The organism is Blautia pseudococcoides, assembly GCF_001689125.2.
Lineage (GTDB): Bacteria > Bacillota > Clostridia > Lachnospirales > Lachnospiraceae > Blautia > Blautia pseudococcoides.
This window is the reverse complement of record NZ_CP015405.2, coordinates 1,368,429-1,425,896: the sequence shown is the minus strand read 5'-3', so window position 1 is coordinate 1,425,896 and position 57,468 is coordinate 1,368,429. Positions and strand designations below refer to the sequence as shown.

General features: G+C 44.2%; 62 protein-coding genes and 3 pseudogenes (2 of these 65 running past the window's edge). 13 read left to right on the top strand and 52 right to left on the bottom strand.

Annotation, left to right across the window (positions count from 1 at the left end):
* On the top strand, positions 1-535 hold the 3' portion of the coding sequence (locus A4V09_RS06685; protein WP_065541660.1) for a phosphotransferase family protein. 446 nt of this gene lie to the left of the window's left edge; only the last 535 of its 981 coding nucleotides appear in the window; its start codon lies off the left edge, out of view; the stop codon is at positions 533-535.
* On the opposite strand, the gene abc-f is transcribed toward A4V09_RS06685, so the two are convergent.
* From abc-f to A4V09_RS06660, 5 genes are all read right to left on the bottom strand, one after another.
* A complete protein-coding gene (gene abc-f, locus A4V09_RS06680) occupies positions 525-2,048 on the bottom strand; it encodes a ribosomal protection-like ABC-F family protein (RefSeq protein WP_065541659.1) in 1,524 nt (507 codons plus the stop codon). The two genes, A4V09_RS06685 and abc-f, sit on opposite strands and share 11 nt — an antisense overlap.
* Positions 2,049-2,391: 343 nt before the next feature.
* On the bottom strand, positions 2,392-3,357 hold the full coding sequence (locus tag A4V09_RS06675) for a D-alanyl-D-alanine carboxypeptidase family protein (protein WP_242963990.1): 966 nt from the start codon (positions 3,355-3,357) through the stop codon (positions 2,392-2,394).
* 130 nt (positions 3,358-3,487) lie between these two features.
* Complete coding sequence (locus tag A4V09_RS06670; protein WP_065541658.1) at positions 3,488-4,642, bottom strand: sensor histidine kinase; 1,155 nt, start codon at positions 4,640-4,642, stop codon at positions 3,488-3,490.
* A complete protein-coding gene (gene vanR, locus A4V09_RS06665; RefSeq protein ID WP_065541657.1) occupies positions 4,620-5,315 on the bottom strand; it encodes a VanR-ABDEGLN family response regulator transcription factor in 696 nt (231 codons plus the stop codon). The genes A4V09_RS06670 and vanR overlap by 23 nt, the downstream gene beginning before the upstream one ends.
* Positions 5,316-5,392: 77 nt before the next feature.
* A complete protein-coding gene (locus tag A4V09_RS06660; protein ID WP_084043457.1) occupies positions 5,393-5,884 on the bottom strand; it encodes a sporulation initiation factor Spo0A C-terminal domain-containing protein in 492 nt (163 codons plus the stop codon).
* 132 nt (positions 5,885-6,016) lie between these two features.
* Here A4V09_RS06660 and A4V09_RS06655 point away from each other — a divergent pair, with 132 nt between their 5' ends.
* Positions 6,017-6,763 carry an XRE family transcriptional regulator gene (locus A4V09_RS06655; protein ID WP_065541656.1) on the top strand — a complete coding sequence of 249 codons (747 nt, stop codon included), beginning with the start codon at positions 6,017-6,019 and terminating at the stop codon, positions 6,761-6,763.
* 24 nt (positions 6,764-6,787) lie between these two features.
* Here the strand turns inward: A4V09_RS06655 and A4V09_RS06650 are convergent, their stop codons facing one another.
* From A4V09_RS06650 to A4V09_RS06600, 11 genes are all read right to left on the bottom strand, one after another.
* Complete coding sequence (locus tag A4V09_RS06650) at positions 6,788-7,408, bottom strand: hypothetical protein (protein ID WP_065544667.1); 621 nt, start codon at positions 7,406-7,408, stop codon at positions 6,788-6,790.
* Complete coding sequence (locus A4V09_RS06645; RefSeq protein ID WP_065541655.1) at positions 7,371-8,624, bottom strand: hypothetical protein; 1,254 nt, start codon at positions 8,622-8,624, stop codon at positions 7,371-7,373. The genes A4V09_RS06650 and A4V09_RS06645 overlap by 38 nt, the downstream gene beginning before the upstream one ends.
* Entirely contained in the window at positions 8,624-9,502 is an 879-nt protein-coding gene (locus tag A4V09_RS06640; RefSeq protein WP_065541654.1) for an ABC transporter ATP-binding protein, read from the bottom strand. Before A4V09_RS06640 ends, A4V09_RS06645 begins: the two co-directional genes overlap by 1 nt.
* A 64-nt stretch (positions 9,503-9,566) precedes the next feature.
* Positions 9,567-10,784: a sensor histidine kinase gene (locus tag A4V09_RS06635; RefSeq protein WP_065541653.1), complete on the bottom strand. Its 1,218-nt coding sequence runs from the start codon at positions 10,782-10,784 to the stop codon at positions 9,567-9,569.
* The gene (locus tag A4V09_RS06630; RefSeq protein WP_065541652.1) at positions 10,772-11,446 is read right to left on the bottom strand and encodes a response regulator transcription factor; all 675 of its coding nucleotides are present in this window, start codon (positions 11,444-11,446) and stop codon (positions 10,772-10,774) included. The genes A4V09_RS06635 and A4V09_RS06630 overlap by 13 nt, the downstream gene beginning before the upstream one ends.
* A gap of 175 nt (positions 11,447-11,621) precedes the next feature.
* Complete coding sequence (locus tag A4V09_RS06625; RefSeq protein ID WP_065541651.1) at positions 11,622-12,515, bottom strand: aldose 1-epimerase family protein; 894 nt, start codon at positions 12,513-12,515, stop codon at positions 11,622-11,624.
* 68 nt (positions 12,516-12,583) lie between these two features.
* Positions 12,584-13,927 (bottom strand): sn-glycerol-1-phosphate dehydrogenase, encoded by a 1,344-nt coding sequence (locus A4V09_RS06620; protein ID WP_065541650.1) that lies wholly within the window; start codon positions 13,925-13,927, stop codon positions 12,584-12,586.
* Between the two features lie 221 nt (positions 13,928-14,148).
* On the bottom strand, positions 14,149-14,874 hold the full coding sequence (locus A4V09_RS06615) for a P-loop nucleotide/nucleoside kinase family protein (RefSeq protein ID WP_065541649.1): 726 nt from the start codon (positions 14,872-14,874) through the stop codon (positions 14,149-14,151).
* A gap of 37 nt (positions 14,875-14,911) precedes the next feature.
* The gene (locus A4V09_RS06610) at positions 14,912-15,685 is read right to left on the bottom strand and encodes a DeoR/GlpR family DNA-binding transcription regulator (protein ID WP_065541648.1); all 774 of its coding nucleotides are present in this window, start codon (positions 15,683-15,685) and stop codon (positions 14,912-14,914) included.
* Positions 15,686-16,351: 666 nt separating this feature from the next.
* Positions 16,352-17,434: a LacI family DNA-binding transcriptional regulator gene (locus A4V09_RS06605; RefSeq protein WP_065541647.1), complete on the bottom strand. Its 1,083-nt coding sequence runs from the start codon at positions 17,432-17,434 to the stop codon at positions 16,352-16,354.
* A gap of 371 nt (positions 17,435-17,805) precedes the next feature.
* On the bottom strand, positions 17,806-18,147 hold the full coding sequence (locus A4V09_RS06600; RefSeq protein WP_065541646.1) for a LysM peptidoglycan-binding domain-containing protein: 342 nt from the start codon (positions 18,145-18,147) through the stop codon (positions 17,806-17,808).
* 232 nt (positions 18,148-18,379) lie between these two features.
* Between A4V09_RS06600 and lexA the strand changes: the two genes are divergently transcribed.
* Positions 18,380-19,006: a transcriptional repressor LexA gene (gene lexA / locus A4V09_RS06595; protein ID WP_065541645.1), complete on the top strand. Its 627-nt coding sequence runs from the start codon at positions 18,380-18,382 to the stop codon at positions 19,004-19,006.
* Positions 19,007-19,147: 141 nt separating this feature from the next.
* On the opposite strand, the gene rsfS is transcribed toward lexA, so the two are convergent.
* The 13 genes from rsfS to A4V09_RS06530 form a co-directional block, all read right to left on the bottom strand.
* Positions 19,148-19,501, bottom strand: a complete 354-nt coding sequence (gene rsfS / locus A4V09_RS06590; protein WP_018598167.1) for a ribosome silencing factor — start codon at positions 19,499-19,501, stop codon at positions 19,148-19,150.
* Positions 19,498-20,100 (bottom strand): bis(5'-nucleosyl)-tetraphosphatase (symmetrical) YqeK, encoded by a 603-nt coding sequence (gene yqeK / locus A4V09_RS06585; protein WP_065541644.1) that lies wholly within the window; start codon positions 20,098-20,100, stop codon positions 19,498-19,500. The genes rsfS and yqeK overlap by 4 nt, the downstream gene beginning before the upstream one ends.
* Positions 20,090-20,728 (bottom strand): nicotinate-nucleotide adenylyltransferase, encoded by a 639-nt coding sequence (gene nadD / locus A4V09_RS06580; RefSeq protein WP_065541643.1) that lies wholly within the window; start codon positions 20,726-20,728, stop codon positions 20,090-20,092. Before nadD ends, yqeK begins: the two co-directional genes overlap by 11 nt.
* 27 nt (positions 20,729-20,755) lie before the next feature.
* Positions 20,756-21,046: a ribosome assembly RNA-binding protein YhbY gene (yhbY, locus tag A4V09_RS06575; protein ID WP_065541642.1), complete on the bottom strand. Its 291-nt coding sequence runs from the start codon at positions 21,044-21,046 to the stop codon at positions 20,756-20,758.
* A gap of 8 nt (positions 21,047-21,054) precedes the next feature.
* Complete coding sequence (gene obgE, locus A4V09_RS06570; protein WP_065541641.1) at positions 21,055-22,347, bottom strand: GTPase ObgE; 1,293 nt, start codon at positions 22,345-22,347, stop codon at positions 21,055-21,057.
* A gap of 128 nt (positions 22,348-22,475) precedes the next feature.
* A complete protein-coding gene (gene rpmA, locus A4V09_RS06565) occupies positions 22,476-22,763 on the bottom strand; it encodes a 50S ribosomal protein L27 (RefSeq protein ID WP_018598162.1) in 288 nt (95 codons plus the stop codon).
* A gap of 4 nt (positions 22,764-22,767) precedes the next feature.
* The gene (locus tag A4V09_RS06560) at positions 22,768-23,100 is read right to left on the bottom strand and encodes a ribosomal-processing cysteine protease Prp (protein ID WP_065541640.1); all 333 of its coding nucleotides are present in this window, start codon (positions 23,098-23,100) and stop codon (positions 22,768-22,770) included.
* Positions 23,101-23,102: 2 nt separating this feature from the next.
* Entirely contained in the window at positions 23,103-23,408 is a 306-nt protein-coding gene (gene rplU, locus A4V09_RS06555) for a 50S ribosomal protein L21 (protein ID WP_033139570.1), read from the bottom strand.
* A gap of 133 nt (positions 23,409-23,541) precedes the next feature.
* Positions 23,542-24,549, bottom strand: coding sequence for a CPBP family intramembrane glutamic endopeptidase (locus A4V09_RS06550; protein ID WP_065541639.1), 1,008 nt, complete (start codon positions 24,547-24,549; stop codon positions 23,542-23,544).
* Entirely contained in the window at positions 24,530-25,021 is a 492-nt protein-coding gene (locus tag A4V09_RS06545; RefSeq protein ID WP_065541638.1) for an NUDIX hydrolase, read from the bottom strand. The genes A4V09_RS06550 and A4V09_RS06545 overlap by 20 nt, the downstream gene beginning before the upstream one ends.
* Before the next feature lie 8 nt (positions 25,022-25,029).
* Positions 25,030-26,247 carry a ribonuclease E/G gene (locus tag A4V09_RS06540; RefSeq protein ID WP_065544666.1) on the bottom strand — a complete coding sequence of 406 codons (1,218 nt, stop codon included), beginning with the start codon at positions 26,245-26,247 and terminating at the stop codon, positions 25,030-25,032.
* Complete coding sequence (locus A4V09_RS06535) at positions 26,231-26,938, bottom strand: TIGR03936 family radical SAM-associated protein (protein WP_065541637.1); 708 nt, start codon at positions 26,936-26,938, stop codon at positions 26,231-26,233. The genes A4V09_RS06540 and A4V09_RS06535 overlap by 17 nt, the downstream gene beginning before the upstream one ends.
* A complete protein-coding gene (locus A4V09_RS06530) occupies positions 26,928-28,787 on the bottom strand; it encodes a TIGR03960 family B12-binding radical SAM protein (RefSeq protein ID WP_065541636.1) in 1,860 nt (619 codons plus the stop codon). Before A4V09_RS06530 ends, A4V09_RS06535 begins: the two co-directional genes overlap by 11 nt.
* Before the next feature lie 648 nt (positions 28,788-29,435).
* Between A4V09_RS06530 and A4V09_RS06525 the strand changes: the two genes are divergently transcribed.
* The 3 genes from A4V09_RS06525 (at position 29,436) to A4V09_RS25215 (ending at position 30,128) form a co-directional block, all read left to right on the top strand.
* Positions 29,436-29,609, top strand: coding sequence for a hypothetical protein (locus tag A4V09_RS06525; protein WP_330396519.1), 174 nt, complete (start codon positions 29,436-29,438; stop codon positions 29,607-29,609).
* Positions 29,610-29,635: 26 nt separating this feature from the next.
* A complete protein-coding gene (locus tag A4V09_RS25220; RefSeq protein WP_242963987.1) occupies positions 29,636-29,878 on the top strand; it encodes a hypothetical protein in 243 nt (80 codons plus the stop codon).
* Positions 29,879-29,954: 76 nt separating this feature from the next.
* The gene (locus A4V09_RS25215) at positions 29,955-30,128 is read left to right on the top strand and encodes a hypothetical protein (RefSeq protein WP_242963985.1); all 174 of its coding nucleotides are present in this window, start codon (positions 29,955-29,957) and stop codon (positions 30,126-30,128) included.
* Positions 30,129-30,205: 77 nt separating this feature from the next.
* Here A4V09_RS25215 and A4V09_RS24240 read toward each other — a convergent pair whose 3' ends face one another.
* The 5 genes from A4V09_RS24240 to A4V09_RS06500 all read right to left on the bottom strand — a co-directional run bounded on the left by A4V09_RS24240 (position 30,206) and on the right by A4V09_RS06500 (position 35,053).
* Complete coding sequence (locus tag A4V09_RS24240; RefSeq protein ID WP_157123464.1) at positions 30,206-30,364, bottom strand: hypothetical protein; 159 nt, start codon at positions 30,362-30,364, stop codon at positions 30,206-30,208.
* A gap of 268 nt (positions 30,365-30,632) precedes the next feature.
* A complete protein-coding gene (locus A4V09_RS06515; protein WP_065541635.1) occupies positions 30,633-31,511 on the bottom strand; it encodes a methylenetetrahydrofolate reductase in 879 nt (292 codons plus the stop codon).
* 62 nt (positions 31,512-31,573) lie between these two features.
* The gene (locus A4V09_RS06510) at positions 31,574-32,212 is read right to left on the bottom strand and encodes a methylenetetrahydrofolate reductase C-terminal domain-containing protein (protein ID WP_065541634.1); all 639 of its coding nucleotides are present in this window, start codon (positions 32,210-32,212) and stop codon (positions 31,574-31,576) included.
* Position 32,213: 1 nt separating this feature from the next.
* On the bottom strand, positions 32,214-34,178 hold the full coding sequence (rsxC, locus tag A4V09_RS06505; protein WP_084043454.1) for an electron transport complex subunit RsxC: 1,965 nt from the start codon (positions 34,176-34,178) through the stop codon (positions 32,214-32,216).
* A gap of 452 nt (positions 34,179-34,630) precedes the next feature.
* Positions 34,631-35,053 (bottom strand): pyridoxamine 5'-phosphate oxidase family protein, encoded by a 423-nt coding sequence (locus tag A4V09_RS06500; RefSeq protein WP_065541633.1) that lies wholly within the window; start codon positions 35,051-35,053, stop codon positions 34,631-34,633.
* A 369-nt stretch (positions 35,054-35,422) separates the two neighbouring features.
* Between A4V09_RS06500 and A4V09_RS06495 the strand changes: the two genes are divergently transcribed.
* On the top strand, positions 35,423-35,779 hold the full coding sequence (locus tag A4V09_RS06495) for a winged helix-turn-helix transcriptional regulator (protein ID WP_065541632.1): 357 nt from the start codon (positions 35,423-35,425) through the stop codon (positions 35,777-35,779).
* A gap of 74 nt (positions 35,780-35,853) precedes the next feature.
* Here the strand turns inward: A4V09_RS06495 and A4V09_RS06490 are convergent, their stop codons facing one another.
* From A4V09_RS06490 to A4V09_RS25200, 12 genes and pseudogenes are all read right to left on the bottom strand, one after another.
* The gene (locus A4V09_RS06490; RefSeq protein WP_065541631.1) at positions 35,854-36,264 is read right to left on the bottom strand and encodes a DUF3788 domain-containing protein; all 411 of its coding nucleotides are present in this window, start codon (positions 36,262-36,264) and stop codon (positions 35,854-35,856) included.
* Positions 36,265-36,266: 2 nt separating this feature from the next.
* Positions 36,267-36,634, bottom strand: a pseudogene (locus A4V09_RS06485) (VOC family protein).
* 96 nt (positions 36,635-36,730) lie between these two features.
* Complete coding sequence (locus A4V09_RS25210; protein WP_162291094.1) at positions 36,731-37,015, bottom strand: helix-turn-helix domain-containing protein; 285 nt, start codon at positions 37,013-37,015, stop codon at positions 36,731-36,733.
* A 177-nt stretch (positions 37,016-37,192) separates the two neighbouring features.
* Positions 37,193-37,492 (bottom strand): annotated as a pseudogene (locus tag A4V09_RS25205) (DUF6597 domain-containing transcriptional factor); the annotation flags it as partial.
* Positions 37,493-37,613: 121 nt separating this feature from the next.
* A complete protein-coding gene (locus A4V09_RS06475) occupies positions 37,614-38,153 on the bottom strand; it encodes a methylated-DNA--[protein]-cysteine S-methyltransferase (protein WP_065541630.1) in 540 nt (179 codons plus the stop codon).
* A gap of 357 nt (positions 38,154-38,510) precedes the next feature.
* Positions 38,511-39,254: an ABC transporter permease gene (locus A4V09_RS06470; protein WP_065541629.1), complete on the bottom strand. Its 744-nt coding sequence runs from the start codon at positions 39,252-39,254 to the stop codon at positions 38,511-38,513.
* On the bottom strand, positions 39,241-39,975 hold the full coding sequence (locus A4V09_RS06465; protein ID WP_065541628.1) for an ABC transporter ATP-binding protein: 735 nt from the start codon (positions 39,973-39,975) through the stop codon (positions 39,241-39,243). The genes A4V09_RS06470 and A4V09_RS06465 overlap by 14 nt, the downstream gene beginning before the upstream one ends.
* A gap of 302 nt (positions 39,976-40,277) precedes the next feature.
* Positions 40,278-41,021: a MerR family transcriptional regulator gene (locus A4V09_RS06460; protein WP_065541627.1), complete on the bottom strand. Its 744-nt coding sequence runs from the start codon at positions 41,019-41,021 to the stop codon at positions 40,278-40,280.
* Between the two features lie 331 nt (positions 41,022-41,352).
* Positions 41,353-41,622, bottom strand: coding sequence for a DUF3781 domain-containing protein (locus A4V09_RS06455; protein WP_162291103.1), 270 nt, complete (start codon positions 41,620-41,622; stop codon positions 41,353-41,355).
* A gap of 10 nt (positions 41,623-41,632) precedes the next feature.
* Positions 41,633-41,803, bottom strand: a complete 171-nt coding sequence (locus tag A4V09_RS24235; protein ID WP_157123463.1) for a hypothetical protein — start codon at positions 41,801-41,803, stop codon at positions 41,633-41,635.
* Between the two features lie 97 nt (positions 41,804-41,900).
* Entirely contained in the window at positions 41,901-42,542 is a 642-nt protein-coding gene (locus A4V09_RS06450) for a CatB-related O-acetyltransferase (RefSeq protein ID WP_065541626.1), read from the bottom strand.
* 230 nt (positions 42,543-42,772) lie between these two features.
* On the bottom strand, positions 42,773-42,937 hold the full coding sequence (locus A4V09_RS25200; RefSeq protein WP_242964170.1) for a hypothetical protein: 165 nt from the start codon (positions 42,935-42,937) through the stop codon (positions 42,773-42,775).
* Here A4V09_RS25200 and A4V09_RS06445 point away from each other — a divergent pair.
* The 6 genes and pseudogenes from A4V09_RS06445 to A4V09_RS06420 form a co-directional block, all read left to right on the top strand.
* A pseudogene (locus A4V09_RS06445) lies at positions 42,903-43,489 on the top strand (ABC transporter ATP-binding protein); the annotation flags it as partial. The gene A4V09_RS25200 and the pseudogene A4V09_RS06445 sit on opposite strands and share 35 nt — an antisense overlap.
* A gap of 134 nt (positions 43,490-43,623) precedes the next feature.
* On the top strand, positions 43,624-45,879 hold the full coding sequence (locus A4V09_RS06440; protein ID WP_065541625.1) for an ATP-binding cassette domain-containing protein: 2,256 nt from the start codon (positions 43,624-43,626) through the stop codon (positions 45,877-45,879).
* Positions 45,880-45,970: 91 nt separating this feature from the next.
* Entirely contained in the window at positions 45,971-46,798 is an 828-nt protein-coding gene (locus A4V09_RS06435; RefSeq protein WP_065541624.1) for a MerR family transcriptional regulator, read from the top strand.
* A 39-nt stretch (positions 46,799-46,837) separates the two neighbouring features.
* A complete protein-coding gene (locus tag A4V09_RS06430) occupies positions 46,838-47,827 on the top strand; it encodes a serine hydrolase domain-containing protein (protein ID WP_065541623.1) in 990 nt (329 codons plus the stop codon).
* Positions 47,828-48,340: 513 nt separating this feature from the next.
* Positions 48,341-49,852, top strand: coding sequence for a MocR-like pyridoxine biosynthesis transcription factor PdxR (pdxR, locus tag A4V09_RS06425; protein WP_065541622.1), 1,512 nt, complete (start codon positions 48,341-48,343; stop codon positions 49,850-49,852).
* 20 nt (positions 49,853-49,872) lie between these two features.
* On the top strand, positions 49,873-51,060 hold the full coding sequence (locus A4V09_RS06420; RefSeq protein ID WP_065541621.1) for an aminotransferase-like domain-containing protein: 1,188 nt from the start codon (positions 49,873-49,875) through the stop codon (positions 51,058-51,060).
* 246 nt (positions 51,061-51,306) lie between these two features.
* On the opposite strand, the gene A4V09_RS06415 is transcribed toward A4V09_RS06420, so the two are convergent.
* The 6 genes from A4V09_RS06415 to A4V09_RS06390 all read right to left on the bottom strand — a co-directional run.
* Positions 51,307-52,656: an MATE family efflux transporter gene (locus A4V09_RS06415; RefSeq protein ID WP_065541620.1), complete on the bottom strand. Its 1,350-nt coding sequence runs from the start codon at positions 52,654-52,656 to the stop codon at positions 51,307-51,309.
* Positions 52,657-52,754: 98 nt separating this feature from the next.
* Positions 52,755-53,042 carry a hypothetical protein gene (locus A4V09_RS06410; protein ID WP_065541619.1) on the bottom strand — a complete coding sequence of 96 codons (288 nt, stop codon included), beginning with the start codon at positions 53,040-53,042 and terminating at the stop codon, positions 52,755-52,757.
* Complete coding sequence (locus A4V09_RS06405; protein ID WP_157123462.1) at positions 53,032-53,271, bottom strand: hypothetical protein; 240 nt, start codon at positions 53,269-53,271, stop codon at positions 53,032-53,034. The genes A4V09_RS06410 and A4V09_RS06405 overlap by 11 nt, the downstream gene beginning before the upstream one ends.
* Before the next feature lie 113 nt (positions 53,272-53,384).
* Positions 53,385-55,757: a trans-4-hydroxy-L-proline dehydratase gene (hypD, locus tag A4V09_RS06400; RefSeq protein ID WP_065541617.1), complete on the bottom strand. Its 2,373-nt coding sequence runs from the start codon at positions 55,755-55,757 to the stop codon at positions 53,385-53,387.
* A gap of 5 nt (positions 55,758-55,762) precedes the next feature.
* Positions 55,763-56,674: a glycyl-radical enzyme activating protein gene (locus A4V09_RS06395; RefSeq protein ID WP_084043453.1), complete on the bottom strand. Its 912-nt coding sequence runs from the start codon at positions 56,672-56,674 to the stop codon at positions 55,763-55,765.
* A gap of 160 nt (positions 56,675-56,834) precedes the next feature.
* A protein-coding gene (locus A4V09_RS06390) for an AraC family transcriptional regulator (RefSeq protein WP_065541616.1) crosses the window boundary here: on the bottom strand, positions 56,835-57,468 show its 3' portion. The gene runs 281 nt beyond the window's last position; only the last 634 of its 915 coding nucleotides appear in the window; its start codon lies beyond the right edge, outside the window — the gene reads right to left on this strand; its stop codon occupies positions 56,835-56,837.

The following is a 57,468-nucleotide window of genomic DNA, read 5'->3' as shown; positions in this document are numbered from 1 at the left end:
AGAATCCTTTGGCTATATCTGCCAGCCTCCTATGCAGGACAAGAACTGGTATACCGTATTTTGCCGTATGATGGAAATGGCATTTTCGGATGCAGAAGCCATGTCCATAGATTTAAAAATCTCTGTGCCTCTGTTGAAGCGCTTTCTTGAAAACAGCAGGACCGTGTTTGAACAGGTTACGGTTCCCTGTCTGGTGCACTGGGACTTATGGGACGGCAATATATTCGTAAAAAACAGCAGCATCACCGGCCTGATCGACTGGGAACGCAGCCTGTGGGCAGACCCTTTGATGGAAGTGGGGTTCCGCACCTACGGACAGGACCCTGATTTCCTCTCCGGTTACGGCAGGGAAACTTTATCTTCCCAAGAATATCTTCGGGCGCTCTGGTATGATATCTATCTGATGGTACTGGTTGCCCAGGAATACACTTACAGACAATATGAAACCACTCAAATGTATGACTGGTCCACCGGAATACTTACAGATAAATTTGCTGAATTAAGTCAGTATTATACCCGGACCTCTAAATCGTAATTACCTGGGTGGCACAGCGGCTCCCAAAGTCCTTATCATGCTCCACCAGCAGCATGGTCGGCGCGTACTCCAGAATCAGATTCTCGATCTGCATTCTGGAGAATATATCAATATAGTTCAATGGCTCGTCCCAGATATAGAGATGGGCGGGTTTCAGAAGGCTGGATGCTATGAGAACTTTCTTTTTCTGGCCTTCTGAATACTCTTCCATATTCTTTTCAAACTGTGTCCTTTCAAAATCCAGCTTACGAAGCACAGCCCGTAACAGGCTGCCGTCTATGGATTCCCGCTCCATATACGCATCAAGGCTCCCCCTTAAGAAAGAGGTATCCTGGTTAATATAGGAGATTTCCAGCCCTGCCGCCAGTTCGTGCCGTCCCCGGATGCACAGGTTCTCCACACCCGGAACGCTGATTCCGGCATCCTGCAGAATCATTTTCAGGACACTGGATTTTCCGCATCCGTTTTTTCCCTGCAGTAAAATCCGCTCCCCGCGTTTCAGTTCCATGCTGAAATTTTCAATTACCTGCGTGCTGCCATAAGAGATGGCTGCCTCCTTTGCCCTGACATAGGTCTCCTTATGGTGGGTAAGGGGCGTGAGTCTGAGCTGTACCGGCTGTTCCAGATTTTTCAAAAGCTGTTCCTTATCCCTGATCGCCGTCTGCTGCCTGCGTTCCAGGTTCTTTCTCCTCTGCTGCATACGTCTGGCTTTTTCTCCGATATAAGCCCTTGTGTCAAGAAACCTGTCATGCTCCACCGAAGGATTGAATCCGATTTTCGAGCGCTCCGCCTTCTCTGCCCATGCAGAGGCTTTTCTGGCAGATTCCTCCATCTTCTTGATCTCCTGTTTCAGTTTCTCATTTTCAGAGATCTCATACTGGTCCCGTTTCTGCTTATTCTCCCACCAGGAACTGAAATTTCCTTTTTCCACCTCGATCTGGTTTCTCTCCAGTGCCAGCACATGGTCAATACAGGAATCCAGCAGCCACCTGTCATGGGATACCAGTATAAATCCCTTTTTCTTTTTCAGATAATCACACAAAAGCTCCCTTGTCTCCATATCCAGGTGATTGGTGGGTTCATCAATAAGCAGGAAATAACTCTCCCTGGAAAAAAGCACAGCCAGCATGACCTTCGTGCGCTCCCCGTGGCTCAGGGTATCATACGGGCGGTAGAGTATATCAGCCTCCACACGCAGCAGGTCCAGTTCCCGGCAGATTTTCCACAGCTCATAATCAGGCTGTATGCCTTCTATCACCTCTATGGTGTCATGTCCCATCTCCTCCTCCCTGATTTGAAAAGGAAAATAATCAAATAAAACCGAACTGCTGATACTGCCCCTGTAGGCATACTGTCCCATCAGCAGTCTGAGCAGTGTGGTCTTTCCTTTGCCGTTCCGCCCCATAAGCCCTAATTTCCAATTGGTATCCAAGATAAAGGAAGCCTCACAAAATACATCATCATAACTTCCGTCATAGCTAAAAGTCAATCCTGATACGCTTATTTTTGCCATAATAAAATCACTCTCCCAGCAGTCGCAGAGACGTTATCTCTATGTCTCTGCCACCATTAAAAAATCGCCTGTTACCAGACGATTTTTATATCCGCGCAAAAATAAAGCCGCTCAGCACAGAAAAAAAGAGGGCTCCTGCGAATATAGCCTATCTTCTGATAACATGACAAACATTCGATACGAAATCGTACCGTTCTTCCAGTTTCCACATGTTTTCAAAAAATAGATTATTTTCTCATCGGAGCACCTCTCTTTAAATTCTGAAAACAGCATATCACAGCCGGATACAAATTTCAAGCCTTTTATGGCTTTCATGCAGAATTGCTTTTTTGTGTAAAATCGTTCAGCTTTTACCGATTTGGTTATACACCTTCACTGCGTCCTTCACATGATACTGCTTTGTTTCGTGGTTCCCATTGGCATGGGCCGTTACGAGAATATACTCTTTCCCGTCTATTACCGCCATACTGGCGAGACAGAGTCCGGCATCTTTGGTATACCCTGTTTTTCCTCCCAGTATCTCGCCGCCGTTCACCTCGGCACTGCTCATCTCCCGGAACATGGTGCTGACAAATGTAAATCCCTGGGGATGACAGGCTGATGGGCTTGTACTATGTCTGCTGCTGGTAAACACCTGACGGAATGTCTCATTTTCCAGCGCATACCGCAGCAATGTGGAGATATCCCTCACGGTAGAATAATGATTCACATCCTGAAGTCCTGTGGAATTGGTAAAATGCGTCCCATCCATGCCAAGTTCCCCTGCTTTTTCATTCATCATGTCCACAAAAGCCTCCTCCGAACCGGCAATGCTGCCCGCAAGTGTCAGACAGCATTCTGCCCCGGAGGGAAGCAGAACCCCATAAAGCAGATCCATACCTACAGCTTCCTCACCCGGACAAAATCCGGCCATAGAGGCACCTTCCGCGTAGAGCCCCGGAAAAATCCCCTCCGGAACCGTTATACTTTCCTGCAGATCCGGAATGTTCTCAACAGCCAAAACCGCTGTCATGATCTTTGTAAGAGATGCAGGATACACCTTTTCATCAGCTCCTTTGTCCGCAAGGATCTTGCCTGTCTCCCGGTCCATAAGGATAGCATTTCGGCTGTTCAGCCCGTTCAGGTTTTCCACATCTTTTTCTTCTGTCCAGGAAACAGTCTCCCCTTCGCCCTGGCCTAAAACAAAAAACGCGGTAAAACTCATTAAAATCACAGACAGCATAACTGCCGCTAACATTTTCCGCCTTCTTTGGCGCCTTCTTCTCTGCCCTCTGGTCATCTTTCTGTCTGTTGACTGTCTCTTATCCATCTGTACGCACATCCTCTCTGAATATATAAAGAACTCCCCTGTTCTTAAAGACATTATATCTTTTGGGGGAGTTCTTTCCTTTAATATTCAGTTGATATTTTCCTAAGAAAATCCTAAGATGTTATGTGTTTCAGCGTTTGGGAAGTGATACATAGAATACGGTCAGCTCCTCTTTACTCTCTGCCCTGAGTGTTCCCCCATGCTGCTCCACAATCTCTTTGGCGATTGCCAGGCCCAGCCCTGCGCCTCCTGTATTACTGCCCCGGGCCTCATCCAGCCTGAAAAATTTCTCAAAAATAGATTCCAGCTTCTGGGCCGGAATGGTTTTTCCTTTGTTCCCTATGGAAATCTCTACACTTTCATCAATCTCTTTGGCGCTGATCTCAATTGCGGTATCCGGATAACTGTATGCCACTGCATTTTTCAGAATATTATTAAATACTCTTGCCAGTTTTTCCGGATCCCCATACAGTTTAAGATTCTCATCCGCGTGAAGGCTTGCCGTGTTCCCATGAGCCGAGAGGATTGGATAGAATTCATCCATCATCTGTACCAGCATATAATATAAGTCAATGGTCTCCTTCTCAAGAGGTATCTCCTGAAGGTTATAGCGGGTGATCTCAAAAAACTCATTTAAAAGACTTTCCAGCCGGCACGCCTTGTCAAAGGCAATCCCCACATACTTTTCCTTCTGTTCTTCCGGCATATCCGGCGCCTCATTCAAAAGGCTCAGATATCCCATCACAGAGGTAAGCGGTGTCTTCAAATCATGTGCCAGATAGGTCAGCAGGTCACTCTTACGTCTGGACTCTTCTTTTAAAATCTGTTCATGATGCTCCATAACGGTTTTTACCCGCTCCATCTCTGTTCCAAGTTCTCCATACGGCGGTGAAAATATCACTTCTGCTTTTGCATTTTCTGTATTCATATACGTGTGGATCAGCTTCACTGCTTCATTCGCTGCAGCCTTCACTTTCTTTCTTGTATAAAAATGAATGGTAGAATAAATGACCGCGGCCATAAACAACACTATGGCACAGAAACACTTCAGCAGAAAATCTTTCAGCACAGGCCAGGATATGTCCTGACTGTAATATGACATGCCGGAATCTGTATTCTCCTGAGATGTGGAGACTACAAATTTTCTGACAAACCAATCCAGAAACAATCCGTTTCCCAGAGTATCCACCAGATAAAAGATGCCGTAACATACAATAAGAATAACATAAAAACTAATAATCACTTTTAAGAGAAATAGTAATCTATCCTTCAATTTTATAACCATACCCCCAGACTGTTTTAATATACCTTGGATTTTCAAAAGAATCATTCATCTTTTCCCTCAGGTGGCGGATGTGCACGGTTATGGTATTATTACTTTTACTGAAATACTCATCTTTCCAAATCTCATGAAACAACTCCTCTGCACTCACCACTTTTCCCTTTTCCCTGCACAGTATCTGCAGAATGGAAAATTCTGTTGGTGTCAGGGAAAGAAGTTTTTCATCCAGCGTACATTCATGTGTCCTGATATTCAGCACAAGGCCGGAATGCTCCAGAATATCTTCACTGGCTTCATAACCCGAATTATATCTCTTATATCTGCGGAGCTGGGCTTTCACTCTTGCCACCAGTTCCAGGGGCCGAAAGGGTTTTGTGATATAATCGTCTGCCCCCAGGCTCAGCCCCGTGATCTTGTCCAGCTCTTCCCCTTTTGCCGTCAGCATGATCACAGGAAACGTGTACTTTTCTCTGATCCTTCTGCATATCTCCAGGCCGCTCATACCGGGAAGCATAATATCCAGTACCGCCAAATCTATCTTTTCCCTGTCAAAACAGGCCAGAGCCTCCTCGGCTGTATAATATTTAAAAACCTGGTACGTTTCATTTTCCAGGTACAATGCAACCAGGTCGGCGATCTCCTTCTCGTCGTCTACTATCAGTATCTTTTCTGCCATGGTATCTTCCTCCTTCTGCATCTATCATACCAGGAAATCACTAAGAATTTATTAACATTATCCTAAGTTTTTGCATTTCAGTGCATAAGTATCCGTCCATCTCTGAAATACGCGGCAATGGAAGTGATAAATTGTCCGTTGCTTGGACGCTTTTGTATGTAATAATTCGCAATTTCACGATACAGTTCCTGATTGCCCCGCTCCCACATCACTTCTATGGCATGGCGGATATTCCGTTCCACACTGGCGGGAGCTGTATTGCATTGAGAGGCCACCTGGGGGTAGAGACACTTCATCATGCCATTCAGGCTGCTGTTCCCCTCTACTTCCAGTGCAATTGCTTTCCTCAGATACAGATGCCCTTTCAGATTCGGAGTGATGCCCAGTCTGTTCAGCAGGATACCTGTGCGCGCTCCCACATCCATTTCTATGAGTTCCTGACAATAACCGGTCATATCATCTGTATGCCTGTCCCTTTTTTCCAATATTTCTGCCTGCAGCAGATATTGCAGCGCCATCTCCAGTATCTTCCCCTCTGCCAGCAGTTCTTGAAAATTTTCACGATTCATGGTATATTTCCTCCCAAATAGAATATTTCTCAGTGGTTCTGTAAAACACGAATGTTTCTATTATAAGAAACCGGCCGATACTTGTCAACGCAGCTCACTGCCATAATATTCCATATTTGGAAGGAATGGAACATGGATAATAAAAAATTAAAGGAAATCATGAAGGCGCAGGGCTATACGATCGAAATGTTGTCTCTGATCAGTAAAATCCCTGTCGGAACACTTTCTAAAATCATCAGCGGAATCACATCGAATCCCGGATATGAAACCATGTCCGCCATAGCCAAAGCGCTTCATTGTTCTTTGGATGAATTTTCAGGGCGTCCTGTCTTGATTCCCTATGACTATGAGGAATACCTCCGCCGCTTCAAGCTGCTGCCCACCTGCCAGAAAGAATATATCAAATATGTGATCGACCTGGAATATGATCGCATGATCCATCTGCAGAATGATAAGAAAATATCCCTGAGGTGTTATGAATTCACCAACATTGTGGATGGCTGGGCCGAGCTTGACAGCGCCAAAACACACAATGTAACGGTAGATAAAAACCTTCTGACAGACTCCTGTACCTTTCTCGTCTGGCTCCGCACAGATTTACTGGAGCCAAAATTTTTCAAAAATTCCGTCCTGGGCTTTCAACGCAATGAGGGACAGCGGCCAAAAAGCGGTGAAATATGGATCGTACTTCATAACGGCCTGCTGTTTATCGGAAGGTTTTATAAAAGCCATGAGAGATTCATCCTAAAATCCTTAAACGGGACCATTGACGACATTTCGGCTACAGACTATTCTCAGTACCGCCGTTTAGGACTTTATGTCGGGTGTGTGGATGTTCCTGAGCTTACAAACGAAAAGACCGCTTTTGGGCAGGATTAACCTGCCATAAGCGGCCTTCTTTTCTTATTTCTTTCTGTTTCTTATCCATAGGCCTGCTGCAGTCAGCACAATGCCTGCTGTACCAAGCCATATCTTATTCTCCATCTTTCCCTCCATGAGAGAAAACAAATAAAATTTCCCCATATACTTTTCCCCTGAGCCATAACAGCAGATGTAATAAAATACGGGAATCATATAAGCGATTGCCAGATTATCCGTTATACCATAGGCCAGGATCCCAAGTCCTCCAAGGAAAACGCAGCTTGCCATGGCGCATAAAAAGTAAGTTCCAAAAGGAAAGGTGCACGCTCCAAGCCTCATCTGAAATAAGACCAGCAGATTCAGCACTGCCAGTATGAGATATGCCTGCAGCAAACGCAAAAGCTGCACATTTCTTACCGGATATTCTTTGCTTGCCAGCAAATCCCTGATATCTTTGTTCTGCTCGGGCATAAAAAGCGGCGTCAGCAGCACAATGCCCAGCAGTGAAAAATATATATCCAATACCTGTCCGGCTTGAGACTGATTCAGCGCTTCCAGGCCCACGATCACCGGAGCGAAAAGGCAGAACAGCACACCTGCTGTAAAATGTCCGGCATAATGATTTTTAAAGTATTCTTTTTCTATGGATAAAATTCTTTCCACGGCCTCCCAGCACTCCTTTCCGCTTCATGTGATAAATCACCATAGTACCTGCCATAAGCGCTAAGGCAAGCCCGGCGTACAGCAGTCTGTTTTTGACCATCTGTCCGTACACGGACAGCCATACGTCTGTGGACTGGTCATTATTAAACCGTGGGATCAGGTTCCATCCTACCGTGCCAACCAGCTTTGTTCCTCCGGCGCTGATGCTTACGATCCAGATCACCACCTGTACTAAAATAGCAGCCGGTCCTCCCACGGATTCGGACAGGAAGAATCCCAACGCCAGAACAAACGCCGCCTCCGGTAAAATCCATCCTAAAATGTATTTTCCATAGGCCAGCAGATCCACTGCCACTCCCAGCTGGTGTCCGTAATACATACACTGAAGCGTGGGCATAACTGACAGCAAGAACAGTGGAACTGCGATCAGGAATACAGCGGCAAAATACCGTGCTGCTATAATGGCCGCAGAGGACGCTTTTCTGGCATAAATCACTTCCTGGGCCATAGAGCGTTTGTCCCTGAGCGTTCTGGTCACCGCCAGAAATACCGGAAGGAGGCCCAGGATAATGCCCATATAGTCACAGAAGATCCTGGCTTTTCCTCTGGATATGCGGTCCGTATACAGACTGGCATCATAGATTTTTTTTGCATCGTCGTAAGTGGCATAGGTCATGGCATTATTTTTAATCTTGTCAGCAGCATAGCTGGTCCCTCCGCCGATGATCTTATCCGCTTTTTTCATGTACCGTAAAAACTTATCGTAGGACAGATTTTCTGCCGGGGCAAGGATGGGCGGATTGACACCTGTCATCTGGATGGATGCCCCATTTTCTATAGGTGTTTTCTCATCCGACTCCCGGATTGCCTCTGAATATCCATCTTCCATACCTGTACAGGCCGTTAAGATCTGATGGATCCCTTTCTGTTTCTCTTCCGTCAGGACCACATTTTTATAAAATCCCACCGGATATGCAGTATAGCTGTTTCCCTCATATTCTCCGGCAAGCATGGCCAGGGTTGCTCCCATGATCTCCTGCTTATCAGAGCTGGTTTTCAGCCCATAGCTCTGTTCCTGCCCCTTTAAAGGCTCCGAATATGGGGTAAAGCTTCCCACCTGGCTTACATAGAAGAAAATAAGCGCAGCCAGAAACAAATAATAAATGAGGCTTTTCAACATCTGCCCGCATTCCTTGGCAAAAAGTTTAAAAAACATTATTTTCTCCTCCTCTCCTCCTGCATCAAATACATGTAAGCATCCTCCACATTTGCCTCACATACCTGCGCATCGGCGAAAGGCTTTTCATCTGCGATCAGACGGACACAGGCATGATTCCCCTGCATCATCATACTGGTGACCGTATAACTATTCCTGATGCTTTCTAATTCCATCCTCGATACCTGGGCACTGTAGATCCTGCCGCTGGCCTCCTCCAAAAGTTCTGTCACGGTCCCCTGAAAAAGCACACAGCCCTTGTTCAGAACAGCAATGTCTTCGCAGGTGGCCTCAACATCCCCCACGATATGTGTGGACAGTATGACAATTCTGTCCTTTGCCGTCTCGCTGAGCAGATTACGAAAACGCACCCTCTCTTCCGGGTCAAGGCCCGCCGTCGGTTCATCCACGATCAGCACTTTGGGTTCGTGCAGCAGCGCCTGTGCAATGCCAAGCCTCCTGCGCATTCCGCCCGACATGGCACGCACCTTGGTTTTTACATCATCTGAGAGATTTACCTGTTCAAGCAGTGAGGGAATCCTCTCCTTTCTCTCCCGCCCGGAAAGGTCTGACAATACGCCCAGGTAATCCATGGCCTCATATACAGACATATTTCCGTACATGGAAAAGTCCTGTGGAAGATAACCGATGATCCTTCGGATTTCCCTGTCATTGTTAATATCAATACCGCATACGCGTACGTCCCCTTCTGATTTCTGCAGCAGAGTTGCAATGATTTTCATAAGCGTTGTCTTGCCGGCACCATTGGGACCCAAAAGACCGAACATTCCCTGACGGATGGTGAGGTCCACATTTTTTAGAGCCTGCTTTTTCCCGTAGTTTTTACTCAGATTTTTGATTTCTATCTTCGTATCCATTTTTGTCTTACTTCCTTTCTCCTTATCTGCTTCTTATCTTAACAGGGAAATCTCTATACTTTCCCTACAGACAGGAAAATACCGCGCAGACAATTGCACCTCCGCAAATACTGTTGGCAAGTTCCAGCTCTCCCCCGTGTTTTTTACAGAGCAGGGCACTGATGGACAATCCTATGCCAAAATGGCTGTTGTCCCCCTTCTTTTCCCTGTAATATGGAGAGACAGCTTTCACCAGTTCCTCTTTTGAAAACCCTCTTCCGTCATCTTTTACATACAGACGGATGGGCCCCTCCTCACGCCCGGCTTCCAGGAGCACTTCAATCCTCTTATCTGCATAACGGAGGGCGTTTGACAGAAGGTTTTCAGCCACTTCCAGAACAAAAAAATCATCTGCCAGCAGTTCCGTCTCCGGATTTCCCTTCATCCTCACTACAATTTCGGTACCGCTTGTCTCATTAAGAGGCGCTGCCGTCTCACATATTTTTTCAAAGAGACAGGAGAAGCGGATATGCTTCCCCTTTGGCATCCGTTCTTCCATACTGTGGATCTCTTTCATGGTCCCTCCAAAGTTCTCGAGCCTTCCCAGTTGTTCCTGCATGGTATGGAGAATCTCTATAACCTTTTCTTTTTGCAGCCGGTCATCCGGATAAAAGCGAAGCAGCAAGTCCACATATCCCTGCATAACGGTAAGCGGCGTGCGCAGATCATGGGCAAACGCCGCGTTCAGAGTTCTCTGGTCTTCTGCCTGATTCCAGAGGTTCTCCTGATACGAAATGAGCTGCAGGCGCATGTCATCCAGGCATCTGCAGAGCTGGCCCATTTCATCCGAACTGTCATATCTGCAGGAATACCCCATGTCATTTTGGGAAATATGCTGGGCTGCATCTGTCATAATATCAATGGGCTTTTTCAGCTTATTCCTGTAATACAGCCTGGACACAAAAGCAATTGCCAGTACAGAATACAGCAGCACGCACCCATACTGCAGAATATTAATGCCTTCCAGCAACAGGATATCCAACTTGGTCAGCTTTTTTTCCGGTATTGAATACTCAAAGGTAAAGACAGTATTCTTCTCCTTATCCAGTACCATCTGCGATGTCTTGTGCCCATACGGCTTCTCAATGATCCGTTTCCATCCATTGCAGGTCTGTATCGTCATGGCAGAGGCCAGACAGATTGCCAGTACCGCCACGAAAATATAAAAGCGCAGAGATTTCCTGAGATTCAGATTTCTGATTTTCTTTCCCAGATCCTCCAGGTATTCTTCTATCCAATCCATTGATAGCCCACTCCCCAAACAGTTTCTATATAGTCATGGTTTGTATATTTTTTCAGTTTCAACCGGATCCTTCTGATATGCTCCATAATAATACTGCTGTCTCCATCCCCGTCATACCCACGGACAGCTTCATAAATGCGTTCTTTGCTGAACACCTGTTTTTTATGCATGGATAAAAACTCTATAAGGTCAAATTCCATTTTGGTGAACGGTATCTGTTCCTTTCCATAAAACACTTTCCGCTGTGAGTAATTGATTACCAGCTTTCCCTGAAACCTAAGTTGTTCTCTGGATGCCATTCGTCGCTCCCGCCGCAGATGTGCCATAATTCTGGCCTCCAGTTCATCCATGCTGAACGGTTTCATAATATAATCATCACCGCCAACCATCAGTCCATTTACTCTGTCCTGCTCTTCCACTCTTGCAGTGAGAAAGAGAATGGGACAGCTCACATAATCTCTGATCCTTCTGCAGACCTCATATCCGTCCATATCCGGCATATTAATGTCGAGAAGGATCATATCAGGCTGTATCTTCATTTTTTCCAACGCGTCCTCCCCGCCATCCGCTGTATAAATTTCATATCCCTGCAGCTCAAAATAATCTTTCAGCATACAGCGGATATCCTTCTCGTCATCCACGATCAAAATTTTTTCCGCCATTCTTCCTCCCATCCAGCTCTGCGCGAGTACTTCTTTTCCTGCCAAGAGCATTTTTATCCATTTTATAATCAGGATAACAAAAAAATCTCTACAAAATCTCTACAAAAAAGCTGCCGAACATTTCTGCCCTGCAGCTTTTTGATCTTCTTTTTATAAGTTCCAAAATCCCGGCCGCTTATCTGTGAAAAGTAAGGCAATAACCCTTATGAAAAGTTTCCCCTTTTTTCAGAGAAATAATATCCGGTTTTTCTGAAATATCTCCTGTGAAACCATAGTCATCACAGCGCCCCATCCATGGCTCCAGACAGATATAAGGTCCTCCCGGCATTGTCCAGATGCCGAAATTGGTAAACCCTTCGCACTCCATGGTCACATAAGGTCTCCCGTCAGGGTATCCGATCCCCACCCATTCAATCTGGGTATCATCAAAGATCAGGGCATCCCTGTCAAACATATGATCTGTAATGGGGCATCTGTAATATCCTTCCGCCTCTTCCACATGCAGCGTGTATTCTTTGGAAGCATCTGCCGTACCGCTGTCGCCATACACCAGTTTGTATTTAAGCGCCGGTCCCTCTTTAAACAAAAGGTAATAATCGGTCTGTTTACTACCCTGCAGAATGGGAACGTTGAAACCGGGATGTCCACCGATCGTGAAATACATGGTATCTCCACTGTTGTTCACCACATTCCATTCCACGGTAAGCTTCCTTTCCTCCAGACGGTGTGTGATATGCAGTTCAAAATCAAAGGGAAAATAGCTTCTGGTGTTCTCATCCGAAATCAGTTTGTGGGTAAGGGCCGAATCTGTCCTGCTGATACAGACAAACTCCCTGTCTCTGGCAAATCCATGCTGGCTGGTATGGAATTCCTGTTCCTGCAGACGGTATGTATCGTTGTGATGCTTTCCTACATTTGGAAAGAGAACAGGCGCGTGGCGGTTCCAATAAGGTGGCTTTGCCTGCCATAACTCTTCTCTCTCATTTTCCTTATCATACACACTGACTAATTCAGCACCGTGGTCCTCTATGGATACTCTCAGAAATTCGTTCTCCAAAATCTGTCTCATGACTCTAAGCTCCTTTTTTCATCATTGCTTCTAGTTTATCACAAGCAGGAGGGGCAGTGCAATGTGAATTATGCCTTATATATTTCTTTGATCAGGTCTTTACTGAATCCTTCCTGAAGCTCCAGGTCAAATAAAAGCTGCAGAAGCCCAAAACGGTTTCTCAAATCTTTCGCATAATAAATGCTCCGTTTGAAAACATCTTTTGTCACCTTGATCTGCTCCGGATAATATGACGCGTCCATTGACTTCAGAATGTCAATAATTGTCTCCGCCTTTGGCAGCTCATCAATCAGCGCCTGAATCTTATCCAAATGCTGCAGATAAGCCGCTCTTCTTCTTGTTACTTCTTCATTTTTATTTTTTCCGATGGACTGCTCCAATTTCAGGACACCAGGCGCTGCCGGTCCGTAGGCTGTCTCAATCTCTTCGCTCCAGGTATTGTAGTCAAAATGCGGTGCGCTGCCTGGCACTGCATCTTTGCCAAGCTCCCGGAGCTTTTCATACATCTTGATAGCTGCCACAGTTCCGATTCCCACCTTTGTGCCGTGAAGGGGATCCGGCTGCTGGTCAAGCAGAAACATCATTTCCCAGTAATGAGACATGTGATGCTCACTTCCTGATGCAGGCCTGGAATTGCCGATATAGCTCATGACAATACCGCTGAGTACAAGACCTTCCATAATGGCTGCCACTGCCTCTTTCTCTCTTTTTGCTGCCCTCTCTGCGTGATCTACTACCTTCTGGATAGATTCCCTCACCATAGCAGCCATCTCCGGACAGTAATATTCCCCATTAATAATGTGAGCAAGCTGCCAGTCTGTCAGGCAGACATATTTTCCCAGAATATCACCTGCGCCTGCAGCGATCATGGACAGCGGTGCCTGGGCCAGAATATCCAGATCTCCGATTATCACTTTTGCTGTATGGGCTTCATATGTAGTTTTCAGATGCTTGATTATAAGCGGTGAAACATTGGAGGCATAGCCGTCCATTGACGGTGCTGTACCCACAATATAATAATCCAGATTCATTTTAAAACTGATAAAACGGCATAAATCGTTGATAGTACCAGATCCCACGCCGATGATCAGATCACAGTCCCTGTCAATCTCTGTAAGAAAATATGTGACTGCCTCCTCATCCGGCACAAGCTCCTTATCCTGAAAAACAATTGTCTGATATGGAATTGGCGTCTTGTTCAGCACTGCACATACTTTTTCCCCAGCCACCTCTTGTGTATTGATATCACTGACCACACAGAGTTTTTTATAGCCATGCTTTCCCAAAATTTCAGGAAGACGCTCAATGGCATTCTCCTCAATGATAATATCCTCAATGCTGCACACATGTGTCTTTCCACAGGAACAGTGATATGGTTTCTCCAAATATTTTTTCCAGTTTATCTTTTCCATTGTTTTGCTCCGGAGTGCGACGAAACATTACTTTCAGCTAGCTGTGCGCCACACTCTGCTCCTTTCTGTCAGATTCTATTTTGGGTAACGGTATTGGTACTGAATTATCACCCTATGTTTTTACTATAGCAGAATCTTTAAGAATGTCAAACTACCGTTTAAATTATTAATTGATAGTATTATTAATAATTTAAATTATAAATAAATTTACCAAACTGCAGCTATCTTTGCAGTTTTAGGCTGGATATTATATTTTGCAGTTCTTCTGTCACATGCCGCAAATCCACTTTTGAAAAGTCTGTGGTGTCAATCTCCATAACTGGTCCCGGAAGCCGAAACTCTACCATCCCCCGCTCTGTAATTCCCCGGATAAACTCTTCCTGTGTGAGAACTGGCTGTATGTTTATTTCTGGGTTTGTTTCTGGGTTTGTTTCTGGGTTTGTTTCTGGGTTTGTTTCTGGGTTTGTTTCTGGATTTGTTTCTGGATTTGTTTCTGGGTTTGTTTTTGGCTTTGTTTTTGGGTTTATTTCCGGCTTTTGATAACAATCATTAACAATATGGCCTTTGTGTCTGTCTGGTGAATTATTTCTTTCTGTCATCCTCTTGAATAGAACGTTATAGTCCCCGGTAAGGCGAACAGTTACAGCCTGATAACCATATTCTTCAAGCAATGACTGAATTCCCGGTCTCGAGACATTTTCAAAATTATTTTCCAGCAGGAACGGCTGTCCTGTCCTCATCATCTGGCCTGCAAAATAATACATGGTCTCCATCGCTCCTGTTCCAAGCGCAACTTTTTCTGTCCTGGAGCGAAAACCAATAGTATCGAATAAAATTTCTTTGATCTTGTCCTTTGAAACCAACGGAATATGCAGAGATGCTGACAAATACTCTGCCAGGGCAGTCTTTCCGGACGCGGGTATCCCGGTCACTAATATACAGTACATTTTTCCTCCTCGTGCAGCAGACATACGGACGGATCCTTTATACAACCGCAATGTCAACCTTTACTTTTAATTTCTCTGCCTGCATGACAAAGTCTTCAGAAACCTGGTCATCGGTAATCAGAAGATCATATGCAGTGATCGGGCAAACTGAGTGAATTGATTTTTTCCCCAATTTCTCGGAGGGATACACTCCTATGTTCCTGGAGCTGTTTTTCATGATCAGCCTGCCAAATTCCACTCCGGCACTGTTGTGTATAGATGCTCCATTTTCAATCGACAAAGCTGTATGTGACAAAAATGCTTTATCCAGACTTATATTTTTCATCATCTGCATTGTATAGAAATCATGGCAGTGCCCTCGGTGGGACATCTCCCCGCCAAGCAGTATGACAGACACATTCAAATGTCTCCGCAGTTCGTCTGCCACTGTCACGGAATTGGTGACTACCGTAAAGGAAAAATCTGTTGGCAGATATTTCGCCATATAATAACCAACCACAGAGGTAGTCAGATATACTACGTCATTTTCCACAATATATTCCGCAGCTTTTTTTGCCGCTGCAAGACAGAGTTCATTCATATCTGAAACCTCTTTGGGATTATACAGTTCTTCCGGATATTTCCCTTTTGGACCGGTGCTGATCGCACCTCCATGTGTTCTTTTTAATAATCCTCTGCTTTCCAGAGAACGCAGGTCTCTTCTGACACAATCGGAGGATACATGAAATCGCTCCTGTATTTCATTGACTGAGATGTGACCGGATTTATTTACCATCTCGACAATCATCTTTTGACGTTCTTCCATGAACATGGCTTCTGTCTCCTTTCCAGGGCCTGCCAACGAGTAAGGAACAAACATTGTCCTTATTTCTATGTGGGACCAATACCGTTTGCTGCATTGTGTTTTTGTAAACGCGAAAATAATTTAAATTGATTTTCTACTCTTAGTTCTTATTTGTGCTTGCCTCTTACTTGTTTATTCTTGTTTGTTCTTGTTTTGTTCTTGCTCATCACTTGTTTATTCTTGTTTTTGCTGTTTCCCATCAATCATTGGTTCTATATGGGATATAATACACTACTCTGTAATCGTTTTCAAGAACAAATAAGAGCCGTTATATCTATTAATATTTAGAAAACTACTACTATGTTCATGGAGGGGCGGAGCTTCATCACATCTGTTACATTTTTTCATCCGCTCCTATAACACCTATAAAAAATAGATAGCTGCCGTTTTAATAAGTAAAACCAAAAAACAAAAGACATCTCTCAAACCGGATACATCATTTTCTCATGTACAATTGCAGAATATGATGTGTTCAATCTTCAAGATGCCTTTTGCCAATTTTTTGACGCAAGCTACTTTATATTTTTTATTTCGCATTTTAGATTTTGAATCCGAATGCTGAAATTGGCGGTCCCCCTTTGCTAGACTTGCAACCATTCAAGTATTGCAATCGCTCCTGCTTTTTCAGACCATCTATTTTAATTTCGGATAAGAACTACTGCCTCTTACTACGAGTCGTGGTTCATATTCAATATGATGAACCATATTTTCTCCAGTGCTGTTATTTTTAGCCTTCTGTTCTCCCATCTCCTGTATAAGGATCTCACAGGCATCCTCGCCTTTTTTTGAAACATAATGTTCCACGGTTGTTAGGTCAATTCCTCTGAGACCTGAAAAAAGAAGATTATCACATCCAATTACAGAAATATCTTCCGGAATCCTGTATTTCTCCTTCAACAGTGCATCTCTGATTCCCAGGGCAACCATATCGTTTGTTCCTGCGATCGCGGTAATCTGGGGCACCTGCTGGATCAGTTCCAATGTCAGTTCATATCCGGTCCTGTATTCCATGTCAATTTCCTGAAACATAATATCCATTTCTTTCGGAAGGCTTCTTACATATACCCCATGGGAACAGCCGGCTTCCGCAAAAGTCTCGCAAAAGCCTTTGATTCTTGCTCTGCGGGCTGACTGCCGCTCTGTCAAAGGGGTTGAAATGAAACCAACTTTACGGTGCCCCAGTCCCAGTAAATACTCTGCAAGCATACGTCCCATTTTTTCACTGTTCAATACCACGGTATCTATCCCTGACACCACATCCTTCTCACCGATCAGAACCACAGGGATTTTCTTCGACACATTCTGCAGGGATTCCGGAAAAGTAGGTGCAAAAGTATAGATAACCCCAGAAGGATTCAGTTTTTCTATCTTTTTTAAATACTTCTCCTCAGTTTGATAATCCCTTCTGGTATTACACAGAAAAACATCAAATTTATTTTTCTGCGCTGTCTTTTCTATCCCTTGTATCAGCGAAAAATAATAGGGATTTGTAAAATTAGGGCAGACAACAAATATGGTACCACGCATGCGTATTCTGGAGGCGCGCGGTTTCTTCTCATTGGTATATCCTAACTCCTTTGCCGCCTGTTCAACTTTTTTGATCGTCTCTCTGGAAAAGGAGACATTGTACTTCTGATTCAGAACCATTGATACTGTGGCCTGGGATACTCCTGCTCTCTTGGCCACATCTGTTGATGTCACTTTCTTTCGATTCATAAACTTCCCTCTGCACGTATCCGCCCGTCTCTATTGTGATTTATTATCTGTGCTATATTGCCGTATAATAACCGGATGCCGCTGTTCACATACTGTAAAATCCCATCCCTTTGAACAGCAGTCTTCCTATACTTGATTTTTATCTTATCACAAAAAAGCAGGCATGACCATATGCATACAAACAATGTTTCATATGTCACTGTTCACAATTTGCTTAAATCACAGTTTTTCCTTCAGCAACACGCTGCACAATGCACTACTGATCCCATTATGGCAGTTCCGCCTTTCAGGGTGGAGAATACTATTAATTGCATTCTGACGCCGGGCAGCTTAGGATGTTGCGATTTTGCCGCGCATCGCACAGCTCCCCTTTACTTTTGTTCGGAAGAATAATAAGGAACACAAAGATAAGCTCCCTCATAGATAATATCACTTTCCAAATGATTCATCTGCATTACTTCCTCTATATACTGCTGCGCAGAATTGTACTCCTCTGTCATATAATCACCAGCAATCTCCCACAGGCTGGTACCTTTCTCTATCTGGATACTGGCATAATATTTGGTCCGGCTGCTGTCAGCAGTTCCCGCATTGGCTGTAGCGGCTGCCCGGACAGAAAAAATCAATGTTATCACCAAAGCCAAAAAACCAATCCCCAAAAGTTTTGCTCTGTTTGTTCTCCGTCTTCTTGCTCTTTTCCTGCTTTCCCTCATAGCTTTTCTCCTTCGTACATACAAATATATGTTCGCGAACATGCGTTCTATTTACTATAACCCATCATAATACAAGAACACACGTTTGTCAATAGTAATCGAACAAATATTCCGAATATCTGTTTGCATTTCGTATCAAAATATGTTATTATATTTTTAGTGATCGCATGGGCAGCAAACCATATCGCTCCAAAAACAAACCCCTATCAGATCAGAACCGGAGGTATTACATATGTCATATGGAAAAATCAGTAAAAAACAATCCGAAATTTTAGAATATATGAAAAACGAAATCCTTAACCGCGGTTTTCCGCCATCTGTACGCGAAATCTGTGAGGCAGTCAATTTAAAATCCACCTCTTCCGTACACTCACATCTGGAAACGCTGGAGAAAAACGGCTATATAAGAAGAGACCCCACTAAGCCGCGGGCAATTGAAATTGTAGATGATAACTTCAACCTCGTCAGAAGAGAGACCATAAATGTACCGATCATCGGCAAGGTTGCAGCCGGAGAACCGCTGCTTGCCATGCAGAACGTAGAAGGCTATTTCCCAATTCCGTCTGAGTATATGCCCAACAAACAGACATTTATGCTGGTTGTACAGGGGGACAGTATGGTCAATGCAGGTATATTCAGCGGTGACTATGTAGTGGTTGAGAAACAGGAGAATGCCGAGAACGGCGATAAGATTGTTGCTTTGGTTGATGACTCGGCAACGATCAAAACATTTTATAAAGAAAAAGACCATATCCGTCTCCAGCCGGAGAACGACTATATGGATCCCATTGTGATATATCCGGAACAGCAGTTCCAGGTACTGGGAAAGGTAATTGGGGTTTTCCGATTCATGAAGTAATGTTAAACCGCAAAATTCCTGTCATCAGGAACAAGGTACATATAACACAGCACAATATAAAAGCCGCCGTGCAGAAGTCTCCATCTGCACGGCAGCTCTTATAATTATTCATGATAATAGATAACCGTGGAAGCGTGGTCTCTATTTATCCAGTTCTTCTTTTTCAATCAGGGAACCATCTCTCCAGATTCTTTCCAAATCGTAGAAAAGGCGGTTTTCTTCATCAAAGATATGGATAACCACATCCCTGTAATCCATCAGAATCCAGTTTGCATTTTGATAACCTTCAATCTGCTTTGGCTCGATCTGTGCTTTTCCAAGAATTTCTTCCACATTATCTGCCATGGCCTGTACCTGATTCCGGTTGCTTCCGCTGGCAATAATAAAATAATCTGCCAGAGTAGATACCTTTTCAATATTGATAATCTTTACTTCCAGCGCTTTTTTGTCTTCCAGTGCCTCACATGCCATCCGTGCAATTTCTTTGCTGTTCATATATTCGCCTCCTTCTGTATTTTACTGTTATGAATTTTCTCGTAATAAATAAATGCTTCTTTTGTAGCAGGATCCAGAGTCTTTGGATCGCTGCCAAGATAGTCCAGTGTATCCTTCAGCACCTCATACATACACTCATCCAGATTCTCGAAAGCCAGTCTGCGTACTTTAAGCAGATTTGGTGCCTTGTCTCTGCCAGGCTCTATATAGTCTGCCAGATATATGATTTGTTCAAGCTGTGTCATCTCAGGCTTGCCTGTGGTGTGCCAGCGGACAGCAGACAGAATCTCTTTATCCTCTACATCATATTTTTTCCCGGCTATATAAACTCCAAGTTTTGCATGCAGAAGAAATGGTGCCTGTTTTTCTATCTCCGAAACCGGAATATTCTTTTTTTCACACAACTTCAGCTTCTTATCGTTAGGTATACATTTTGCACAGTCATGAAGCAGCCCTGCTGTCTGGGCCTTTTCCAAATCACCGCCGTGGGCCATAGCTAAAGCCGCCGCTGTATACATAACTCCAAGAGTGTGTATATAACGCTCTTCATCGAGATGTTTCTTCAGCTTTTTTGAAAAGGCTTTCAAATCATAATTCATCTGTATCACATTCCTCGTAAATATGGTTCTCCCTGATATATGCGATCACATTGTCAGGCACATAATACTTTATTGTCCTCTGCCCTGCAATCCAGGAGCGGAGCATGGCTGACGATATATCAATATTCAGGGAATTCAGTTTGCGGAAAGTTCCGCAGTATTTCTCCTCCAGGAAACGGATCGCCTCATCCAGACGTTCTTGGCTGGTATGATTTCGCGTTGCCGCCACCACGGTACATGCCCTGCATATTCTTCCAGGCTCCCTCCATTTGTCAAAATCAAAAAGAGAATCTGCGCCCAGAATAAAAAAATAATCTGTATCCTGGTGCTCTGCCTTTAAACGCTCCAGAGTTCTGTACGTGTAAGTGAATCCATCTTCATTCATCTCCTCCAAAGAGAGGGAGAAGTGCGGATTTGAAGCGATTGCTCTTCTCACCATTTCGCTGCGCTGTCCATCCGTTGCCCTGTGAAGGCGCCTTCTCTTATGAGGAGGATTTCCTGCAGGCATAAAAAGTACCTGGTCTAAGTCAAACTGCTCATAGGCTGTCTCGCCCAAAATCAGATGTCCAATATGGATGGGATCAAATGTCCCTCCCATGATGCCCACTCGTTTTCTTTTCTCGCACATGACTGTTCCTCTTATCAGGATATCCTATTATGGAAGAAATATTTTCTTCTTTTCTTTTTTTCCTTCTTTATATAAAACTATTTTCTTGCCAATCACCTGTACCACCTGGGATTTTGTCCTCTCAGCCAGTACCTCTGCAATTTGTTTCGGATCGTCCATACAGTTCTGAAGTACATTTATCTTAATCAGTTCTCTGGCTTCCAGCGCTTCCGCTACCGACGCCGTATTCTCCGGTGTCAGGCTGGATTTTCCAATCTGCAGGATGGGATCCATGGTCATAGCAAGACTTTTCAAATAAGCCCTCTGTTTACTTGTCATGTTATCTCCTATTTGTAATAATCAAAATCAAAGCCATACATCCGTACAGTGTCGCCTTCTTCAATTCCTGCTGCTTCCAGGTCTGCCAGAATACCACTATCCTTTAAGAATCTCTGGAAGAAAGAAAATCCTTTTTCTGAATCCAGATTGGTATAACCCAGCATCTTCTCAATCTTTGGCCCTTCCATATAGAACAGGTGCTCGTCCTCTTCATCCTGTTTTACGGTGTATGGAAGATTTTCAGCGATCAGCATATCTTCCGGGAAAAATTCCTGTTCAAAAATAACCGGTTCCTTATCAATCTTATCCAGAAGGCTCTTCACATAATAAAGAAGTTCCTTCAGGCCTTTTCCTGTTGCTGCAGAAATGGAGAACACTTTGATTCCCTGAGGCTCAAACTCCTGTCTGATGCACTCAACCGGGTCCTCATCCTCACTGTAGATCATGTCCGTCTTGTTGGCTGCGATCACCTGTGGACGTTCCATGAGTTTAGGATCATAGGCTTCCAGTTCCTTGTTAATTTTATAAATATCATCAATGGGGTCTCTTCCCTCTGTGGATGCCGCATCCACCAGATGAATCAGCACACGGGTTCTCTCAATATGGCGCAGAAACTGATGACCAAGTCCCACACCCTCTGAGGCACCTTCGATCAAACCCGGAATATCTGCAATGACAAATCCATCACAGCCTTCCAGATCCACCACTCCAAGATGAGGATTAATTGTTGTAAAGTGATAATTGGCAATCTGCGGTCTGGCATTGCTCACTCTTGTAAGCAGTGTTGATTTACCCACATTGGGAAATCCAATAAGTCCCACATCCGCTATCACTTTCAGCTCCAGCATAACCGCCAGCTCCTGCGCCGGCTGTCCCGGCTGGGCATATTTAGGCACCTGCATGGTAGCTGTGGCATAGTTCATATTCCCTTTGCCGCCTCTTCCGCCTTTTAATACGATTTGTCTTTTGTTTTCTCCTGACATGTCAGCAATGACTTTGCCGGAGTCTGCGTCCTTGATCACGGTTCCTTCCGGAACTTTCAGGATAATATCCTTGCCATCGGCGCCATGACATCTTTTCTTGCCGCCTTCCTGTCCGTTCTCTGCCGCATATTTACGTTTATGCCGATAATCGGTCAGGGCATTCAGACCCTTATCCACTTCAAAGATAACATCTCCGCCTCTGCCGCCGTCTCCACCATCAGGACCGCCGTTGGCAACATACAGTTCTCTTCGGAAACTCACATGGCCGTCTCCCCCTTTTCCGGAACGGATTGTGATTTTTGCTCTGTCTGCAAACATAAAAACCTCTGACTTTCTAAATCTGCCTTGGCAGATATATTGCTAAAAAAAGCGGCTTCAAACCAGAACGATTTGAAGCCTCCCTTAATTCACCACAACAGAAAATCCGCCAAGCGTAAATTCTATTGTTACTCTGCTGTTACCGGTACTACAGAAACCTGTTTTTTGTCTCTGCCTTTTCTTTCAAAACGAACAACACCATCTACTAATGCAAATAAAGTGTCGTCGCCACCGCGTCCTACATTCACACCCGGATGAATCTTTGTTCCGCGCTGTCTGTAAAGGATGTTTCCGGCTTTTACAAACTGTCCGTCTGCTCTTTTTGCGCCCAGTCTTTTAGATTCGGAATCTCTACCGTTCTTGGTAGAACCTACACCTTTTTTATGAGCGAAAAATTGAAGGTCCATTCTTAACATGTCCTTACACCTCCTCGAATATGACATCAATATATTGTCTGTTTTCTTCTTCGTCTTCCATTCTCTGCAATCCGAGAATGAGGGAATTCAGCAACAACACTGCTTCTTTGGAAGGTTTTGCCTCCAGCCTGAATACGATGCCGCCATTTTCTCTGTCCACATCCACTTTAAAAGCATCCTCTGTAAACTGTTCAATGGAATTCACCGCATTGATGACAAGAGCGGAAATTGCTGCACAGATGATATCCTCACCCTGCCTGGCATATCCGGCATGTCCACTGGTGTCAAAGCCTGTCACAACACCGTCACTGTCCTGATAAAACGTAATGTACGTCATAATTAAGCGTTGATTTTTTCAATCTTAACTTTGGTGTACTGCTGTCTGTGACCGTTTTTCTTGTGGTATCCGGTTTTCGGTTTATATTTGTAAACGATAACCTTTTTGGCTTTACCGTTTTCAACTACAGACGCGGTTACAGTAGCGCTTGCTACGTCTTCACCAACTTTTAACCCATCATTGTTTACGGCAAGGACCTGGTCAAATGTAACAGTTTCTCCAGCTTCTGCTCCAAGTTTTTCTACTCTGATAACATCGCCTTCGGCTACTTTGTACTGTTTACCACCTGTTGCAATAATTGCGTACATATGGCACCTCCTATTATCATTACTCGCCAAAATATGGTGGCTGCCTATTTCACAGCGCTTCTAACCTCTTTGTGCGGCATACTTGCTTATAATAGCACAAGAATGTCTGTTCGTCAAGATAATCCAGAAAATTTTACAAGAAATTTGTTAAAAAAACACTGAAATTTTCTATGGGACTCTGTCTTATCATCTGCCACAGGGAATCGTCAAAGAAAACCCCGTACAAAAACAATATTCCGCCTATCATAGCCGGTATTACAGAACATACCGTCAAAAATACAATCCAAAATGTCTGATGTTCTTTAGGAAAATAAGGCACCTTTCTGCCTTTTTCCCTTCGTATCAGATAACCGGCAGTATAAAGAGCAAATGGCGCCGCGCAGCCCACAGCCACATAAATCCCCAGGGCAGCCACCGGAATTCCCGCTTCCATCAAGTATTCTGCACTGGCTGCAGTATCGCTATTGGTCTGTCCAAAAGAGAGAAGTGTGGGCAGGAAATTATTTGCAAAATGGAACAATGCAGGGTAGACCATATTTTCTGTTCTGAGCATCAGCCAGGATAAAGCACCGCCCAAAAGCGCAGTCGGAACAAAACGCCATACGCTCCCGTGAAAAAGCCCAAAAAGGACTCCCATGATCAGCACGATCACCCACTCCCGTTTCAAACTTTTGAGACTGTGAAGAATTACCCCTCTGTGCATGGCCTCCTCGCAGACAGCAGGCATAACAGCCGTAATAAAGATTGAAACCAGCAGCGGTACGCTTGCGATTATATCATTTAAGGCGCTGCTTGTGCCAAACATCTGCTTCGGAAACAGCCATGCGATCACCATGGTTGCCGGAAGGACCAAAGCATACGCCCCGGCCCAAAGCAGAAGTGTCCCAAATATTTTACTCCATGACGGTTTTTTGACCGGAAAGACTTCCGCAAAATCCCCACCGGCAAGAGCTGTGATTCCCACAGACAGTAAGAGCAGATATAGCTCTGTCATGGCAAGTCCGTACATTCCGAATCTCATCTGCATCCAGGCAATAATTGTATAGTAGGAAACCATAACCAGAACAAAAAGAAGAATTCCATGTACCGGCTTCAGTTTTTTCTTATGAGGGTTCATAAAATCATTGTATCCGTTTTCCATCTAACACCGCCTCGCGTAATGTATCTCCCCGGTACATTAATTTCAGGGAAAAGAAAGGATGTTCCTCCTCTAAAAGCTTGAAGAATATCTTGTCCCCCTCCCAAAGGTTCAGATTCAGCACTTCTTTTTTCTGTACCCATTCCAGAATGCCTTCATTACAGGCACAAAGAGTGCCTTCATATCCATCTGCTGTGTACAGACACATATATTCCGTGTCTGGTTCCCCTGTAAGGGGTTTGAAAATAAATGTGACAATACCTCTGAATTTGTATGAAGTGAGTGTCAGTCCGGTCTCCTCTTTCACTTCCCGCAAAAGACAGTCCTCCGGACTTTCGTCCTCCTCAAAATGTCCGCCTACACCTATCCATTTGTCCTTATTTACATCAGACTCCTTTTTAATCCGGTGCAGCATCAGATAGCTGTCTCCTTTTTCAATATAACACAGCGTTGTAAGCATGGATTTTACTTTCATAACTATGATTACCTTACACTTTCCTGATATTCTTCCCGAAGCTCTTCTGCCAGGGATTTCCTTATTTTTTTGCGGGTAACTTCCACAATATTTAGTTTTGTAATATCCACCACATTCCCCTTTACCGGATCCTGATTCAGGTATCTCTGTAAAGTGTACAGCAGTTCCTCTTTATCTTTCTGCTCTTTCAGATTGATAAAATCTATTAAAATCATACCGGACAAATTACGGAGACGCAGTTGTCTCGCGATCTCCTTTGCAGCCTCCAGATTGATTTTCCGAAATGTCTCCTGATAATCTTTTTTTCCGGTATATTTTCCGGTGTTCACATCAATGGACACAAACGCCTCTGTCTGCTGGATGACCAGAAATGCACCAGACTTCAGCCACACCTTCTCAGATAAAGCTTCTTTAAGAACCGTTTCCAGGGAATATAAGCGGGACAACGGCAGAAGTTTATCCTCATAAAGGCGCAGCCTATTGTCCGTCATTCCATAATACTCCAGATAATGGGAAATCTGCCCGTAAAGCTCTTTGTTGTCAGTGACTATCTCCTCTAAATCCTGTTCATACACATTTTGCAGAACCTGCAGATATTCCGGCAGATTTTCATGGATCAGAGAAAAGCAGGTTCTGGTTGCTGCCTTCTCCTTTATCTGCCGAAGGCATTCTAAAAGACGATCCAATTCAGACTGTAAATCTTCTTCGGATGCATTTCTGCTGTTGGTGCGTACAATAACCCCGGCATCTTCCGGCAGAATAGGCTGCAGTATCTCTTTGAGTCTTCTTTTCTCCTCTGCACTTAATTTGCCCGAAAAGCCAAGCTTTGCCCAAACAGCCGTCACGACCAGATATCTTCCGGTAAAATTCAGATCACAGGTCACACAGGGAAGTTTTCCCCTGATCGGCTCCCTGCACACCTGTACCAAAAGCTCATCACCTGGTTTCAGTTTTCCGCTTTTCTTTTTATTCATATAAAGCGGAACTGCTTTCTCATCCATGGAATAATAACACATGATATCATCTGCAATCTCTATAAAAGCCGCACGGATATTTTCTGTGATATTTTTTACTTTACCCACATAAATATTACCCAGAATACTCTTATGTTCAAACCGGCATAAATTAAGCTGGCAGATTCGTCCATCCTTTACCAGGGCTGCTGTCAGCCGTTTCCTGCCGGAAATTTCCATAGGGGTTAGTACCAGTTTACTCAATTTCCTCACCCAGATCTTCCAGCGGCACAAGATGCCGCTCCTCTTCCGTGCCGGTATCGGCGTATAATTCACTTCGATGCACCATAAAATCCCATTGATCGTAAGGTACGCCTAAAAAACCACAGAAAGCTTCCATCACAAGCTCGGGTTTTGTGTTGTTGGCGCTTCCTGCTGCCAAAGTCAGACAAATGCTCCCCTCTTTTTCTTCCATACGATATATAAACGGACGAATATCCACTTCTTTTTCACTTTTCTTTGTTTTTTTCACAATAGAAATGCATGACTGGTCCGTAAACCCGGCGATTCTTTGCATCCAGTCCTCTGACGGTTCCTTTCCCTCCCGGAAAGTAATTACATAATCCGCAGCAGCCACAAGAGACATTGCCTTTCCAGCTTTTCCTTCCTCTACCTGACGGACGCTTAAAATGCGCATACCCTCCACCATGGTATCGTTCAGTTTATTTACCATTTCTTTTGATGAATACACACTTTTCAGCTCCAGATCAAAGTATTCACCTGTACTGGTTATCCCCACGCCCAGGGGGGAAGCGAATGACATGATCATATGAGGACTGTATCCCTCAGAAAAAGCAGCATCCAGCCCTGCGCGTTTTACAGCTTTCTGAAAATACCGCATAATATCCAGGTGGCCAATAAATTTCATAGCCCCTTCTTTTGCAAATTTTACTCTAACCTTCAATGCAGACACCTCCTTTATAAGAAGCTGCCCCGCAGCCGGAACATTTCACACGGCAGTTAGGTGTTACAACTCCCTCTTTTGCTCTCTCCCATTCCTTGCGCAGGAATTTCTTTGATACACCCGCATGGATAAAATCCCAGGGGAACTGTTCATCGGACGGGCGCTCCCTGAGTGTATAGAATTCCGGACTGATCCCCAGCTCATCAAAAGCTTTCATCCAAATATCATAACGGAAATATTCGGACCATGCATCAAAAATCGCGCCATTTTTATAAGCCTTTTCCAACACATCACAAATACGCCTGTCTCCTCTTGCCAAAATCCCTTCCAGCACAGTGACATCAGCCTCATGATAATTGTATTTAATACTCTTTTGATTTAACTGTGCACGAATTTCATCTTTTACTACTTTTGCTTTCGCCAGATACTCTTCTTTACGGCACATGGGGGCCCACTGGAAGGGGGTAAACGGTTTCGGTACGAAAAAGGATGTGCTGGCTACTATCTGACATCGGCCACGGCGCTGTTCTTTTGGAATTTCATAGTATTTCTTTGCAACCTCTTCAGCCAGATGGGCAATGCCTTTCATGTCCTCCTCTGTCTCTGTTGGAAGTCCAAGCATAAAGTACAATTTCACTCTGGTCCAGCCCCCTGCAAACGCTTCTGCCGCACCATTCAAGATGACCTGCTCCGTGAGCCCTTTATTGATGACATCACGCATACGCTGTGTTCCCGCCTCCGGAGCAAAGGTAAGGCTGCTCTTCTTGATGTCCTGTACTTTGCTCATGACATCCAGGGAGAATGCATCAATACGCAGGGAGGGAAGCGAAATATTTACATTTCTCGCGGAACACTCCTCGATCAGGTAATCTATCAATTCCGGCAGTTTGGAATAATCACTGGAGCTTAAAGAACTCAGAGAAATTTCCTCATGTCCGGTACTTTCCAGCATGGACCGGGCCGTTTTTTTCAAAAACTCCCCATCACGCTCCCTGGTAGGCCGGTAGATCATTCCTGCCTGGCAGAAACGGCAGCCACGGATACATCCCCGCTGGATTTCCAGAGTAACCCGGTCCTGTGTGGCCTTTATAAATGGTACAATAGGCTTTTCCGGATAGCAGACATCGGAAAGGTTCATCACAACCTGTTTTTCTATTTTCTCTTTTGCATGAGCGTTATTCGGTGTGAAGGATGCAAGTGTTCCATCTTCATGATAGGATGCATCGTAAAAGGCAGGAACATAAATACCCGGAATCTCTGCGGCACGTTCTAAAAACTCTTTTTTACTTTTTCCTGCTTTTTTGTATTCCTTATATGCATCCAGGAATTCATCAAAAACAGTTTCCCCTTCACCGATATAGAAGACATCAAAAAATTCCGCCAGCGGTTCCGGATTATAGGTACAGGGTCCTCCTCCAATGACAATAGGATATGCCTCTCCCCTGTCTTTGGCGCGGAGAGGCATCTGGCTTAAATCCAGAATCTGCAGTATGTTCGTGTAACACATTTCATACTGGATGGTTATGCCTAAAAAATCAAAATTTTTGATTGGGTCCTGGGATTCCAGTGCAAATAACGGAATCTGCTCTTTACGCATAACCGCATCTAAATCAGGCCAGGGCGAATAGACACGCTCACACCAAACATCCTCTCTTTTATTGAACATATCATATAAAATCTGAATTCCAAGATGGGACATTCCGATTTCGTAGACGTCCGGAAAGCACATACAGAAGCGCACGTCCACCTTACTTGCTTCCTTATTAACCGAATTTACCTCGTTCCCGATATAGCGGGCCGGCTTCTCGATTTTTAGTAATATTTCATCACTCAAAGCTAGTTTTCTCATGTTATTCCTCTCATTTTTGGCAATATTGCACAACTTTAGAACCTTTACATATTCTGCCGCGATCCCATTTTAAAAGAGGTTGCTTTTTTGTGTATAATAGGTCCAAAACAGCAGCTCGTTCACAATTAGTGCTTTTTCCAAATCATTACTTTCAGAATCATGTATAGCCACCTGTCATAGGAAGGCATTTTACTGTTGGTTCAATCTCACCTATTATATACATTTTACGGAAGAACTTCAAGTAGATATAATACTTTTGCCTATTGCAACACTATTTCAAAACTCATGAATGAGTAACTTCCATCAACTGCATATTTTCTTTACTGTAAAGAATTACCGGTTTTCCTGGGCATCTCCCTATAAAAATTTTTAGCATCTCTCGTAAAATAATCAAAAACTTTAAAAGGATATGATACCTCTGAGAGTACGTTAAATTTATAATAAACAACTCAGACTGTAGCCCACCCTCATAGATTTTCTGGTTTCATTCGTAAGCGTAAATCCTGTGGCCTGTTTTTCTGAAAATCATCCAGACTTTTATTTTGAATAGAACCTGTCTTTTTATTTGTGATAAAAGATGGTAGAATAAATTCAAACTGTAAATCCCAGCTTAACAGCAGGAAAAAATAAAAATTTGGTGGTGTGAAAATGATTCGATTAAGGCCTTATAAAGAGACAGACGCTAATACAATCCTCTCCTGGTGCAAAAATGAAGTTGATTTTTACAAATGGACGGCAGGGGTTTTGGGAAACTATCCTATTACGGAAAAACCATGGAAACCTCTTGGAACAAAGATGGTTTATAGAACAGGAGTTTCATAAATGGAAGTATTAACCGAACGTTAGAATTGGATGAATGTGACAGAATAAGAGAACTAAATGCTTCCCAATATATTGGACGAGCCTGTGGTTACAGACAGCTTGTTGAATTAAACTACCATGATATGGATTTTTCAAATGGTTTTGAAAATCATCTTGTAAACTTAGAGAATACAATTCGTTCCGGTGGAATTGTGTTGGGGGCATTTTTCAAAGAACGTCTTGTAGGTTTTTGTAGTGTGAACAATACTGTTTTTGTTTTTGGAGAATAGTATAAATATGTTCTTTTGGAGCAACTTTTTATTTCAAATGAATTGCATAATAAAGGTTTAGGTAAAAATTATTTTCATGGCTGCAAAAATGGCGAAAAATAAAGGGGATGAAAAATTTTATATTTGTGCCGGCTCATCGAAAGAAACCATAGCTTTTTATTTAGCAATCGGTTGCGAAGAAACAAAAGAAATAAATCAAAATCTATATCAAATGGATACTCATGACTATCAGCTGGAATTTGATTTATGAAACTATAGATTATGGAGTATGGATTATATTTGCAGAGCCTTTCCGGACGATAGGAGGCTCTGCTGTCCTCTATCTCATTAAGACGCTTGGATTTTTTCAATAGCTTCCGCATATGACTGCACTGCTTTATCAGTCAGACGATCCGATAAATCCACAATCCATGGATCATTGTAGTCAACTACGCTGCTAACAGCCAGATATTTTTCTATTTCACTTGTATGAAGCGTTATATTCATACTTTTATTTCCCCACATAAATTAAAAGTTGTTAGGCCTGCGTCTCACTCATGCTGCCGATTTCAAGCAGATTCCCCTCCGGGTGGGCAACACATGGGTTCTCCTGTCGGAAACTGCACACCCATCTTCTCTATGTCCTATCAATTGCTTTTTTACAAAAATCCCCACCGGAAATCTCAATACTGCGAAAGCATTGATTCCGGTGGGAATAATTTTATTTGGGATTAAGATATTTTAAAATGGGCATTGATCCATAACCCTTACAGCATTAAAGTCCAGCCTGTTTAAGGAGATCCGGTACTTTGGATTCCCATCCCAATGCCATAATATGGATACCCTGGCAGTATGGCTTACATTCTTTGATAATGCGCGCAGCAATCTCAACACCAGTAATACCTGCTTTTGTTTTTTCTTTATCTGCTTTCAATTCGTCGATCATGGATTCCGGAACATGGATCCCGGCAACATTTGCATTCATGAATCTTGCCATTCCCACGGATTTCGGAATTATAATACCGAGCTGAACCGGTTTTCCGAACTGTTTGGCTTTTTCCATAAATGATATGAATTTTTCAGGCTCAAAAACTGCCTGTGTCTGGAAATAATCAGCGCCGGCCATAACTTTTCGTTCCATTTTTGCAAGCTGTGCATCTACAGAATCACTACACGGTGATACTACTGCACCTTTTGCAAACTTTGGAGGTTCGCCTACCAGTTCGTTTCCTCCAAGATCATAGCCTGATTCCAACTGCTTCACTGTATGGATCAGGGAAACGGAATCCAGGTCGAAAACAGGTTTTGCCTGGGGATGATCTCCCATTTTTGTATGGTCACCTGTTAACAGCAGCAGGTTTTCGATTCCTAACATAGCTGCGCTCAAAAGGTCAGACTGCAGTGCGATACGGTTTCTGTCACGGCAGGTCAACTGATAGATTGGTGTCAGCCCTTCATCTTTCAGAACTTTACATGTGGCCAGAGAGCCAAGACGCATAACGGAAGACTGGTTATCTGTTACGTTAACTGCTGTAACGCCGCTCAGATAAGTCTTTGCCTCTTCTACAAGATGGTCAATATTGATTCCTTTCGGCGGTCCTACTTCTGCAGAAACTACAAATTCACCACGTTGAAATAATTCGCTAATATTCATTCACCCTACTCCTAATCATTATGTATTTGTAACTATTCAGTACCTTCCTAGTTACATGAATGTTAACAGTTCTCTGTTTGTTTAGACACTTCATCATCAGTCGCGTAATTGCGTATCTTAACTGGGCATTTCAGTTCTTCCAGACGTCCGAGCTGTGCCAGCCGTCTGTAAATACGCTCCCAGCCACATTCCATTTCACTGTCCACTTCGCATTTGCCGTTTTTCGTACCGCCGCAAGGCCCGTTGACCAGGCTCTTGGAGCATGCAGTGATCGGACAAATCCCCCCTGTGATATTCAGGTAGCATTCACCGCACTGATCACAGTCATATTCTAAGGGGGTTACACCCTGAAATCCCGGCAGGGGGTATGTATCACACGCTGCACATACTTTTTTATCCTCCAGGTACTCGGCAATGGTCTGTACACCGACACCGCAGGAGAATACCAGTACCACATCTGCCGCATCAATGGCACTTCTGTGTTTCTGAAGGCGCAGCTTCATATTTTCCGGATTACAAATATAGTCCGTTGTAATGATTCCGGTCACATTTCCAACCTCAGCCAGTTCCTTCTGGAATTCTTCGGCTTCTTTTTCAGGGAAATGAACTTCTTTGCATCCCTGGCAGTTAATGACAAAGACTTTTTTTCCGTCCACCAGTGATACGATAGTTTCCTTTGATTTTAATTGGGTAATCAACATATCACTTCATCCCCCTTATGGCATTTTTTCCGGCTTTGATCTTGCTGACTATTGGAATCTTGGAGGAACATATGTAGTCACAGCACCTGCACTCAACACAGTCCATGACATTTCTGTCACGCATCCCTACCCAATCCTGCTCATCTGCAAGTTTGGCAAAATACAGCGGAGAAAGTTCCATTGGACATACATCCATACAGCGTCCGCATTTGATACACGCCACTTCCTGTGTCTGGTCCGTATCTATGGCAATGATTCCATTGGAACCTTTCATCATCGGCACATTTAAATCCGGAAGGGCAAATCCCATCATAGGTCCACCCATCTTGATCATAACATCATCATCTGTCACTCCGCCGCAGTAGTCGATCAAATCTTTTACATTGGTACCGATCTTCACGATATAATTGCCCGGATTTTTAATTTTCACTCCGGTCACGGACGCAACACGTTCAATCAGCGGCATACCTTTCTGAATTGCATCAGAAACAGCCTTTACGGTACTGATGTTGCTCACCACAACACCTACATCTGCAGGCAGGCCGCCTCGTGGCACCTGTCTGCCCATAACGCGCTTGATCAGCATTTTTTCAGCACCCTGAGGGTACTTTGTCTTAGCCACTACAACCTGGAGGTTGTCGCAGTCAGCAGTTTTTTCTTCCATAAGCGCAACAGCATCCGGCTTATTGTCCTCAATGACGATAATACCCTTCTCGGCGTCTACTGTTTTCATCATTGCTTTAAGACCATAAAGAATATCATCTGCAAACTCCAGAAGCACTCTGTGGTCTGCCGTCAGAAACGGTTCACATTCACAGCCGTTCAGCAGGATAGCTTCAATTGGCTTGTTTGGTTTTAATTTAACAGATGTGGGGAAACCAGCTCCTCCCATACCTACAATTCCGGCCTCACGAACAATCTCAATGATCTCGTCCGATGTGAGGCTTTCATAACTTTTATTCGGTTTTACTGATTCGTGCAGAGTATTTTTCCCATCTGATTCAATGACTACAGCCATCATCTCACTGCCTCTTGTGGCATGCAGGCGCGGTTCAACTGCAACTACGGTTCCGCTGACACTGGAGTGAACAGGAGCACTGATAAAACCTGCCGCTTCCCCAATCTTCTGTCCCACTTTTACAGTATCGCCCACTTCTACAATGGGATTTGCCGGAGCGCCTAAATGCTGTGACATGGAAATGACAACCGTCTTCGGCTCCGGGAACCTTTTAAGCGTAATATGCTCACTGAATTCTTTACGCTCTGACGGATGAACGCCACCATAGTAGCCTGCGAACCTTTCCTCACGGATGGATTTCACATAGTCATTAATAATTTTAAAATTAATTTTTGAATAATCGCGTACCTGAACCGGCTGATTCAAAAACTCTTCAAGACGGCCCTGCTTTTCCAGCTTTTTATTGATTTTTTCCCAGGCGCAGTCTTTGTTGGGATCCACTTCGCATTTTCCATTCTTTGCGCCGCCGCACTGTCCGTTTACCAGACTCTTTGAGCAGTCAACGATTGGACAGACCCCGCCGGTGACATTCAGGTAACACTGGGCACACGCATCACAGCGCTTTTGGGTCAGTGCCATGCCGTGATGTCCTGTATAATTCAATGAATTGCTGGCCGCATATACAGGTACCTCTGCCATATCTGCAACTGTCTGAATACCCAGACCGCAGGATATCACAAAAACATGCTCCGTGCCTTCAGGAATCATATCCTGTAATTTGTTCCCAGTCTGGGTTTTGTTGCACAAAAAATCAACCTTTGCGCTGCCAGTGACTGTTTTTCCATGTTCGGCAGCAATTTTTTCAAATTCACCGCAATCTGGTTCGTCAATGGTCTCAAATTCCTTGAAGCACTTGTTGCAGGCAATGACGAACAGCTTATCCTTGTGGGCCAGTAATGAAGCCAGTTCTTCATTCCCCTTCAGCTTATACTTGGTATAATTCTCCAATTGTTCACCTTCCTTATAAAATTGATTTACAGACAAAAAACTTATCTACTTTTGTTAATTTTTTCACTCTCTGCACTTCAATGAAAAAATTACAAGAGGCAAATAAGGCATGTCTGTAATTAATATCTATTGTACCACATATTGGTTCTATTTGCTATTCCAAACGTGTTTTTTGTAGGTTTTTTTCACGAATGTTCCAAAGTTTTCTCTGTTTTCCTGTTCTTAGGGTATCAAAAAACTCCATGATCGGATCTCCAGTGCTTCTCTATGCGCATAATGTCCGCATGATAACTCCATTTGATCATTTATTACAAAATAGTCCCGGTGAATCTTACCCATCCCGGGATGTTTTTAAATTCTTCTTGTCGTTGGATATAATGCAGAGTACAGGCAGCGATGGAACTCACCTGCTGCATGTCATATCTCCAAAATTTTGTCACCCAATATGTGTTTTATGATCGCTGTTCTGCTAAACCGATCGGAACACCATCTTCATAAATCCATTCAGACGCATTCTCGATCAATAGTTCAAAAAATACTTCGTCTGATTTTATAAATTCATCTTCGTCACTAAAAGAATCCGGATATCGCAATATATAAGCTGATTTTATTTCCGTATTTCTGTCATCAAAGACAGACCCCAGCAGTTTTGCTTTTCCCGTAAAATAAAAATTCCCCACGCAGACTGCAATGTTGGGATTACTTAACATATCTTTCGCTTTTCTGCTTGCCGCTGATGTTCTTACATATAAGCGCAGCCCTATATTTAAAGGACTTACGGGTCTTGACGAGACCCTGTCATTTTTACTTGTTGATAAATAGATGACTTCTGCTGTACTCAATACACGTTCTAATTTTTTGAAATTGATTTCCATACATAACCTCCGTTGGTATTAATTGAACTCCTTATGAGCATTGGATTTCGAGAACAATCATTTTATCACAGAAAAATTTTAGTATCTTGATAAAAAACGACATCTTTAGAATTTATCAAAGAGAACCCTTTATCTCAAATCATTGTAGCATTCCCAATTATTTTTTTCTTGTATAATATGACACCATGATTATATAAATCAGCCGTATGCCTTCCCGCCCCTATAGATTTATTCATAGCTCTGTGATAGTATGAAGTAATTAAACAGGTTCTTTTAAGTAAAATAGTATTCCGGGTCCCTGCAGTGAAGATAACTCGTTATTCCCAGCTTCAAACGGAATCATTACTATTGCGAAAGGAAGTATCCAAAATGAAAATGCGCAGTGATTATACTTGTCCGCTGGAATTGACCCATGACATGATCCGAGGAAAGTGGAAACCTCTTATTTTATGGCAGCTTAAAAAGGGTGCTTGTTCCCCCTCCGCACTAAAAAAATCCATCCGGGGAATCAGTCAGAAAATGCTGCTGCAGCATCTCCATGAACTTTTAACCTGTGGTGTGATCAAAAAAACATCCTCTTATGGTTATCCTTTAAAAACAGACTATTTCCTTACAGAACGGGGAAAAAAAATTTATGAAGCCGTCTCAATCATGCAGAGTGTAGGAATTGATATGATGCTTGAGGATAACCGGGAAGATTTTTTAAGGGATAAGGGACTGTTATAGTAACAAAATTTTTGCCTTCAATTATGATTATTTTCCTCATACACCCATTCCTTTCCGGGATTTCCTATTTGTGGTCATGAACATTTGACACATAATAATTTTTGAATATCCTCAAATTGTTCCCTGCATGTTACACGGTATTGGATCCAGCCGCCATCCCCGCAGGAATATCTGTTATCAATAAAGTCCTGTGTATATTTCCGCACCTGGCTATATACGGATTCAAACTGTTTATCAGATAATCTCATCATCACGGTGAATGCGTTATCTTCTGCAAAAATATTACACAGCAGTTTCTGCTTTTTTCTATGGGCGATTCCCCAGCCATAGTGATTGCCATAGGGAAACGTGATCTTCTGTGCAGAACCATATGTTTGGGATAGCCACTCATTCAGTAAAGTAAACCGTTCTGCGTTTTCACCGCAGAACGCAGTCATTTGGGTTATGGTTGGCTCTTCCTGTTTATTCAGCATTCTTTCATACATACTCAATCCTCCAAAAGTTTCGTCAAGTCTTCTACAGAAGCGTCCATTTTTACAGACACCTCCTCCATGGTCATACCGGAATCAAGAAAACGCCGGATCACCATTTTCATATCCTCCCCGGCCTCCGTTTACTTAAAAACCCGTCAAAATCCTTTTCCTCAAAACATATTTCCATATTATTGGATTTTTTCAGGACTTTATCCTCCGGAAGATCAACAAGCCAGCTAAAATTCTGCTGCAACGCAATCCCACAGGTATATGATATATTGATTCCATAGTCCTGATAAACCTCTAAACCAAATAAACCTTCGTAAAATTTCCTTGCACGTTTCATGTCCGCCACAGATATAACAACACAGGTATGCTTCATCTTCTATATCCTCCTAATTCTATTTCGTACAATCTCTGTCCGGCTCGTACCATTTTATCGCAGAAGATGAGACGTGTCTTGAAAAATCGCGACATTCTAACGGTTTATGAGAGCAATCTTTTTTGCCTGTTCCGGTGTAACCCCGTGAAATCGTTTAAACTGATTTAACAAATGGGATTGATCTGAAAATCCGTAGCGGTATACCGCATCCTGTACATCAAACCGCTCCTGCTTTACCACATCTCGCCATACATTCTGATATCGTATGAGGCCCGCGGTCCGCTTAATGGACATGCCGATATTCTGCAGAAAAAGACGTTCCATCTGCCTCTGGCTCACACAACTGTACTCGCAAATCTCTTTTACAGAAATATTGCCCATTCCATACAAGATTCTTTCAATGGAATGATAGAGATTGGAATTGTAACGGCTCTTAGCTGTTGTTCGCAGCAGTTTTTTATAAGATGGCTTTCCATCCAGGCAATCCGTTCACTGGTATCTGCCATGTAAAAAAGTGCCTCGTATTCCCCAAATGTCATCCGGTCTACTGATGCGAAATCAAATGTTTGATTGTAAAGCTCCCTCATCTCCACATCTAAAAACAAGCGCACTGCCCAAAAAAAAACGAACCGCAAAGGTCGTCACGTTCTCACGCACTGGCTTCTGTTCAATGCGTTTCGGGGAATCTGCAAGGCCACAGAGACGGCTTGTGATGGTACAGGCTGTATGATCGATCTCTATGATAATATCCGCACAGGTATCCGGAATTACCAGCACCTCCCGGCTCATGGCTTCTCCTATACCGCTTTCCCCGCCCGTCTCCCAAAAACAGGCAATATAGGGGGCAAGCTGGCTGCACGGGGCATACTCAGAATAGGAACTTCCAGTGAGAAACGGTCGTGATGTCGGTCTGTATTGTTTATGAGAATGAAGGTCTCATGTTTATGCCTCCCTTATCTCCTCTTCTATTTTGGGCATTTTACAGGGCAGTCCCCTTTTGTGGCACAAAGAATTCATCCATGGATATACCTTCATGTGTGAGCAGTGCTATCTTTTTATCAATGCCGCCAGCATACCCAGTCAGACTGCCATTGGAACCGACCACACGATGACAGGGGATGATGATGGAAATGGGATTATGTCCTACCGCCCCGCCCACTGCCTGCGCTGACATTCTGTCAAGGCCCTGCCTTGTGGCCACTTTTTCAGCTATCTCACCATAGGTAGTGACCTCGCCATATGGAATCTCCATGAGGATTTCCCATATCCTCTTCCGAAATTCACTGCCTTCAGGCGCAAGGGGTAATTCCTTGGTTTGCGGCTTTTCTCCGCCAAAATAGCGGTCCAGCCAGGTTTTTGCCTGAACAAGCACTGCCAGTTCATGACATGTCTTTGTTTCCTCTTTGATGGAACTGAAAAAATATTTTTGATTTTCTATCCAGAGACCGATCAATGCTTCGTGTTTCGCAGCGATCAAAATCCTTCCAACCGGTGAGGCATAATCTGTTGTATATATCATAAGCGTAGTCTCCTCTCGTCTTTCATCCGCTCTCTCTGCAGATCCTTGTATATGTTCAGCCGCTTCTGTTCCTTGTTGCAAAATTAAATCTTTCTATTTGTACGGCACCAGTGAACCACCTCTGTTACTAACTTATTTTGAGTTATCCGGAATGGTTAAAACAACCGTATATTCACAAGCGCCGTCATCTCCGAAAAGGATAAAATCGTTTCTTCCCTTACATTCAGATCATGTATTTTTTATTATATAGCATAGTCAGCTTTTGTCAACAGAACACATTTCCATTCCATAAAAGAATCCGAAAAAACGGAGCGGATGAAAACCGCCCCGTTACGCTCACGCATGAATTTTCAGTGTTTATTCCCATTTAAAAAAGCGAAATGCTGTCACGGTACAAAATATGACAATCACGGCCATAAGAATAATGGAAATCAGTACATGATCTACACTTTCTCCAAGAGAAGCTGCCTTCAGTAGTTTTATCCCCTGCGTCAAAGGCAGCACATTAGCCGCCTTCTGCATGGTATCAGGCATGACCTCATAGGGAAGCGTTGCACCGGAAAATATCAGCATGGGGAAATACAATATACTTGCGATCACACCTGCTATTTTCGTATTAGGCGCAATACCTCCCACCATCATGCCAATGCTGAACATGGATACCAGCACTAAAAGATAGCCTCCCAGAAACTGTAACACGGACCCGCGAAATTCATATCCGAAGAAAACTGCCGCCGTAAGATACAGTAATAAAAAGGAGATCACCGCATATAGGGTATAGATGACTACCTGCACAAATAAGATCATGGAGGGACTCACAGGTGTGACTTTATAACGCTTCAGTATATGTCTGCTGCGGTAATCGGAGACAACCAACGGCAGTCCCATGACACCGCCGGCACAGATAGAGATTGTGGCAATGGCTCCAAAAGATTGTTCCAGAAAAGTAAATTCCGCGCCCGGATAGGCAGGTTTATCCCCGTATAGGATCCCCAGAATAACCAATACCACAATTGGAACACAGATTGCAAAAATGAACATATCCATTCCCCGCAGCGACAAACTCAGTTCTGTTTTTAACATGGTTTTAAATGTTTTCATTGTTCTGTTCCTCCTCGTCTGTGTACCAAAGATAAGCATCCTCAAATTTCTCATATGGGCTTTTTTCTACAGCCTCAGAAACCGTGCCGTAAAAAACGATTTTCCCCTCCCGCAGAATGCAGATGCAGTCACATAAAGCTTCCACCTCATCCATGAAATGTGAGGTCAAAAAAATAGTCAACCCTTTTTCCTTAAGGTCTGAAAGGATCTTCCAGACCTCCCGGCGCGCCTTTGCATCCAGTCCGGTAGTCAGTTCATCTAAAAATACCACTTCTGGATTGGGTATCAGTGCCAGAACAATGAACAGACGCTGTTTCTGCCCGCCGGATAGATCCTTGACAAGACTTTTCCTTTTATCCGCAATCCCGAACCTTGCAAGCAGTTCAAAGGGATCCGCAGATTTTTTGTATAAAGAGGCCGTCACCCGGCAAAGCTCCGCCACTGTGATCTGCTCCTGATAGCTGCTCTCCTGAAACTGAACCCCCACCTTCTCAAAAAGTTTTTTCCGGTCTTTCAAGGGGTCTGTCCCTAAAATACGGACAACCCCCTGGTCAGCCTTTTTCGTACCCAGAATACATTCAATTGTGGTGGATTTTCCCGCGCCATTGGCCCCGAGCAGGCCAAAAACCATCCCCCTGGCAGCCGATAAATTTATGTTGTCGACTGCGGTCAGTTCACCGTAAGATTTTGTAAGCTGCCTGACTTTGATCACTTCCTGCATATAATTTTCCTCCTATTTGTTTTATCAAGGTCAAGGATATCACGAAAAAAAACATTGGTGTTAAAGTGTAGGGTTGAAACTCAATTATCATTATTCAGGTACCGTTCGCAAAGGGGAAGGTGTTCAAAAAGACCTTTCATATGGTGAGGCAATTAGGTGAACGCTACGAACAAACGACAACATGCATTTAAAAAAAGATTTCTGGGATATCTAAAATTAAGGCGCAGTACGCCTTAGTCCAACGAAGCGTACTGCGCCTAATGCTTATTAGCGCAAATAACATTGGTGGTAAAATAGAGGGGTTAAGAAAATCTGCTTTTCATATCTTTTAGTTTAAGAATCATTTTCTCCGCATTGTCCATTGCAGCCATGAGGGACGTCACCAGTTTATCACATACGGCAATGATTTCTGTATCTTCTCTTGGTGTGTCCAGTGCTTTTTTTATATCCATCTCAGGATCTTGGGATAACTGAACAAGCATTGTCAAAATGGCCTCCAATGAATAATTGGCACATCTCAGGGAACGGATGATCTTTAGCCGTTTTATATCTTCATCGGAATAAACACGATACCCATTGCGCTTGCGCCGGACAGTCAGCAGGCCATTCATTTCCCAATTTCTCAAAGTATCCATAGAAATTTTCAGGTATTCGGATACTTCTTTCCTTTTCATTGCGTGGATGTTTTCTTCCGTCCGGCCGTCTAAAATCTGTTTTGCGATCACAATGGCCTCCTCCGCATTGGCTATTTCCTCCCGGACCTGCATCAGATATTCCTGTGTGAGCTTCAAAGCCGTATCATAGTCACCTGCTGCGGATGTTTTTACCATACGCACAATTTTTTTCCGCAGTCCGTTTTGCAGCACCTCAATCTGAAACGCAAGGCGTGCAAGCCGGAATTGTTCTACATGAACATCTGTAAAAACCCTGTAACCATTTGGCTGTCTCTCTGGTTTTGGAATCAACTCCAAATCTTCATACATACGAACCGTGTTGGGATGAATGCCAATGAGTTGTGCAATTTCTAAAGTTTTATATGTTTTCATTTATGAATACCTCCTTACAAAATTACATTACCACCAATAAAAAGTCTGGTGTTATAGTGGAGGGTATTTTTATTATTCCTGTCCTTCCCCACCGGATATGCTGACACAGAACGATGGACTTTTGACTCCCTAAGAAAATGGCACATATAAACGCTGAGAAAATTTGCACCATATTGAAATGAAGGAGGGCAAAAAGAGCAGACCCAACTGCATCAAAGACAGAAGTTCGCGTCCATTGTTGCAGCCAAACTGGGAAATGGTTTTCTCTTTGAAATCTATACTTCCAGTTCTTTTATGACATCCGGGCAGAAAAACGGAAGTCTCTCATGTATTAATTGTGCCCTCCGCGCTTTTCCCTGTGTGCTGTTATGATCGTCCAGCTATTGGCATTTACAGTTATCACACAGCCATCTATACTCACATACCAATTTTTTCCTTTTCTTGTGACACTGGCACGTGGTGATTGTATTTTTGTTTTGCACCATTCCACCACCAGATCCGTGTCCAGTGAAAGATTCCTTTTGATCCGTACAACACCCATTTCTGTTGTATGTAATTTGTCCAGGTTTTCAAGCAAGGCATTCTTTATCTCTTTCTCCATTGTCACTTCCCTATGCTGACTTTATTTTTTGTTTTTTACTCAGATAAAAATTCAGAGCAACACAGATGACCATTACAATGGCTGCAAGAATCAATGGCATCTCTTCTCTAGAATACAGGCTGATCAGCATAAGCACCAGAGACACCAATTGCAAAATGCGGGTAACCATATCTATTTTCATATCACTTCACATCCTTTTCGTATTTAAATACCAGACAATATCCCGCACGCATATCAGTCAGGGGCCATGAAAGGCCCCCTTTTTACTGCTGCTGTAATTACTGATTGTTTTCACGAAGCTGTTCTGCACAGCCGGATTGAATCGCTTCTATCTTCTGCGCGATCTTTTCTTTTGGCCAGTCCCACCACTTGAGTGCAAGCAGTGCCGAAATGGTTTCCTCTGAAAAGCGCTTTCTTATGGGCTTCGCAGGTATCCCTCCCACAATTGTATAGGGCAAAACATCCTTAGTCACAACCGCACGGGCTCCTATAACTGCCCCGTCTCCAATGGTGACACCTGCCATGATCACAGCCTCGTAACCGATCCACACGTCACTGCCGATCACAATATCTCCTTTGTTGTCCCAGGAATCCGTCACATTCTTTTTATCCAGCCCCCACTCTTCAAAGAAAAGCGGAAACGGATAAGTTGACAAAGAGCGGAACGTATGATTGGCGCTGTTAAACAGAAATTTCGCGCCACAGGCAATCGAACAGAATTTCCCGATGATCAGTTTATCCTTGTTTATCGGATAATGATATAATACGTTATTCTTTTCAAACAGCACCGGGTCATGGACAAAATCGTTATACATTGTATATTCGCCCACGGTTATGCCAGGGTCTGTGATCACACTTTTTAAATAAATAGTCTGTTTATCTCCTGTGCGGGGATAAATCTCTTTCTCCGGAATAGTCATATAAAATCCTCCTAAAATCAATATTTGGTCTCTAAGCTATTCCGGCCATTACAATACAACGTTTCACCTCATACCACCTCTACTTACAGAAATTCCGGTTCCCGGTCTTTATCCGTTCTTATACATTGGTCCCTTACAGTATAACATAGAGCGGCGTACAGAACAAGCGTTCTTTTCAAAAAGGAGCTGTACCCCATCATCTGGTGCATCAGCTCCTTTTTACTGCTGTTCTACTCTTTTGTACAAATGATCTTCACATCATATTTTGAAAGTGTATCCCCGCTTCGCACAGGTTCTCCTGTCAGAACATCTGTATTTCCCGCAAGACAGGACGGGATTTCCAGTTCTTCCTCCTTAAAGTCCCTGCGTGTAAACCGAGGGGAATTTGTATCCATTATGGGACCGTCCGGCTCTGGAAAAAGCACGCTTCTTTATATCCTTGGAGGACTGGACGCGCCTACCAGCGGCCATGTTTTTCTAAACGGAACGGACATCTCCGGTTTTGACGATGAAAAAATGAGCCGTATACGAAGACAAAAAATAGGGTTTGTCTTTCAGTTCTACAATCTCATCCCCAATCTGAACGTGGAAGAGAATATTATGCTGCCGCTGCTACTGGACGGCAAAAAAACAAAAGATCACCAGGAACAGATCAGCCGGATTCTGGAGGTCACCGGACTGTCAGACCGGCGCAGACATACACCCAGGGAACTCTCCGGCGGCCAGCAGCAGCGGGTGGCCATCGCCCGCGCACTGATCGGCAGTCCTGAAATCCTTTTTGCAGACCAACGGGAAATCTGGACAGCAAAACAGGGACAGAGATCATGAACCTGCTCTGTGAGATCAACCGCAGGAGCGGACAGACGATCATCATGGTGACCCATTCACCGGAGGCTGCCAAATGCAGCAGCCGCATGATCACCGTGCAGGATGGCGCCCTTATCTGACTGCACCGCTCTTGGCATAAAAGAGCAAAAAAAGTCAGGACATTTATTTTATATACTGTTATAATGGATGATATTTCGTAACTGTGAGGGTACTGAACAGTTACGGTACTTCAAAAAAGAAAGTGAGGAACAGCATGTCTCATAAAGAAAAAATCATCATCCAGGGGTTGAAGCAGAATAACTTAAAAAATGTATCTTTAGAAATACCCAAAGAAAAAATCGTTGTCTTTACAGGTGTTTCCGGTTCCGGCAAGTCCAGTATTGTATTTGATACCATAGCAGCCGAAAGCCAGAGGCAGATGAATGAGACCTACACGGCATTTATCCGCGGCAGACTGCCCAAATACAAAAAACCGAGGGTGGATTTTATAGACAATCTCACCGCATCTGTCATTATAGACCAGTCAAGACTGGGGGGAAACGCCCGGTCCACAGTTGGGACCATCAGTGATATGTATTCCGCCCTGCGTCTGCTCTTTTCCCGGATCGGAGAACCTTACGTGGGGACAGCGTCCTACTTCTCCTTTAATAATCCCAACGGAATGTGTCCGGAATGCTCCGGTATCGGCAAGATCCTGGATTTGGATATGGATCAGGTCCTGGCTCCGGATAAAAGCTGGAATGAAAGTATGGTAGAACTTCCAGCATTCCATGCAGGGAATTGGTATTGGAAACAATATACCCAGAGCGGGCTGTTTGATCTGGATAAAAAATGGAAGGACTACTCTGAAAAAGAGAGAAATCTTCTGCTATATGGCGCATATGAGCGAGGCCAGGAACAAGTAAATAAAAAGATAGAAGGGATTTACAACCACCTGAACCGGCTGCTTATCAAACGGGATCTGTCAAACTCCAGTGACCGCTCCCTTCTCCGTCTGAAGAAACTGGTAAAAGAGCGGGAATGCCCTGTCTGCCGTGGAAAGCGGCTGAATAAAGCCGCGCTCTCCTGTCGGGTGAACGGATACCGCATTGACGAAATGTGTGATATGGAATTCACAAAACTCTGCACTATCCTGCAGGCGATCACCGATCCCAGAGGGCAGGCTATTGTCAACACCCTGACGTCTTCCCTGACCCGCATGATTGATATCGGACTTCCCTATCTCAGCATGAACCGGGAATCCACTACCCTGTCAGGAGGGGAAGCACAGCGTCTGAAACTGGTCCGCTATATGGGCAGCTCCCTCACAGGCATGACTTACATTTTTGATGAACCGAGTACCGGAATGCATCCACGGGATGTCCACCGTATGACTAAACTGCTGCAGAGCCTGCGAAATAGAGGGAACACCGTCCTTGTGGTGGAGCATGACAAGGATGTTATCTCCGTTGCGGATGAGGTGATTGATGTAGGCCCACTGGCAGGCAGAAACGGCGGACAGATTTTGTATCAGGGCAGTTATGAAGGGCTGCTCCACTCCAAAACACTGACGGGGAACGCCATGCTGGAATATATCCCCATCAAACCAAACCCCAGAAAAGCCAGCCAGTTCCTGCCGGTAAGAAACGCAGATATTCACAATCTGAAACAAGTCTCTGTTGATATCCCAACCAATGTGCTGACTGTTGTCACCGGTGTGGCCGGCTCCGGCAAGTCCAGCCTGATCCGCGATGTGTTCGCACAGCAGTATGCGGACCGAGTGGTCCTGGTGGACCAGTCTCCTATCACAGCCACCGGCCGTTCCACACCGGCAACGTTTTTGGGGTTCTTTGACGATATCCGCAAACTGCTGGCAGCAGAAAACGGAGTAGATGCCTCCCTCTTTTCATTTAACAGCAAAGGCGCCTGCCCCGCCTGCAAAGGAAAGGGTATCGTTGTAACAGAACTGGTCTTTATGGACCCTGTCACTACAGTGTGCGAAGTCTGTGAGGGCAGCCGGTACAGCGGGGAAGCATTGTCTTACCGGTTTAAAGGTAAAAATATTTTAGATATCCTGAACATGACTGCTGAGGAAGCTGCGGAGTTCTTCCAGGAAAACAAAAAAATCCGCAGACAACTCCAGGCCATGATTGAGGTGGGACTTTCCTACCTGACTCTCGGACAGCCTCTCTCCACGCTCTCCGGAGGTGAGCGTCAGAGGGTGAAACTGGCAAAACACCTGGACAAAAAAGGGAATATCTACCTTCTGGACGAACCCACAACAGGACTGCACGCCTCAGATGTAAAAAATATCATGAGACTTTTGGACGGATTTGTGAAGCGCGGCAGCACGGTCATTGTGATCGAACATAATCTGGATGTTATGAAACAGGCCGATTATATCATAGACGTGGGACCTGACGGCGGAACTTCCGGAGGCCGGATAGTCTTTACCGGTACCCCTCAGGAAATGGCGGACAGCGCGGACACCATTACAGCCAGATACCTCCGAAAATCTTTGGAACATTGATCCCTTCATCTTTTCCTGAAAATGGTGTATTGACCTTTCCCTTAGGGCAAGGTGTAAGATAAGGCAAGAAACACGAAAGGGAGGGCTGCTATTGTTAACCATCGGCGAATTTTCAAATATATGCAAGGTATCTGCTAAGACGCTCCGCTATTATGCGGAAATCGGGCTGATCCAACCTGAGGAGATCGATCCGGAAAATGGATATCGCTATTATTCCATAGATCAGCTGGAAACCATGCTGTTTATCAATCGTCTGAAATCCTATAATTTTTCTTTGGAGGAAATCAAAACCATACGAAACACGGAAGAATTACAGGACGAGGCACTTTGTCTGGCACTTATGAAAAAAGAAAAGGAAATTGAAAAACAGGTGCGGGAATACCAAAAGACACTGGAGCAGCTAAATCAGGATATCTCCAACTTAAAACAGGGAAACTCCATTATGTCTTATATGGAAAACATTAATATCCGGCTTACGGAAGTACCTGAAATGTACCTTATATCTATTCGCAAAATGGTACACGAGTATGAATTTCCCGAAGAATATGGAAAATGCTACGGACAATTATTTAAAAAAATAAAGGATAAAAGACTGACGCCTGCAGCTCCACCCATGGTCCTTTTCCACAGTGACGAATTCAGCCCCTTTGGTCTGGATACGGAATTTGCTGTCCCGGTGAAGGAATACGCCACGGGAACCAGGAATTTCTGCCCCGGTCTGTGTATAAAGACAGTCCTGCACGGCTCCTACACAGAACTGCCCTCCGTATATGCGAAACAGCGGGAATGGGCAGAAAGAGAGGGGTATGAAGGAAGCAGCCTTCTGTATGAAGTGTATATCACAGATCCCTCCCGGGCTGCATCAGAAAATGAGCTGATCACCGAAATATATTATCTTGTCAAAAAGAAGACATTATAAGTCCGGGGCAGGAAAACAAACCATTAAGGAGAACACCAAATGAATCAGGAAAAGATAACAGAACTGGAAAAAGTCATAAACAAAGATCACAGCAATATCGGGGGCATGGTTGTCCTAAAAAACGGAGAAACCTTATATGAGAAGTATTTTAACGGATGCACTGCTGACTGCCGTATACATGTGTACTCCGTTACAAAAAGTATCCTTTCGGTATTGGTCGGAATTGCCATGGACCAGGGATATATCAAAAGTGTCAGTCAAAAAGTGCTGGATTTCTTCCCGGACTACACCGTGAAAAAAGGAGAAAAAACCATACAAAATATTACACTGGAACATCTGCTGACCATGACAGCACCTTACAAATATAAGTTCGCGCCTTATATAAAATATTTTACCAGTGACAATTTTGTCAAATTCACGCTCAATCTATTGGGAGGCCGGGGGCAGATTGGGGACTTTTGTTATACTCCCCTTATCGGACCCGATATCTTATCCGGCATCCTTTCCAATTCCACCGGCCGGTCTGTATTTGATTTCGCGTCAGAGAATTTATTTTCTCCCCTGGGAATTGCCGTTGCGCGCAGTTTAACGTTTCAAAGTAAAGAGGAGCAGATGGCATTCAATACGTCCACAAATATCAGCGGCTGGGCCTCCGACCCGGCCGGGAACAATACAGGGGGCTGGGGACTTTCGCTTTCACCTGTGGATATGGCAAAAATAGGGCAGTTATACTTAAATGGCGGAGTGTGGAACGGAAAACAAATTGTATCCAAAAGCTGGACAGAGGAGAGCACAAAAGAACACAGCCGATGGGAAAAATGCAGTCTTCCTTATGGATATTTATGGTGGATATCCGGGGATACGGAGCAAGGATTTTCTGCTATGGGAGATGGGGGAAATGTTATTTATGTGAATACGCACAGGGAGATGGTGGTTTCCATTGCTTCTCTTTTTACGAAGAATGTTAAAGACCGGATCGCTTTTATCAAAGATTATGTGGAACCTGCCTTTGACAAAAATTTCTCTTGATCTTTATATGAATCATAAAAGGCTTTCTATGATATAGCATCCATCATAGAAAGCCTTATTTAAACACCCGCAGAGACCATTCCACATGATCTGCCAGCGCTTTCTCCAATGCATCTTCTTCCTTATTCTCAAGGAGGCGTAAAATCCTGAGATGCTGCGCCGTGCTTTCCTGCATATTCAAGAGATTTCCGGACGGCGCCGGCAAGTATCCGAAGCGCTTCCCGGACAGGGAGCCGGCCCATCTCCAGTTCTGCCGCGATTTTGGACTTTATCTAGCATCATTCGGCAAACGGTCAAAAAGAGGCTTTAAAACTCCTGGAAAAATACAAACCATCTGTGATTTGCTGCAGACACCCTCTCTTCCACTTCTCTCACCAAATCTCCTATGCAGCTTTAATAATCTCCAACTTGTAAACAAAAAATTGGCTGTATAAACTTAACTACAATTGGTTGTTGATATACAGCCAATTCCCATTTATACTATTCATTGGACCGAACCAAATGGAGGAGCCAATGAGAATTCAAATAGACAAATCAATAAAGACACCCCTATACAAACAAATTGCGGAACAGATACAGTCTCAGATCATATCCGGTGAAATTCCCGATGGTTTTCAATTCCCATCGGAACGCCAGTTAGCCGATACACTGGGTGTAAACCGCACAACTGTGCTGAACGCATATAAAGAATTAAAGGCCGACGGGCTGCTCACCTCCCACGTGGGAAGGGGAACCATTGCTGTCAAAGAGACAGCACCCGCAGTCCGCAAAACAGAATCCCGTAAAGAACCTATGTGGGAGTATCTGTTCAGTGATTATCTGAAGAACCGTGATACCTTTGATGTGAATAAATATCTGGAAATGGCAAACCAAAAGGATGTCATATCCTTCGCGGCCGGAATCGCCTCCTTTGAAAATCCTCCGATTCAGGCATTCAAAGGAATGGAACACGACTTATTGTCCAATCCCAAAGGACTGCTTGTCTCTCCCGTGGCAGGTTTTTCCTCTCTGCGAAAGGTCATGGCGTCCTATATGCAAAAGCGCTCCTGCTTCTGCCACCCTTCCGAGATTATGATCGTTTCCGGTTCACAGGAGGGCATAGACCTGGCAGCCCGGGCCTTTGTCAACCCGGGGGATATTGTGCTGATTGAAGAGCCGTCCTTTTTCCCTGCAATACAGAGTTTCCGCGCTATGGGTGCCAGACTTATGGCAGTACCCATGGAAAATGATGGGATGGATATGAAAATACTGGAGCAGCTTTTGATCCGTTATCACCCCAAATTAATCTACACCATGCCCACATACCATAATCCCTGCGGTGTATGCATGAGCACCGCCAAGAGGGTCCGGCTTCTGGAATTGGCTGGTAAATATGCCATACCAATTCTGGAGGATGACCCCTACAGTGAACTGAGTTTTGAGGGGCAGACCACTGCGCCTTTGAAAACAATGGATAAGAACGGGAATGTCATCTATCTCAGTTCTTTTTCCAAAACCATCTACCCCGGTCTGCGCCTGGGCTGGATCTGCGCGGACAAAAAACTGATCCATCATTTTTCCAGTATCCGGCAGCTTGTGGATTTACATTCCTGCTGCATATCACAGCAAATTGTGGAACGGTTTATTGTAAATGGCGAGATGGAAAAATATGTGGAATTCATACGCAGGGAGTACCGGGAAAGAAGAGACATGATGGTGGATGCCCTGAAACAGTATGCTCCTTTTGAATTGTCCTTTGCTATACCGGACGGCGGGTATTACCTGTGGTGCAGGCTCCCGGACGGCCTGTCAGCAGATCTGCTGGCTTCGCAGGCGGCCAAAAACGGAGTCGCCATTCTGCCCGGAATGCCCGCTTATCTGACAAAACAAAAGGGGGAAAACTATATCCGCTTAAACTTTACCTTTCCCCCAAAGGATAAAATCGTTTATGGTATTAAAATTTTATGTGACGTGATAAGAAAACTGCTCATGGCTCATCAGGAGGACGAACCATGGCATGACAATGAAATAAACCCTATATTATAAATATGTAAAGGAGTTTTCTCATGGAATACAAATATGCGAAAAGAATGTCATCTGTTACCGCTTCCGAGATCAGGGAGCTTTTGAAACTCACAGAGCAGCCGGAAGTCATTTCCTTTGCCGGAGGACTGCCGGCCCCTGAACTGTTCCCCATAGAGGAGATCAAAACTGTCAACAATTATGTTCTGGACCATAACGGGGAACACGCATTGCAATATGCCACAACGGAAGGTTATCAGCCTCTCAGGGAATGGATTGCCAAGCGGATGAATACCCGGCTCGGCACATCTTTCTGTGATGAAAATATTTTGATCACCCATGGCTCCCAGCAGGCCCTTGACCTTTCCGGAAAAGTTTTCTTGGACGAAGGGGATGTGGTGCTGTGTGAAAGCCCCACTTATCTGGCCGCCCTCAGCGCTTTTAAAGCATATAGCTGTAAATTCGCAGAAATCCCTACAGATGATAGCGGCATGATCATGTCCGAACTGGAAAAAGCTTTGGAAAAATACCCGACAGCAAAGCTGATTTATGTGATTCCTGATTTCCAGAATCCCACAGGAAGAACCTGGAGCCTGGAACGCAGACAACAGCTTGCAGAGATTTCCGCTAAATATAATGTGGCGGTTTTAGAAGACAATCCCTATGGCGAGCTTAGATATGAGGGCGATTTTCTGCCATCCGTAAAGTCCCTTGACAAGGCAGGCAATGTTCTCTGTACAGGAACTTTTTCAAAAATCTTCTGCCCTGGCTACCGGATTGGATGGATCGCCGGGGAAAAAGAGGTCATCCGTAAATATGTTCTTGTAAAACAGGGCGTAGACCTGCAGTGTAATACCATAGCCCAGATGGTTATCTCCGCTTATCTGGAAAAATATGATATGGATGCCCATATTGATAAAATACGTGAGGTATACCGGAAACGGCGTGACACAGCTATTAAAGCTATCCGCAGCGCTTTTCCTTCGGATATTACGTTTACAAAGCCTGAAGGCGGACTTTTTCTCTGGATCGAGCTGAATGAAAAAATTGATACTACCAGGCTGCTGGAAAAGTGCCTGGAACACAACGTTGCATTTGTTCCCGGAACTTCCTTTTTTCCAAACACAAAGAAGTGTAATACTCTCAGGATAAACTTTTCTAATATGCCGGAAGATAAAATATCGGAAGGTATTATGCGCATAGGCAGAGCCTTGAATGAATTCACAGAATAGATGAAAACTAATTTCTGCTAAAAAGGAAAGCAGCCATAAACAGCCGCTTTCCTTCTCTTTAAATATCTAGTATCTCCTCTTATTCCGGATCAACAAGTATGGCAGTCTTCCCTTCTTCTGTAAGCATGACCGTTCCACAATTGGCCAGGTATCGGCAGCCATTCTATTTTCTGAAGACAGGTCAGCAGCAAAGCAAATGCAGTATCATTGGATAAAATATTCTGCGGAGTAATACTGGAATTTCAATCATCTGCGCAAAAGCTTTTTCTGTTCTCTGTGACGCATATAAATAATCCCGGTAATATCTGCCAAGAACCAGCCAATCGGTATAGCCCACCAGATTCCTGCAACCCCTATGGCCTCTACTGGGGCTAAAATATAAGCAAGGATCACTCTGGTCCCCAGGGATATGATGGTTAAAAGCAACGACATTTCAGGCAGATTGATCCCTCTGTAATATCCATAAAGCAAAAATAAAATCCCAATTCCTATGTAAAATGTGCCCTCGATCCGCAGGTAACCCATTCCGATACTTATAATCTCCGTATCAGACGGTGACACAAATAACAGCATAAGCTCCTTTGCAAGAAGAAACACAAGTATGGAGATCACTGCGCAGAACACTGCGGAAACTGCAAAAGCCTGCCTGGTACCTTTCCCAATCCTGTCTTCTTTTCCGGCGCCGTGATTCTGGGATATGAACAGGGAAAACGCATTTCCAAATTCCTGTGCAGGCATATAGGCAAAAGAATCTATCTTGACTGCCGCTGTAAAGGCAGCCATAACTGCAACGCCGAAACTGTTTACCAGCCCCTGTATCATCAGTATACCCAGATTCATTACCGACTGCTGTATAGATGCCGCGAATGAAAATCTTGTAATTTCCTTCATGGACTCCCTTGTCAGAGAGACACGGTGCTTTCCAAACAGCCGGATCCTGAACGCCGGTTCCTTCGCCCACACATATATGGAAATACCAATCCCGGATATGGCCTGTGATATTACAGTCGCCAGTGCTGCACCTCCGATTCCCCATTGAAAGGTCACCACAAATATGATATCAAGGACAACATTCAAAACCGAGGTTGTTCCCAAAAAAACAAGCGGAATGACAGAATTACCTATAGACCTCAGAAGATAAGCATAATAATTATAGAGAAACACGAAAAATATACCGGCAAAAATTATTATCACATACTCGTGAGACATGGCTAATATTTCTGTTGGTATCTGTAGTATCCGCAAAATCTGATTGATGAATACAAACACCAGCACATTGATAACTACTGTGACAACGCCTATCAGCAGAAATGACCCCTGTACACATACCTCCATCTTTACCTTGTCCTGTTTTCCGAAATAAAAGGATACCAGAGACCCGCTGCCCATACATAATCCAATTAGTATGGAAGTTAAAAAAGTCATCAGCGTATAAGCCGCTCCCACAGAAGCCATGGCATCAGCCCCTACAAATCTGCCTACGATCAGTGTATCTGCTATGTTATAAAATTGCTGCAGAAGGTTTCCGATAATCATAGGGCCTGCAAATATTAACATAGTCTTAATAATATTTCCTGTTGTCAAATCCCTCTTCATTATTACTTCATATTCCTTTTCTCATTATTCCTATTCAATATATCATAACGCATGAAGGAATATTTGTATACTTTATGTTTTTCTGATCCGGCAGCTCTTCATAATGCAGCATACCCTGCATCCAGAGACGCCTTCAGTAAATCTTCAATCCTGTTGTCATGGATCAAGAACTGCATAAGCCTGGACAGTTTTTCTTCTCCCATTTTTTTGCCTTGCTGTTCACCTTCCCTGCGCATTTGCTGAAATGCTGTACACATATTCATCCCTCCCTCTTCTGTCCTAATGGCATCCGCGTTATCTTTTATCAGCGGAACATCCAAAAAATCTCTCATGTTGTGAAGCAGGTCCAGCATTTGTTTTGTGTGATCAACCGCATCATAAAGCATATGTCTCACCGGCATTCCATAATGAATCTGTTCGCTGGCCCATTGCTGCAAGCATGGTGCCCCAAAGGCTCCCATCCGATCCACATGCTTTTTGCACGTCACGCAGTTTTTGGATCGCCACGGGCTGACCGTCTCTCCCCGGAATCTTTAGTTGTTTTTTCTCGTTCATCTCTTCCAAATACTCAGGTTTTATTATCTCCTCCCCTTGAAAGACAACGCCATTAAACAAATCTGCAAACACTTCATGATCAGACAGACGGTCATATATTTCCCCACCCTTTGCATTCCATGATACCCGGACAAAGAATAAATCTTTGCCCGGCCTTTGGGAACTGGAAAAAATCAGCCAAATGACTGCTCTGTTCTATCAATGATCTCGTCCTGCAGTGCTTTGCTCAAATTCCGGAAATGGTCACTGTATCCTGCCACACGCACGATCAGATCCTTATATTCATCCGGATGAGCCTGAGCCTCCAGAAGGGTCCTGCGGTCGATCACATTAAACTGTATGTGATGTCCATCCAGATTAAAATAAGTCCGTACCAGATTTGCCATCTGCATCAGTCCGTTCTCACCAGACACCACCTGAGGCGTAAATTTCTGGTTCAGCAGAGTTCCCCCTGTGTTTAAGTGATCCATCTTGGAACAGGATTTCACTACAGCCGTAGGACCTTGCACATCCGCCCCCTTTTCCGGGGATATTCCTTCAGATACGGGTTTATGCGCCATGCGGCCATTGGGACTTGCCAGCATCACTTCCCCAAAATAAACATGACAGGTAGTCGGCAGCATATTGATGCGGTATTTTCCGCCCTTCATATTGGGCTGCCCGGTCACACTTTCATAGTAGAACTGAAACACGTCTTTCATAATGTCATCCGCATAATCATCATCATTGCCGTACTTAGGTGTTTTATTGCTGACAAGATTCCAGATTCGGCCATGCCCCTCAAAATTGTCTCTCAGTGCCTGCATCAATTCTGACATGGTGAATTTTTTCTTGTCAAATACATTATATTTTATGGCTGTAAGGCTGTCGGTGATGGTCCCGATCCCCACTCCCTGCAGATAATTGGTATTGTATCTGGCCCCTCCGGCGTTATAATCCTTCCCCTCTGCAATGCAGTCATTGGTAATGACAGAGAGGAACGGCACCGGCATGTAGCGGGCATAAATCCCTTCAATCACATGATTACCCCGCATCTTAATATCCAGGAAATGCAGAATCTGCTTTTTATAGGCCTCGAAAAGCTCCTCATAGGATTGAAACTCCTCCGCTTTGCCAAGAGGCAGGCCAAGCATTTCCCCTGCAACAGGATCATATCCATTGCAAAGGGTAATTTCAAGTATTTTAGGCAGATTGAAATAACCGGTCAGAATATATGCTTCATTTCCAAAGGCACCTGTCTCCACACACCCGCTGGTACCGCCTTTTCTGGCATCTGCAATGGATTTTCCCGCGTTTAGAAGCTCCTGGATTATACTCTCTGTATTATAAAAGGCCGGCTGTCCCCATCCTTTTCTGGAAATCTCACATGCTTTTAATAAAAACTCCTGAGGCGTCTTTTTACTGATCTGCACATTTGAACTGGGCTGCAGTAATTTCATCTCATCCATACATTCCAGGATCAGATAGCTCACTTCATTGACACCGTCATGTCCCTTTGGTGTTACCCCGCCGGTATTGATATTGGCAAAGTCTGTGTAAGTACCGCTTTCTTTCAATGTGATTCCCACTTTTGGCGGCGCAGGCTGATTGTTGAATTTCACCCACAGGCATTCCAACAGCTCTTTTGCACGTTCCCGGTCCAGAACCCCCTCTTTTACATCCTTTCTGTAGAAGGGGATCAAGTGCTGGTCAAGCCGGCCGGGGCTGTAAGCATCCCATGGGTTCAGCTCACTTGTCACAGCCAGATGAACAAACCAATACATCTGAAGGGCCTGCCAGTATGTCTCCGGTTTGTGCGCCGGAACAACGCTGCAGTTTTGGGCGATCTGCAAAAGCTCCTCCCTGCGGACACTATCCTCCTCTTTTTCCGCCAGCTCCAGCGCATAGTCATGATACCGCCTGCCCAGAAGTATTACCGCGTCACAGGCAATTTCCATGGCGTGAAGCTCATTCTCTTTGTCCAGGGCTTCCGGGTCCTGGCTGTAATCCAGATTCTTCCATGCCTCTTGAATTTTCTTTTTATAGTCCAGAAGCCCTCTCTTGTAAATATTCTCAGAACCCACAGTATGACCCGGGCCTCTCTGTTCCATAAATTCCGTGAAGATTCCGCATTCATATGCTTTCTTCCATTCTGGTGTCATTTTTTCCAGGATCCGGTGCCGGATGGAACGCCTTTCCCAAAAAGGGATCATCTTCTTTTCCTGAAACGTATAATCCTCCTCCTGCACCTTGAAGCTGATCAGATCCCTGTCATTCATCACATGAAGGTCCTGCACGGTATGACAGCACAGTTCCGGAAACGTAGGGGCTGCCTGAGGCCCGTTTCCCTTCTCACCCACCAACAATTCACCTTTACCTATGTACAATGTCTTTTCGGCAAAATAGTGTTTTAAAACCAATGCCCGAAGTTCCGGCACGGATACGGTGCCTTCGTATCTGCGGTACACCTCTGTCTCTATTTTTGCACGTTCCATATCAATATGCGCTTCTGTCTCCAGGCTCTCCCTGCGAAGCCTTCGGATTCTTTCGTTCATTCCCTGTTCCATCTACATTAACCTCCTATTCCGGCCTGATATCCCCGCGCCAGGCACATATCCAGCAGTTCCTGCATGCGTGATTCCTTGGGGGTGGTAAAATCCCTGCCCTGGTATTTTTGACCCAGCCTTGGATACTTTCCGCTCCCTGTATTATGGTAAGGCAGCAGGTGAATCCATTTTGGTGTAATGGAGTGGGAACTGAGAAACTCCAAGGTTTCCTCCATATTCCTATCCGTATCATTTACACCGCCCACGACCGGAATACGAATCCAGATGGCTGCTTTGCTTTTGGAAAGCCTTATGAGGTTTTCCAGGATTTCTTCATTTCCTACCCCGGTCATTTTCTGATGCAGCCGGGAATCCATAAGTTTTATATCATATAAAAAGGTATCTGTATAAGGAATTATCCGCGCTATATTCTTCCATGGTATGTATCCGCAGGTATCTACGTTTACCCGTATCCCCCGCTTAGTCAGCTCAAGCATCAGCTGCTCCACAAAATCCATGTCCCTGGCCAGTACCTCTCCCCCTGAGAGAGTAACCCCGCCGTGAGACTGTTCATAAAAGGGCTGGTCTTTTACTGCTTCCGCAGCCAGTTCCTCCACTGTATATTCTCTGCCTGCGAATTCCCTGGCATTTTGCAGACAGTATTCTTCACATGTATGGCAGATTCCACATTTATTTACATCTGTCACCGGTTTGTGTCCATCCATGGAAACAGCTCCGCTTGGACAAGCCCCAGCACATTCTCCGCACCCTGCACATTTTTCCTGATTCCACATGAACTGCTGCCCATAATCCTGCGTCTCCGGATTATGGCACCAGATACAGGAAAGCGGGCATCCCTTAAAAAATATAGTGGTGCGTATTCCTTCCCCATCGTGTATGGAAAACTTCTGTATGTCCGTCACCAATTGCACTTCCATCTAAGCTGTATACCTCTCTTTGCATGCTTTAGGCTGAAAACCAGTCTACAAACAGCATTATATTCCCCCCATACCTGAAAGTCAACGGATGCACGTTTGGTTTCCCAAGACAACTGGAATCCATTGCACTTGGTATGCTGCTGGAGCACGTCCAAGTGCGTTATTCTGTCTCAGCAGGAATAACCCAGATTTCCATATAATGAATACCATCCATATTTTTATAATATTTTTCAGCAGAGAAAGGCTTCGTTGCCAGTTTATGGTGGGGCAGCCAGGTGCCGAAAAGGTATTTTCCCGCTTGATCCAGCGCTGTTGTCACAAGCGCTTCAAAACTTTCTGCCTCAATACTGCAGACAAGATATTCCCCTGCGGGCAGTTCTTGTTTCGCCAGCGCTTCCGGCATGCCCGCTCCGCCTGCAAGACCTCCTGCAAAATAGGTAAATTCCCCTTTCCGGGGTTCCTGCATGTATGACATTCCCAACTCAGCTTCCGGGTTCAGATAATCCGCAAACGCTTCCTTTTCTTTGTGGTATCTCTTCCATAACTGGCCAGGTATATCCACTCCTGTGCTTTCACCTGCCGGAATCTGTCCCTCTATTTTTACCTTTGTCTCAAATCCAAGATACACCTCCGGATAGTCCAGTGTTCTTCTATTGATCTCCAAAACCATATTACCCGCAAGCAGCGGAACCCCTTCATCAATCATGGTATAAACCATAGATATCTCAGGCTTTATAAAGGTATTCAAAAGCGGACGTGTGTCTCTGTATTCCTCCGGTGTTAACCCATATGCA

Bases quoted from the DNA above. Each gene is read 5' to 3' on its own strand.
- abc-f (WP_065541659.1), bottom strand. From the start codon at position 2,048: ATGGCAAAAATAAGCGTATCAGGATTGACTTTTAGCTATGACGGAAGT.
- A4V09_RS06675 (WP_242963990.1), bottom strand. From the start codon at position 3,357: ATGGATAAGAGACAGTCAACAGACAGAAAGATGACCAGAGGGCAGAGA.
- A4V09_RS06670 (WP_065541658.1), bottom strand. From the start codon at position 4,642: ATGGTTATAAAATTGAAGGATAGATTACTATTTCTCTTAAAAGTGATT.
- vanR (WP_065541657.1), bottom strand. From the start codon at position 5,315: ATGGCAGAAAAGATACTGATAGTAGACGACGAGAAGGAGATCGCCGAC.
- A4V09_RS06660 (WP_084043457.1), bottom strand. From the start codon at position 5,884: ATGAATCGTGAAAATTTTCAAGAACTGCTGGCAGAGGGGAAGATACTG.
- A4V09_RS06655 (WP_065541656.1), top strand. From the start codon at position 6,017: ATGGATAATAAAAAATTAAAGGAAATCATGAAGGCGCAGGGCTATACG.
- A4V09_RS06645 (WP_065541655.1), bottom strand. From the start codon at position 8,624: ATGTTTTTTAAACTTTTTGCCAAGGAATGCGGGCAGATGTTGAAAAGC.
- A4V09_RS06640 (WP_065541654.1), bottom strand. From the start codon at position 9,502: ATGGATACGAAGATAGAAATCAAAAATCTGAGTAAAAACTACGGGAAA.
- A4V09_RS06635 (WP_065541653.1), bottom strand. From the start codon at position 10,784: ATGGATTGGATAGAAGAATACCTGGAGGATCTGGGAAAGAAAATCAGA.
- A4V09_RS06630 (WP_065541652.1), bottom strand. From the start codon at position 11,446: ATGGCGGAAAAAATTTTGATCGTGGATGACGAGAAGGATATCCGCTGT.
- A4V09_RS06625 (WP_065541651.1), bottom strand. From the start codon at position 12,515: ATGAGACAGATTTTGGAGAACGAATTTCTGAGAGTATCCATAGAGGAC.
- A4V09_RS06620 (WP_065541650.1), bottom strand. From the start codon at position 13,927: ATGGAAAAGATAAACTGGAAAAAATATTTGGAGAAACCATATCACTGT.
- A4V09_RS06615 (WP_065541649.1), bottom strand. From the start codon at position 14,874: ATGTACTGTATATTAGTGACCGGGATACCCGCGTCCGGAAAGACTGCC.
- A4V09_RS06610 (WP_065541648.1), bottom strand. From the start codon at position 15,685: ATGTTCATGGAAGAACGTCAAAAGATGATTGTCGAGATGGTAAATAAA.
- A4V09_RS06605 (WP_065541647.1), bottom strand. From the start codon at position 17,434: ATGAATCGAAAGAAAGTGACATCAACAGATGTGGCCAAGAGAGCAGGA.
- A4V09_RS06600 (WP_065541646.1), bottom strand. From the start codon at position 18,147: ATGAGGGAAAGCAGGAAAAGAGCAAGAAGACGGAGAACAAACAGAGCA.
- lexA (WP_065541645.1), top strand. From the start codon at position 18,380: ATGTCATATGGAAAAATCAGTAAAAAACAATCCGAAATTTTAGAATAT.
- rsfS (WP_018598167.1), bottom strand. From the start codon at position 19,501: ATGAACAGCAAAGAAATTGCACGGATGGCATGTGAGGCACTGGAAGAC.
- yqeK (WP_065541644.1), bottom strand. From the start codon at position 20,100: ATGAATTATGATTTGAAAGCCTTTTCAAAAAAGCTGAAGAAACATCTC.
- nadD (WP_065541643.1), bottom strand. From the start codon at position 20,728: ATGTGCGAGAAAAGAAAACGAGTGGGCATCATGGGAGGGACATTTGAT.
- yhbY (WP_065541642.1), bottom strand. From the start codon at position 21,046: ATGACAAGTAAACAGAGGGCTTATTTGAAAAGTCTTGCTATGACCATG.
- obgE (WP_065541641.1), bottom strand. From the start codon at position 22,347: ATGTTTGCAGACAGAGCAAAAATCACAATCCGTTCCGGAAAAGGGGGA.
- rpmA (WP_018598162.1), bottom strand. From the start codon at position 22,763: ATGTTAAGAATGGACCTTCAATTTTTCGCTCATAAAAAAGGTGTAGGT.
- A4V09_RS06560 (WP_065541640.1), bottom strand. From the start codon at position 23,100: ATGACGTACATTACGTTTTATCAGGACAGTGACGGTGTTGTGACAGGC.
- rplU (WP_033139570.1), bottom strand. From the start codon at position 23,408: ATGTACGCAATTATTGCAACAGGTGGTAAACAGTACAAAGTAGCCGAA.
- A4V09_RS06550 (WP_065541639.1), bottom strand. From the start codon at position 24,549: ATGGAAAACGGATACAATGATTTTATGAACCCTCATAAGAAAAAACTG.
- A4V09_RS06545 (WP_065541638.1), bottom strand. From the start codon at position 25,021: ATGAAAGTAAAATCCATGCTTACAACGCTGTGTTATATTGAAAAAGGA.
- A4V09_RS06530 (WP_065541636.1), bottom strand. From the start codon at position 28,787: ATGAGAAAACTAGCTTTGAGTGATGAAATATTACTAAAAATCGAGAAG.
- A4V09_RS06525 (WP_330396519.1), top strand. From the start codon at position 29,436: ATGATTCGATTAAGGCCTTATAAAGAGACAGACGCTAATACAATCCTC.
- A4V09_RS25215 (WP_242963985.1), top strand. From the start codon at position 29,955: ATGGCTGCAAAAATGGCGAAAAATAAAGGGGATGAAAAATTTTATATT.
- A4V09_RS24240 (WP_157123464.1), bottom strand. From the start codon at position 30,364: ATGAATATAACGCTTCATACAAGTGAAATAGAAAAATATCTGGCTGTT.
- A4V09_RS06515 (WP_065541635.1), bottom strand. From the start codon at position 31,511: ATGAATATTAGCGAATTATTTCAACGTGGTGAATTTGTAGTTTCTGCA.
- A4V09_RS06510 (WP_065541634.1), bottom strand. From the start codon at position 32,212: ATGTTGATTACCCAATTAAAATCAAAGGAAACTATCGTATCACTGGTG.
- A4V09_RS06500 (WP_065541633.1), bottom strand. From the start codon at position 35,053: ATGGAAATCAATTTCAAAAAATTAGAACGTGTATTGAGTACAGCAGAA.
- A4V09_RS06495 (WP_065541632.1), top strand. From the start codon at position 35,423: ATGAAAATGCGCAGTGATTATACTTGTCCGCTGGAATTGACCCATGAC.
- A4V09_RS06490 (WP_065541631.1), bottom strand. From the start codon at position 36,264: ATGTATGAAAGAATGCTGAATAAACAGGAAGAGCCAACCATAACCCAA.
- A4V09_RS25210 (WP_162291094.1), bottom strand. From the start codon at position 37,015: ATGGGCAATATTTCTGTAAAAGAGATTTGCGAGTACAGTTGTGTGAGC.
- A4V09_RS06475 (WP_065541630.1), bottom strand. From the start codon at position 38,153: ATGATATATACAACAGATTATGCCTCACCGGTTGGAAGGATTTTGATC.
- A4V09_RS06470 (WP_065541629.1), bottom strand. From the start codon at position 39,254: ATGAAAACATTTAAAACCATGTTAAAAACAGAACTGAGTTTGTCGCTG.
- A4V09_RS06465 (WP_065541628.1), bottom strand. From the start codon at position 39,975: ATGCAGGAAGTGATCAAAGTCAGGCAGCTTACAAAATCTTACGGTGAA.
- A4V09_RS06460 (WP_065541627.1), bottom strand. From the start codon at position 41,021: ATGAAAACATATAAAACTTTAGAAATTGCACAACTCATTGGCATTCAT.
- A4V09_RS06455 (WP_162291103.1), bottom strand. From the start codon at position 41,622: ATGGAGAAAGAGATAAAGAATGCCTTGCTTGAAAACCTGGACAAATTA.
- A4V09_RS24235 (WP_157123463.1), bottom strand. From the start codon at position 41,803: ATGAAAATAGATATGGTTACCCGCATTTTGCAATTGGTGTCTCTGGTG.
- A4V09_RS06450 (WP_065541626.1), bottom strand. From the start codon at position 42,542: ATGACTATTCCGGAGAAAGAGATTTATCCCCGCACAGGAGATAAACAG.
- A4V09_RS25200 (WP_242964170.1), bottom strand. From the start codon at position 42,937: ATGGATACAAATTCCCCTCGGTTTACACGCAGGGACTTTAAGGAGGAA.
- A4V09_RS06440 (WP_065541625.1), top strand. From the start codon at position 43,624: ATGTCTCATAAAGAAAAAATCATCATCCAGGGGTTGAAGCAGAATAAC.
- A4V09_RS06430 (WP_065541623.1), top strand. From the start codon at position 46,838: ATGAATCAGGAAAAGATAACAGAACTGGAAAAAGTCATAAACAAAGAT.
- pdxR (WP_065541622.1), top strand. From the start codon at position 48,341: ATGAGAATTCAAATAGACAAATCAATAAAGACACCCCTATACAAACAA.
- A4V09_RS06420 (WP_065541621.1), top strand. From the start codon at position 49,873: ATGGAATACAAATATGCGAAAAGAATGTCATCTGTTACCGCTTCCGAG.
- A4V09_RS06415 (WP_065541620.1), bottom strand. From the start codon at position 52,656: ATGAAGAGGGATTTGACAACAGGAAATATTATTAAGACTATGTTAATA.
- A4V09_RS06410 (WP_065541619.1), bottom strand. From the start codon at position 53,042: ATGCTTTATGATGCGGTTGATCACACAAAACAAATGCTGGACCTGCTT.
- hypD (WP_065541617.1), bottom strand. From the start codon at position 55,757: ATGGAACAGGGAATGAACGAAAGAATCCGAAGGCTTCGCAGGGAGAGC.
- A4V09_RS06395 (WP_084043453.1), bottom strand. From the start codon at position 56,674: ATGGAAGTGCAATTGGTGACGGACATACAGAAGTTTTCCATACACGAT.